We start from the raw sequence: 55686 nt of genomic DNA, 5'->3' as shown, positions 1-55686 counted from the left end.
ACGTGGGCGCGCTCGTACTCCCGGGGGACGGGGACGTCGTCCGGGGTCTCCGAGCGCGGCACGTCGACCAGGGCGCGGCGGATCCGGGCCAGCACCACGTCGCGGTCGCTCATCGCTCGCCTCCCTCTCCCCGGGCCGCTCCCGGGGTCTCTCCCCGCCGCTCTCCCCGTTTCTCCCCCTCGGAGCCCCGGGTGCGCCGCCACCAGTCGCGGAAGGACTCGGCCGGGACGGCGGGCAGGTCGCGGGCGGCCGTCCAGGCGCGGCCCGGCCCCGGCAGCCGCCGCGGGTGCAGCCGGCGGGTGCGGGAGGCCAGCCGCTGCCCGGCCAGCAGCGCCCGCGGATGGTCGAAGGCCCAGCGGGCCGCCCGCATCGCGGCGCGCTCGGCCGCGTGGCCCCGCGCGGGCCTGATCGTCGTGCGCCGCCCGCGCACCGTCGCCTCGCCGCCCTCGGCGACGCGTTCGCGCAGGTGCACCAGGACCTGGGGGATGTCGATGGCGACCGGACAGACCTCGTAGCAGGCGCCGCACAGCGAGGACGCGTACGGCAGCGAGGCGTCCAAGTCGCCGGCGGTGCCCCGCAGTTGGGGAGTGAGGATCGCGCCGATCGGGCCCGGATAGGCCGACCCGTAGGCGTGCCCGCCCGCCCGTTCGTAGACCGGGCAGACGTTCAGACAGGCCGAGCAGCGGATGCAGCGCAGCGCCTGGCGGCCGACGGTGTCGGCGAGGGCGTCGCTGCGGCCGTTGTCCAGCAGCACCAGGTGGAAGACGCGCGGGCCGTCGGCGGTCTCGGAGTCGGTGGTGCCCGTCCACATCGAGGTGTAGGGGTTCATCCGCTCGGCGGTGGAGGAGCGGGGCAGGAGCTGGAGGAAGACCTCCAGGTCCCGCCAGGTGGGCACCACCTTCTCGATGCCGACCACCGAGATCAGGGTCTCGGGCAGGGTCAGGCACATCCTCCCGTTGCCCTCGGACTCGACCACGACCAGGGTGCCGGTCTCGGCGACCATGAAGTTGGCGCCGGAGACGCCCACCTTCGCCCGCAGGAACTTCTCGCGCAGGTGCAGCCGGGCGGCCTCGGCCAGCTCGGCGGGGTTGTCGGTCAGATCGTCCGGCGCCGGGCGCCCCCAACGGCCCATCTCCCGCCGGAAGATGTCGCGGATCTCGCCGCGGTTGCGGTGGATGGCCGGGACCAGGATGTGGGAGGGCAGGTCGTCGCCGAGCTGGACGATCAGCTCGGCCAGGTCGGTCTCGTAGGCGCGGACGCCCGCCCGCTCCAGCGCCGCGTTGAGGCCGATCTCCTGGGTGACCATCGACTTGACCTTGACCACCTCGGTCTCGCCGGTCGCCTTCACCAGATCGGTGACGATCCGATTGGCCTCGGCGGCGTCGGCCGCCCAGTGGACGGTGCCCCCCGCGGCGGTGACGGCCTCCTCCAACCGCTCCAGGTAGTGGTCGAGGTGGCGCAGCGTCCGGTCCTTGATCGCGGCGCCGGCGGCCCGCAGCGCGTCCCAGTCGGACAGCTCGGCGACGGCCTTCGCGCGCTTGGCGCGGATGGTGCCGGTGGCGTGACGCAGATTGCCGCGCAGCCGCGCGTTCCGGGTGGCCGAGGCCGCGGCCTCGGGGAAGGCGGGCATGCCCAGGTACGTACGGCCGCTCATCGTGCGCCCCTCCTCGTGCCGTTCCCCGTGCCGTGTTCCGTCCCGCGCCCCGCGCCGCCCTCGGTGGCGGCCAGGATCTCGGCGAGGTGGACGGGCCGGGCCGTGGAGCCCCGCCGGGACAGGATGCCGCCGATGTGCATCAGACAGGAGTTGTCGACCGCGCACACCGCCTCGGCGCCGGTGCTCTCGACGGCGCGCGCCTTGTCCGCGCCCATCGCCGCCGACACCGCCGCGTTCTTCACCGCGAAGGTCCCGCCGAAACCGCAGCACTGGTCGGCACCCGGCAGCTCGACCAGCTCCAGCCCGCGCACGTTCTCCAGCAGCCGGCGGGGGCGGTCGCCCAGCCCCAGCGTCCGCAGACCGTGGCAGGTCGGGTGGTAGGTGACCGTGTGCGGGTAGTACGCCCCCACGTCCGTCACCCCCAGCACGTCCACCAGGAACTCGCTCAGCTCGTACGTCCTCGGCGCGACCTCGGCCACGGCCCGCTCCAGAGCGGCGTCACCGGAACGGGCGGCGACGCGCGGATGGTTCTCCCGCACCATCGCCGCGCACGAACCGGACGGGGTGACGACGTGGTCGTAGCCGCGGAACGCCTCGGCGTGGCGGCGCACCAGCGGCTCGGCCTCGCGCCGGTAGCCGGTGTTGAACTGCGGCTGCCCGCAGCAGCTCTGCGCCGGGGGGAAGTCCACCTCCACTCCCAGCCGCTCCAACAGGGCGACCGTGGCCCGCCCGGTGCCCGGGTAGAGCGTGTCGGTCACACACGTCACGAACAGTGCTACGCGCATATCGCGGCCTCCGCCCGCCGCCAGGCGTCACGATCACCCATGGGCTCATGGTGCCGCAGCGGCTGTGTGGCCCGCAGCAGCGACCTCAGCCCGGCCAGGTCGCCGTGGACGGCGCCGGCGGCGCGCGCCTGGACCAGGACGTTCCCGAAGGCCGCCGCCTCGGCCGGACCGGCGACCACCGGCAGCCCGCAGGCGTCGGCCGTCAGCTGACACAGCAGCTCGTTGTGCACGCCGCCGCCGACGACGTGCACCACCTCCACCTCCCGTCCCGACAGCCGCTGGGCGTCGGCGACGGCCCTGCGGTGGGCCAAGGCCAGGGAGTCCAGCACGCAGCGGACCGTCTCGGCCGGGTCGCGCGGGACGGGTTGACCGGTGCGGCGGCAGGCGTCCGCCACGCGCTCGGGCATCCGGCCCGGCGCCAGGAAGCCCGGATCGCCCGCGTCCACCACCGAGCGCAGCGCGGGCGCCTTCGCCGCCTCGCGCAGCAGCGTCCCCAGCTCCGGCCGCAGCCCGTCGGCCTCCCAGGCGCGCAGGCACTCCTGGAGGAGCCACAGGCCCATGATGTTGCGCAGGTAGCGGACCGTGCCGTCCACCCCCAGCTCGTTGGTGAAGTTGGCGCGGCGGGACTCCTCGGTGAGCACGGGAGCGTCCAGCTCCACCCCGGCCAGCGACCAGGTGCCGGTGGCGATGTACGCGAACGCCCCGTCGCCCCCGCCGCCGTCCGCCGGGACCCCCGCCACGGCGGAGGCGGTGTCGTGCGAGCCGACGGCCGTGACCGGCACCGGACCGGCCAGCCCGGTCTCCTCCAGGACCTCCCCGAGCAGCTCGCCGGCCCGGTCCCCCGGCCGGCGCAGCGGCGGGAACAGCGACAGGTCGACGCCGAACGCGTCGGCCACGCCACGCGCCCAGTCGCCGGTGCGCGGGTCGACCAGCTGGGTGGTGGAGGCGTTGGTCAGCTCGGTGCCCATCTCGCCCGTCAGCCAGTACGCCATCAGGTCGGGGATCAGCAGCAGGTGCCGGGCGGCGGCCAGCGCGGACGTCCCCCGCGCCGCCGTGAGCTGGTGGAGGGTGTTGAACGGCTGGTGTTGCAGGCCCGTGGCCGCGTACAGCTCCTCCGGCGGCATCACGGCCGCGGCCCGCTCGGCGGCCCCTTCGGTGCGGCCGTCGCGGTAGTGCACCGGATTGCCCAGCAGCGCGCCCGAGGCGTCCAGCAGCCCGTGGTCCACCGCCCAGGAGTCGACGCCGACGGAGGTCAGACGCCCCTCCGGCACCGTCCTCCCCGCCGCCCGCAGCCCGTCCAGCACGCCCCGGTACAGGCCGAGGACGTCCCAGTACAGGGTGCCCGCGGCACGGACCGGGCGGTTGGGGAAGCGGTGCGCCTCGCGCAGCTCCAGGGTGCCGGGCCCGACCGTGCCCACCATGACGCGCCCGCTGGAGGCGCCCAGGTCGACGGCGGCGAAGGAGAGGGGACCGGGTGGGGATGGGGACACGGGGACCTCGCGGATGAAGGGGGTGGAACCTGCCCGGCGACCGCGGCGGCACGACAGGGTCACGCGGTGGCCGGGCAGGGGTCACGGGGGACGGGCGTCAGCGCAGGAAGGCCGCGGCGACGCCCGCGTCCACCGGGACGTGCAGCCCGGTGGTGTGGCCGAGGTCGCCGCCCGTCAGGGCGAAGACCGCGTTGGCGACGTGCTCGGGCAGCACCTCGCGCTTGAGCAGGGTGCGCTGGGCGTAGAACTCGCCGAGCTTCTCCTCCGGCACGCCGTAGACGGCCGCGCGCTGCGCGCCCCAGCCGCTCGCGAAGATCCCGGAGCCGCGCACCACCCCGTCGGGGTTGACGCCGTTGACGCGGATGCCGTGCTCGCCCAGCTCGGCCGCCAACAGCCGCACCTGGTGGGCCTGGTCGGCCTTGGTGGCGCCGTAGGCGATGTTGTTGGGACCGGCGAACACCGCGTTCTTGGAGGCGATGTAGACGATGTCGCCGCCCATGCCCTGGGCGATCATCACCCGGGCGGCCTCGCGGGAGACCAGGAAGGAGCCGCGGGCCATGATGGCGTGCTGGAGGTCCCAGTCCCGGGCGGTGGTCTCCAGCAGCGGCTTGGAGATGGAGATGCCCGCGTTGTTGACCACCAGGTCCACGCCGCCGAAGGCGAGCACGGCCGTCTTGAACGCCTCGACGATCCCCTCCTCGTCGGTGACGTCCACCGTCACGGCCACGGCCCGGTCGGGCCCGCCGATCTCCTCGGCGACCTGCTCGGCCCTCTCGCCGTCGAGGTCCGCGACCACCACGCACGCGCCCTCGGCGGCCAGCCGGTGCGCGATGGCCTTCCCGATGCCGGAGCCCGCGCCGGTGACCAGCGCGATCCGGGTGGCCAGCGGCTTGGGCGCCGGCATCCGGCGCAGCTTGGCCTCCTCCAGCTCCCAGTACTCGATGCGGAACTTCTCCGACTCCTCGATCGGCGCGTAGGTGGAGACCGCCTCCGCGCCGCGCATCACGTTGATCGCGTTGACGTAGAACTCGCCCGCCACGCGCGCGGTCTGCTTGTCCTTGCCGAAGGAGAACATCCCCACGCCGGGGACGAGGACGATCGCCGGGTCCGCGCCGCGCATCGCCGGGGAGTCCGCGGTGGCGTGCCGCTCGTAGTAGGCCCGGTACTCCGCGCGGTACTCCTCGTGGAGCTCCTTCAGCCGCGCGACGGCGTCCTCGACCGGCGCGGTCGGCGGCAGGTCCAGCACCAGGGGGCGGACCTTGGTGCGCAGGAAGTGGTCCGGGCAGGAGGTGCCCAGGGCCGCCAGGCGCGGGTGCTCGGCGCGGGAGAGGAAGTCCAGCACCACCTCGGAGTCGGTGAAGTGGCCCACCTGCGGCCGGTCCCGGGAGGCGATCGCCCGGATGTGCGGCGCCAGCGCGGCGGCGCGCTCCCGGCGCTCGGCGTCCGGCAGCGGACCGTGGCCGTCGAGCACCGGCCCGAACGGCTCGGCCCTGCCGCGCTCGGCGAGGAACGCCTCGGCGGTGCGGATGATCTCCAGCGAGTTGCGCTCGCACTCCTCGGAGGTGGCGCCCCAGGCGGTGATGCCGTGTCCGCCCAGGATGCAGCCGATCGCCTGCGGGTTGGCCTCCTTGATCGCGGCGATGTCCAGTCCGAGCTGGAAGCCGGGCCGGCGCCAGGGCACCCACACCACGCGGTCGCCGAAGCACTCGGCGGTCAGCTTCTCGCCGTCGGCCGCGCAGGCCAGCGCGATGCCGGAGTCGGGGTGGAGGTGGTCCACGTGGGCGGCGTCCACCAGGCCGTGCATGGCGGTGTCGATGGACGGGGCCGCGCCGCCCCTGCCGTGCAGGCAGTAGTCGAAGGCGGCGACCATCTCGTCCTCGCGCTCCACCCCCGGGTACACGTCCGTCAGGGCGCGCAGCCGGTCCAGCCGGAGCACCGCCAGCCCCTGCTCGGTGAGCGTGCCCAGGTCGCCGCCGGAGCCCTTGACCCACAGCAGCTCCACCTCCCCGCCGGTGACGGGGTCGGTGGCGGTGCCCTTGGCGGAGGTGTTGCCGCCCGCGTAGTTGGTGTTCCGCGGGTCCGCGCCGAGCCGGTGGGAGCGCGCCAGGAGCGCCTGGACCGTCTCGTTCCGCCGGGCGGTCCGCTTGTTCACGGCCTGCTCGTTCACGGCCTGCTCGTTCGTGGTCTGCTCCGCCATCGTCACGCCCCCCAGCCGGCCTGCCGGCCGTCCTTGCGGTCCTCGGTGATCCGCTCGGCCCATCCCGAGCGGTGGTAGGCCGCGACCGGGTCCGGGTCCAGCCCCATCTCCTCGCGGACCTCGGCCAGCAGCGGCCGTACGTCGGTGTCGTAGGCGTCCATCAGCACGGCGTTGGCGGCCAGCACGTCGCCCTCGGCCTGGGCCGCCGCCAGCGCCTCGCGGTCGACCAGCAGCGCCTTGGCGGTGGCCTCCTGGACGTTCATCACCGAGCGGATGATCGCCGGGATCTTGGGCTCGATGTTGTGGCACTGGTCGAGCATGAAGGCGGTCCGCGGCCCGTACCCGCCGCCGCGCACCACCTCGTACATGATCCGGAAGAGCTGGAAGGGGTCGGCGGCGCCGACCATCAGGTCGTCGTCGGCGTAGAAGCGGGAGTTGAAGTCGAAGCCGCCCAGCTTCCCCTCGCGCAGCAGCACCGCCACGATGAACTCGATGTTGGTGCCCGGCGCGTGGTGGCCGGTGTCCACCACGACCTGCGCCTTCTCGCCCAGCTTGACGCAGTGGGCGTAGGCGGTGCCCCAGTCGGGGACGTCGGTGGTGTAGAAGGCGGGCTCGAAGAGCTTGTACTCCAGCAGCATCCGCTGCTCCTCGCCCAGCCGCTCGTAGACCGCCGCCAGCGCCTCGGCCAACCGGTCCTGACGGGAGCGGACGTCGTCCTGGCCGGGGTAGTTGGTGCCGTCGGCGAACCACAGCTTCAGGTCGCGGGAGCCGGTGGCGTCCATGATGTCGACGCACTCCAGCAGGTGGTCCAGCGCCTTGCGCCGCACGGTCGCGTCGGGGTGGCAGACGCTGCCGAGCCGGTAGTCGTCGTCCTGGAAGACGTTGGCGTTGATCGCCCCGATGCGCACCCCGCGCTCCTCGGCGTGCTTCGCCAGCGCGGCGTAGTCGTCGACGCGGTCCCAGGGGATGTGGAGGGCGACGGCCGGCGCGACACCGGTGAGCTCGTGCACCTTCGCCGCGTCGTCGATCTTCTCCTGCGGAGTGCGCGGCACACCGGGTTGCGCGAAGACCTTGAAGCGCGTCCCGGAGTTGCCGTAGGCCCACGACGGTGTCTCGATGGCCTGGTTCTTGAGGGCCGCCTTCACGGCGGACACGGCGGTCATGCGTCAGCGCTCCCGGATGCCAGGCATGGTCATGAATCGTTTCATCGCGGGAAAGCTAGGTGCCCCCGACAGGAGTGTCAAGGGGGCCGACAGGACGGACCACCCGCGCGACCCGCTTCGGAAGAAGAGATTCCGTGATCGCTTCCGGGTGCGGCCGTTGACGTGCGGCGGGGACGCCTCTACGGTGCCTGCGATCGGAGTGAAACCTTTCACCCGCATCGGTGACATCGAGGAACGAGGAGCCACGTGCAGCGCGTCTGTTTCCTGCTGAAGGTCCGGCCCGACCGCACGGCGGAGTACCGCGAGCGCCATGCCGCCGTCTGGCCGGAGATGCTCGACGCCCTCGGGCAGGCGGGCTGGCACAACTACTCGCTCTTCCTGCGCGAGGACGGCCTGCTCGTCGGCTACCTGGAGACCGAGGACTTCGAGGCGGCCCGGGCCGCCATGGAGGCCACCGAGGTCAACGCCCGCTGGCAGGCCGAGATGGCGGAGTTCTTCGAGTCCCCGGACGGCGAACTCCCGGACCGCGCCATGCGGCCGCTCACCGAGGTCTTCCACCTCGACTGAACCGGCCGGCCGGAGGCGGAGGAGAACGGGCGGCGGCCCGGGGTGGGCACGCCGACCGGGCACGGTGCGTAGCATGGGCGAGCGGCCCGTGGCAGGTGCCGCGGACAACACACAGGTCAGGGGACGGTCGGACTCGTGGCGCGCATGGTGGGCATCAAGGACGTGGCACGTCAGGCGGGGGTGTCCGTCGGCACCGTCTCCAACGTCATCAACCGCCCGGAGATGGTCGCGGAGGAGACCCGGGCCCGGGTGCAGGCCGTGATCGCCCAACTGGGATACGTGCGCAGCGAGTCGGCACGGCACCTGCGGGCGGGCCGGAGCCGGATCATCGCGCTGCTGGTGCTCGACATGACCAACCCCTTCTTCGCCGACGTCGCCACCGGCGCCGAACGCGCCGCCCGCGAACAGGGGCTCGGGGTGATGCTCTGCAACAGCGCCCAGAGCCCGGCGGAGGAGGCCGACTACCTCTCCCTCTTCGCCGAGCAGCGGGTGCGCGGCGTCCTGATCATCCCGGCCGACACCAGCGGCCGCAATCTGGCGGACTTCCGGCGGCACGGCATTCCCTACGTCGTGGTGGACCGGGTGGTGCCCAGCGCCGAGGGGTGCTCGGTGTCGGTCGACGACATCACGGGCGGGGCGCTGGCCGCCCGGCACCTGCTCGCGCAGGGCCACCGCGAACTGGTCTACGTGAGCGGGCCGATGCACCTGTCGCAGTGCCGCGACCGGCACACCGGCGCTCTGGAGGCCCTGCGCGAGGCCGGGCTGCCGGAGGGATCGCTGCGCCGGATCGAGGGCGAGCGGCTGGACGTGGCGGCCGGCCGCGACGCCGGCGCGCGGCTGCTGGGCATGACACCGCGTCCGACGGCGGTGTTCTGCGCGAACGACCTGCTGGCCCTGGGGGTGCTCCAGGCGCTGTTCTCGGCCGGCGTCTCGGTGCCGGGCGACATCGCGCTGGTCGGCTACGACGACATCGAGTTCGCCGCCGCGGCGGCCGTGCCCCTGACCTCGGTGCGGCAGCCGGCCGTCCGGATGGGCCAGACGGCCGCCGACCTCCTCATCGAGGAGACCGGAGAGGACGCCGAGCGCCACCGGCACCAGCGGATCGTGCTCCGCCCGGAGCTCGTCGTCCGCGACTCCAGCATCTCCTCCCCCCAGCACTGATTCCCCGGCACCGATTCCCCGGCACTGATTCCCCGGCACTGCCCCCGGCACCGACCCGGGCGGCGGCGACGGCCCGCGGCACGTCGCTCGGACGCCGTGGGAACCGCGCGCTTCGCCGCTATCGCGCGACCGGTCGCGGACCGGCCGCGCTTCCGCGCGCGGGACCGGCGCCCCGTCCGTCCCGCCCGCCCTCCCGGGCGCGGGAGAGAAGGGCGCGGACGTCCCGCACCGCGGCCCGCCCCGCGCGGTTGGCGCCGATGGTGCTGGCCGAGGGGCCGTAGCCGACCAGATGGATCCGCGGATCGCGGGCCGTGCGGGTCCCCTCCATCCGGATGCCGCCGCCGGGCTCGCGCAGCCGCAGCGGCGCCAGATGGCCGATCGCGGCGCGGAAGCCCGTCGCCCACACGATGGCGTCGGCCGCCACCGAGCGTCCGTCGTCCCACGCCACCCCCTCGGGAGTGATCCGGTCGAACATCGGCAGCCGGCGCAGCACCCCGCTCTCCCGGGCGCGGCGCATCTCCTCCGTCATCGGCAGCCCCGTCACCGACACCACGCTCCGCGGCGGCAGACCGTCCCGCACCCGCTCCTCCACCAGGGCGACCGCGGCCCGCCCGCGCTCCTCGTCGAAGGGGCCCTCGACGAAGGCCGGCTCGCGGCGGGTGACCCAGGTCGTGGCGGACGCGACCCGGGAGATCTCCAGCAGGTGCTGGACGGCGGAGGTGCCGCCGCCCACGACGACCACCCGCTCGCCCGCGAAGGCGTCCGGGCCCGGATACCGGGAGGTGTGCACCTGGCGTCCGGCGAAGGTCTCCTGTCCCTTCACCCGGGGCACGAACGGCCGGTCCCAGGTGCCGGTCGCGTTGATCAGCGCCCGGGCGATCCAGACACCGGCGTCGGTCTCCACCCGCAGCCGTCCGTCCCCCGCCTCGCGCACCGCCCGCACGTGGACCGGGCGCCGCACCCGCAGGTCGAAGGCGCGCTCGTAGGCCGTGAAGTACTCGCCGATCACCTCGGAGGAGGGACGGTCGGGGTCGGCGCCGGTCAACTCCATGCCCGGCAGGGCGTTCATGGCGTGCACCCGGCCGTAGGTGAGGGTGGGCCAGCGGAACTGCCAGGCCCCGCCGGGGCGCGGGGAGTGGTCCAGGACGACGAAGTCCCGGCCGGGCACGTACCCGGCGCGCCGCAGGTGGTACGCGCTCGACAGGCCCGCCTGCCCGGCACCGACGACCACGGCCTCGACCTCGCGGGTCCCGGTGCCTCCTCCGACCGCCACGTGGTTCATATCTCAAGCAACCGTGGACGGAGATCGAAACTTCCCGGCCCACGGCCGTGCGGACGCGGGCGGAAGCCGTTCGCGAGACGCCAGGATGGAACCATGAGCGATCGCTTCACGACCCGCATCCTGCACGTCACCACCGGCTCGGGCGAGACCGTCGCCGACCTCACCCGCGACTGCGAGCGCTTCCTCGCCGAGGTGGCCGCCGGCCGCGACGGGCTGCTGAACGTCTTCGTCCCGCACGCGACCGCCGGCGTCGCGATCATCGAGACCGGCGCCGGGAGCGACGACGACCTGCTCGCCGCGCTGCGCGACCTGCTGCCCGCCGACGACCGCTGGCGCCACCGCCACGGCAGCCCCGGCCACGGTCGCGACCACGTCCTGCCGGCCATCGTCCCGCCGCACGCCACGCTGCCGGTGGTGGCGGGCCGGCTGGAACTGGGCACCTGGCAGTCGGTCTGCCTGGTGGACACCAACCGGGACAACCCGGACCGCAGGGTCCGGTTGAGCTTCCTCGGCTGATCCGTACCGCGCCGGACGTCCCGCCCCGTCCACCGTGGGGCGGGACGTCCGGCGCCACCCGGAGGACCACGCGCGCGGCCGGCGCCCCCCGGGGGACGGGCCGTGCTACCACGGGGTGATGAACGAAGGCCCGCGACGCACGGCCGGCCCGCCCCGGCACCACTTCGTGCCGGCCCAGCGGATGTTCGCCCTCACCGACGGCGTGATGTCCATCGCCCTGACGCTGCTCGTCCTGGACATCGACCTCCCCGACGGCCTCCGGGGGGCCGAGCTGCGCGAGGCGCTGGACGAGGCCCTGTCCCAGGTGGCCACCTTCCTGCTGAGCGTGGTGGTGATCGCGCTGTTCTGGCGGGCCCACCAGGCGGTGCTGCGGGAGGTGGAGCGGATCGGCACCCGGCTGTTCTGGCTCAACGTCGCCTTCCTCGCGCTGGTGTCCCTGATCCCGTTCCCCACCTCCGTCCTCCAGGACTACGGCGACGAGTTCGTCGGCCCCGGCCTGTACGGAGCGGTCATCGGCACCGCCGCGACGGTGCTCTACGCGATGGAACTGGAACTCGGCCGCCGCCCGACGGGCGCCCGGCGGCGCACGGTCCCGCCGCCCCCGGCCCAGGCCCTGGTGTTCCTGCTCTCCGTGGGCATCGCGGCGGTCTCGCCGACCGCCGCGATCTACAGTTGGGCCGCCGCGATCCCCCTCTCGGTGCTGGAGAAACGGATCGCGGCGCGCGTGCGGCGGGCCTGAGCCGGCCCCGGTGCGCCCGGGCCGGTCGGGACGGCAGCCCGGTCAGGACAGCAGCAGCGGCATGTCCCAGCCGGACGGCGCGCCGCCCGCCGCGTACGCGTCCAGCGCGAGCGCCAGCCCGGCGGCGCCGTCCAGGTAGCCCGACATGTCGGTCCCGAACGGGACCCGGGTCATGGTGAAGCGGTAGCCGAACGGCAGGTCCGGGTCGAACGCGTCCACCAGCCGCGCCGCCACCCGGTCGCGCAGCGCCTCCACCCGCTCGTCGCCGAGGTCCTCGTTCACCCGCCCGAGCAGGTGCAGGACCCCGGCCCAGCCGTGGCACAGGGCGTGGTCGTTGACGCCCCACCGCTCCATGGGCAGCGCCAGCAACCGCTCCACCGACGCCTCGGCCAGCGCCGTCCACTCCTCGCGGCCCAGTGCGAGGCCCGCCAGTTGCAGCGCGCGCGAGACCCCCGGCGCGCCGTAGCACCACGAGGGCCAGCCGGCCGTGGCCCGGTGCCCCTCGGGTCCGGCCAGCCACTCGGCGAGGCCCAGGTAGCCGGGCCAGAACACCCCGTGCTCGTCGCGCAGCGCCCACCGGGCCAGCAGCGAGGCGGCGGACTCGATCGCCTCGCGCTGGCCCGGCACCCGGACCCCCTCCCGCCAGGCGAGCGACAGCAGGGCCAGGGGACCCGCGACGCCGTGCGACAGGCCGAGGTTGAGGTGTCCGTCGGGCAGTTCGGCCTCCTGTCCCACCCGCGGCGCGTCCAGGCTCCACCAGCGCGGCACCCGCCGGCCCCGGTGCTCGACGTCGCCCCGGGCCAGCTCCGTCAGGTACGCCAGGACGGCCTCCAGTTCGGCGGCGCAGTCCTCGGCGCGGGCGAGCAGGTACCGGCCGACGCCGGTCATGCCGCGCACCACCTCGTAGTGGCCGATGGTCGGCAGCGGACCGTCGGGGACCTCGGGCAGTGCGGTGCGCACCACCTGGCGCTGGTGCTCGTCCAGCCGCTTCAGGGCCGAGACGTAGCCGCCGGTGGCCCGGTGCGCGAACAGCACCGCGAAGGCCAGGGCGCCCGGCCCCTTGAAGATCCCGCACGGCGGGTTGTCGCCGTCGGCCGCGGCCCGCGTCGCCGCGGCCAGGTAGCGGTGCGCGCGTCCGGCGCGGTCGGTGCCGGGCCGGGCCTGGCCGCTGAAGCCGATGGCCACGCCGGGGCTGCCGCTGCCGAGCGTAAGCTCCGCCCACATCGGCTCGTCCCGGCCGTCGTCGGACGCCTCGGCCGGGATGCGGGTCGCGGCGGCGGTGGCGGCGGGGTCGGCGAGCCTGTCGAGCACCTCGTCGGCGACGGCTCCGGCGCGCTCGCGCAGGGCGGCGCGGCCGGCCGGGTCCGCCCCGCCGAACGGGGACGACGGTTCCGTGACGCTCATCGGGCGCTCCCCTCGGCCGGATCGGTCTCCGCCGTCGCGCCGGAACGGCCGGCGCCGGCACCGTGCGCCCGTCGGCCGAGGTGGGTGCGGACGGCGCCGCGGAGCACCGCGTACCCGCGGGCCTCCGCCGTCGGGTCGATGCCGAACAGCCGGTTGTGCCGCATGTGCAGCAGCGACAGCAGCGCCTCGTCACGGTCCGCCGCCGGGGCGTTCAGCACCAGGTCGCCGTAGGCGCGCGGCTCCGGGGACTCGGTCCACAGCCGCTCCAGCGCGGGGACGCCGAGCGCCCGTGCCGCGCCGTGGGCCGCCCGGCCGGGGCGGACCAGCTCGTCGGCGAGCGCCCGGTGCCGCTGGTACGCCTCGTGCTCCGGCCCCTTGGTGAACATGCGGTCCACCCAGCCGCACCAGTCCCAGTCGCCCAGCGACTCCAGCAGGACCGCGTGGCCGGCGGCGGCGAGCACCTCGTCGGGGACGGCCGCCGCCCCGCTCCGGCGCGCCCTCAGCTGTAGCAGCGCCGAGCGGCTGTCGACCAGGAACAGCCGTTCGGCGGCGGGCTGCGCCTCCGGCCCGCCGTACCGGTCGGTCTCGGGCCGGTAGACGTCCAGCTCCATCGTGCGGACGGCCCCGGCGTCGATCATGGCGCGGACGTGGCGGGAGAGGGCGGGCAGCACCCGCTCGCGCAGCGCGTCGGGAGCACCGTGGAAACGCAGCCGCAGGTGCGGTTCGGGGTCCCGGTAGCGGATGAAGAACCAGCGGTCCGTGTCCGCCTCGACCTCGGCCAGCAGCGCCGGGAGACGGTCGGCCAGGAGGGCGTCGTGCGCGGCCGGTTCGGCGTAGAGCTTGGCGAACAGCCAGTCCTCGCCCGGCAGGTGGACGCGGGTGGGGGCGGGGCGGATCGGAGGAGCGGGGACGTGCGGGAGCCGGTCCTCCGGCGCGTGCCGCGCCGTCGTGCGGGCCGCGCGGACCAGGGGGACGACGATCTCGGTGCTGTGGCCGGAGACCCAGCCGAGGCCGGCGCCGTCGGCCGTGGCGTCCTCGAAGAGCACGAACCTGGCGTCCGGACGGGCCAGTTCGGCGCGCAGCAGCGACCGGTCCCAGGGCTCGCGCAGGTCCACGGGGAACATCTGGTCGTGACGGGCGATCTGGAGGCGGTCGGGCACCCTGTTGCGGCGGCGCCAGTCGCGCAGCCCCTCCTCCCAGACGGAGGCGTCGGCCGAGCGGGCGGCGTCCTTGAGCCGTCGGCCGGCGAGCCACCGGCGGGGGGAGGTGAGGACCCGTCCGTAGCGGACCCGGGGCAGGTACGGCAGCACCTCCAGGCCCGCCCAGTCCCAGCCCGACCACACACGGGGGCGGGCGAGGGCCAGGTCCGACAGGAAACGGGCCACGGCGGGCGCCTCCCGGTCGAGCGCGAGCATGTGCGGCACCACGGGCACCACCTGGCGACCGGTCGGCCCGTGGAGCAGTCGCAGCCCGTCCGCGCCGGCCGCCACCAGGAGCGTCCGCCAGTCGAGGCAGCGCGGGTCGCCGCGGTCGTCGGGCACGCCCACGGGAATCCGGTACGGCAGCAGCGGGGGGACCTGCACGATGTTCAGGGAGCGCGGGTCGCGCGGCCGGACGTCGACCTGGGCGAGCAGGACGCCGTCCTCGGCCGGTTCCGCGACCAGCCGGGACAGCTCGTCGGTCAGGCCGGTCGCGGCGGCGAACCGGCCCGCGGTCGCGCCGGCCGTCCACGAGCCGATGTGCGGGCTGCCCAGGAGCAGGAAGTCCCCGCGGTCGAGAGCGGCCGTGCTCTCCGCGAGGAGCTGGAAGCACAACTCGAGGGAGCGCGGCGGCCGTGCGCCGGGGTCGTGCCCGGCGGCTTCGGCCAGGCGCTCCACGTCGGCGTCCGTCAGTTCGACGTCGCCGCCGTCGCGGATCGCCTGCTGGACGAGTTCGGCGATCAGGGCGCGGCGGGGGCGGTCGGCCTCGTCCCCCGGACCGATCCGCGCGTGCGCCGCCGGGTCGCCGGCGCTGTGGTACTCGGGGGGCAGGCCCAGGCCGCGGTGCGGGTCGACGAGATCGGCGAGCGGGACGGCCGACGCGGTCCCGTACCGTTCGATGAACCGGTCGCGGTAGTCCCGCATGTGCTCCAGCGTCGCCCACTCCGGGGTGATCGCCCAGATCACGGCGGCGTAGCGGCGCACCTCGTCGCCGACCGCGTGCGGCAGCACGATCTCCGCCTGCGCCCGCAGGTCGACCTGGACGGGCGGACGCTCCCGGCCGTCGCCGGAGCCGCCGTCCCCGTCCCGGCCGGGATCGATCCGCCGGACGGCGTCGAGCAGGGCGCGCCAGGAGTCGCGGCCCTGCCCGGGCCGGTCCCGCTCGTGGGCGGCGGCCGCGGCGCGGACCGCGCGCAGCCCGTCGGCGGCACCCGGCACGGCACCGTCGACGGCGGCCTCGACGCGGTCGAGCAGGGCGTCGTCGATCCGGTACGGGGTGACGGAGGTCAGCAGGAAGCCGTGCCGGACGAGTCCGGCGAGCAGGGAGTCGATGCGGTCGGGAGCGACCGAGGGCAGCCGCTCGGTCAGGTCCGCCAGCAGAGCGGTGTAGGCCACCGGGCGGGCCGCCGCCTCGCGGACCCGGGCGACCAGCGCGTTGTCGCGGACGGAGGTCTCGCGCCCGCCCGTGTCCAGCGTCAGCCGCCCGTCCCGCAGGACGCACAGGTCGTTGAGGACGACCTCCACGCGGCGGCGGACCTCGGGGACGGCGAGCCACTCCAGGACACGGCGGTGCAGCCAGGCGCCGTCCAGGCGGACCGTGACCGAACCGGGGCCGGAGAGCGCGGACTTGGCGGCCGGACCGAAGCCGGCCCGCGTGACGCCGGCGAACAGGCCGAACGGGGTGGGACGGCCGGAGGCCCGGCGGGCGTAGCGGGTGAGGGACTGGGCGGCGCGGACGACGCGCCTGTGGGCGGGAGCCGAGGCGCCGTCCGCCGACTCGATGCGGCGCAGGACGGTGGCGAGGCTGTCGCCGGCGGTCTCGACGGCCTGCCGCAGCAGGGGGTCGGCCGCCAGCCGCCGGAGCCCGGGCACCGGGTCGGCGGCGTCGATCCGGATGCCGGCGCCGGTGCGCGGTGTGCTCGCCATCCGCACGAGCACCGGTTCCCGCACCTCGAACAGGTCCATGTCTGGTCGCACGTCGTCCGCCCTCGGGTCGCAGGGGTGCACGGAGACGCGGGGCGGGCAGGGCCCGCCCCGCGCACGGTCGTCCGTCCGGCGTCAGCAGCAGACGGGGCAGCGGGTGCCGATGGCGAAGCTGCTCGGCGAGGTGTAGGTGCCCCGGCCGAACTCCTGGCGGTCCTGCTCCGAGACGTCGGAGATGCGGAGGTCGAGGTCGAGGTCGGCGGTGTCCTGGGTCTCCTGCAGGAGGATCTCGGTACGCAAGGGCTACTCCCAAGGGTCGTTGGTTGCCACACGGTGCCCGAAAGCAACGAAGCCCTCATGAGGCTCCGCGGCACCACTGTCTGTGTAGGGAGCACCGACCAGGGAGTCGAAAACCGGACAACCGCCTCCGGTGAAATGTCCTGTGACACCCGCTCTGCCAGGGAGTTTCGGACGGACGACGCCGCACGTGTCCCGATCCGCGCACCGGCGGGATCAGTGCCCCGGACCCACCAGCCAGTCGTACGCCACCCGCGCGTCGAACTCGCTCTGGCCCCCGGGGAAGCACAGCCCCGCCGTCGCGAAGGCCGGATCGCCGGCCGTCTCCGGCAGGTAGGGGACGGCGACGCACCGCATCCCGGCGCGGTGGGCCGCCTCCGCCCCGGGCGGCGCGTCCTCCACCACCGCGCACCGTCCGGGCTCGACGCCGAGCCGCCGGGCCGCCTCCAGGAAGACGTCCGGCTCGGGTTTGCCCCGGCCGACCTCCTCGGCCGAGACGCGCACGGGCAGCAGGGCGTCCAGACCGGCGCCGGCCAGCACCGCGTCGATGGCGGCCCGCGACGAGCCGGAGGCGACGGCCAGCGGGAACCCGGCCGCGTGGAGCCGCTCCACCAGCGCCCGCATCCCGGGGAACACGGTCGCCGAGGTGCGCGCCAGCTCCAGGTAGATGCGGTTCTTGCCGGCCAGCAACTCCTCCACCGGGGCGTCGATCCCGTGTTCCTCGCGCAGCGCCGTCAGGGTCTCCCGGGTGCCGATCCCGATGAACCGCGTGTGGTCCTCCCAGGTGAAGTCCGCGACGCCGTACCGGGCCAGCAGCCGCCGGCCCGCCTCGTGGTAGGCGGGCTCGCTGTCCACGAGCGTGCCGTCGAGATCGAAGATCACCGCGAGGGAGGGGGAGGCAGTCATGGGGCCAGCATGCCAAGGGGGCCGGAGGGCGCGGACGCGGGGTGCCGCTGCCCCCAACTGGTCCAGTCCAACTGCTACGGTCGCCTGAGACCTGGATCACCATGGACGGGAAGGGCGGCGCAGTGGACGGTACGGGCGGCGGACGGCGGGCGTACATCGGGTCCTACACCTCGGCGGGCGGGCGCGGCATCACCACGGCCGCCGTCGACCCGGACACCGGCGCGCTGACCGTGCTGGACCACACGGACGCGGTGCCCGACCCCTCCTACCTCGTCCTGGGCCCCGGCGGGGACATGCTCTACGCGGTCAGCGAGACCGAGGACGGCAAGGCCGCCGCGCTCTCCCTGGCCGACCCCGACCGGCCCCGGCCCGCGGGCGGGGCGGTGCCCGTCGACGGCGCCGGTCCCACCCACCTGACCTGCGCGGCCGGCCGGCTGATCACCGCCAACTACACCTCCGGCAGCATCAGTTCCCTGCCCCTGCGCCCCGACGGCACCCTCGGCACACCGCCCACCGTCCTGCGGCACCACGGCTCCGGACCGGTGCGCTCCCGACAGGAGGGGCCGCACGCCCACGCGGTGGTGCCCGACCCCTCGGGACGCTGGCTGCTCTCGGTGGACCTCGGCACCGACTCGGTGTGGGTCCACCGGCTCGACGGGGACGCGCTCCGCCCGCACGGGCGGACGCCGATGCGGCCCGGCAGCGGACCGCGCCACCTGGCCTTCCACCCGAACGGGAAGCGGGCGTACGTGGTCAACGAGCTGGAGTCCACCGTGACCGGCTGCCGCTGGGACGGGGAGACCGGCAGCCTGGAGCCGACCGGAGAGGCCCGCACGCTGCCGAAGGACGCCGAAGAGGGGGAGAACCACCCGTCCGAGCTGGCGGTCTCCGCCGACGGCCGCCGCGTCTGGGTCGCCAACCGGGGGCACGACAGCATCGCCGTCCTGGCCCTCGACCGGGAGGGCGAGGAGATGGAGCCGGTCACCACCGTCCCCTGCGGCGGGCACTGGCCGCGCGATCTGGTCCTCGACCCGGCCGGGCGCAGGCTCTACGCCGCCAACGAACGCTCGGGCGACGTGACCTGGTTCGATCTGGACCCGGACGGGGTGCCGCACCGGGCGGGCTCGATCGGGGCACCGGCCGCCACCCGCGTCCTCTTCGCCTGATCGGCCGACGGACCGCGTCGACCGGGGCGACCGCGCCGACCGGGCCGGGGGCCGGTCCGGGTCAGCGGACCGGCGCCCCCTGCGGCGAGCGCTGGGCGATGCCGAGCTTCACGGCGTAGGCGGAGGCGACCAGCTTGCCCACCGCGGTGTAGGAGCCCAGCGGCTCCGCCGTCGGGCAGTCCGCCTCCTTCGCCGCGGAGTCCAGCAGGCCGTCGGGGATCTCGGGACCGATCAGGCAGGGCGCCAGCGCCAGCTGCTGAGAGCCGGACTCGCGGAGCTGCTCGGCCACGCGGGAGACGGAACCGTCCTCGTCCAGGCCGGCGGCCAGCACCGGCACCGCGAGGCGGGCGGCCAGCAGCATGCCGGTGATCCCGGCCGCCTGCACGGCCTCCTCGCCGCCCATGGCGGCCAGGATGATGCCGTCCGCGGCGGTCGCCACCGTGAACAGCCGGGCGCGGTCGGCGCGCGCCAGACCCGCCTCCGAGAGCCTCACGTGGACGCCCTCGGCCAGCAGCGGGTGCGGACCGAGCACATCGGTCAGTTCGGCGCCGGAGCCGCTGGCGAGCACCGCCTGGCGTATCCGGCGCATCTGCGCGCTGTCCGGGCCGGCCAGCAGCGGGACCACCACGGCGGCCGGGGCGTCCTGGAGCCGGGGCCGGGCGGACTCGGCGTCGCCCTCGCCCTCGGACTCCGCCGCCGCGGCCTGTGCCTCCAACGCGGCGGCACGGGCGGTGTGCTCGGTCGCGGCCTGGGCCAGCACGCTCTGCAGCGCGGGGAACTCCTCGTCGTCGCCGTCCACGAAACCGACCCGGGCGTCGAGGCCGGGCAGTTCGGAGCGGGCGATGCTCAGGACCTCCTCGGCGAGGCTCCTGGAGGTGCCGGAGGGCACCCCGGGGACGGCCAGCACCAGCGCGGGCGCACCCTCGGGCGCGACGACGGGCTCCGGCCGGCGGTGCCGTCCGGGCTGGCGGGGACGCGGCATTCGTACGGGCAGGCCATTTGCGGGCCCAGTGGGGGTGCTCATGGCGCCGCATGCTAATGCCTTGAGGGGCTTGGCTGTTCGGGCGGGGCCGAGCAGTACCGGTCTGTCCCCTTTCCTCCCGCGCGTCGCGGTGACGCATCCGGTTGCTCTCGTCACCCGGGATGTTTGCGATCCGATACGGAATCGTCATCCGGGGGCATCCGAGGTCATCCGAGGTGGAGCAGCGCCGGATCGGCGGGCAGGCGCAGCGTGCCCCGGGCCAGCCGGTCGGCGACGAGCAGCGCCCCGGCCAGGGGATCGCCGGCCGCCGGTACCGGCCGGGTGTGCGGCAGCCGGGAGGCCAGCTCCCGGTGGAGCGGGACGAGCAGCGGCTCGCCGAGCCCGAGCAGTCCGCCGGTCGGGGCGACCAGACTGCCCTCGGTCTCGGGACAGGCCGCCGCGGCGGTCGTGGCGATCTGGACGGCCGCCTCGTCCACGATCCGCGCGGCGACCGGATCGCCCTCCCGGGCGCACCGGGCCACCTCCGGGGCGAACGACGCCAGCACCGCCGGGCGATCGGGGCGCGGATACAGCGTCCCCGGCAGGGAGGCCGGCGGGCCGAAGACGGCCGCGACGCGGGCGAGCAGCGCCCGCGAACCGCCCTCCCGGCCGTCGTGGGCGCGCAGCGCGGCCTCCAGACCGGCGCGGCCGATCCAGGCGCCGCCGCCGCAGTCGCCCAGCAGGTGGCCCCAGCCGTCGGCCCGCCGCCAGGCGCGCAGGTCCGTGCCCGTGGCGATCATCCCGGTGCCCGCGGCGACCACCACGCCGGGCCGCTCGCCCAGCGCGCCGGCGTACGCGGTCACGGCGTCGGCGGCCAGCGCCACGCGCTCTGCCCCCACCTCGCGGGCGAACGCGCCGGGCAGGACGGCCCGCAGCTCGTCGCCGAGCGTCGCCATGCCCGCCGCGCCCACGCACACGGCGTCGATCCGGGGGAGGTCCCCGCCGGCGCGCGCCGCGTCCGACAGCTCCGACAGCAGGGCCGTGGTCCGGGGCAGCACCAGGCCCAGCAGGTGGTCCGCGTCGATGCCCGAGGGGCCGGTGCGCACCGGCTCGTCCACGGCGGCGGTGGCCGACGGGACCGGCGTCCCGCGGTCGTCGCCGGTCCGCGCCAGGGCCAGGCGCAGTCCGGAGCCGCCCGAGTCGACGCCCAGCACCCAGCCGGTCACGGAAGCCGCCAGTCGACCGGCTCCGCGCCCTGCCGCACCAGCAGCTCGTTGGCGCGGCTGAACGGACGCGAGCCGAAGAACCCGCGGTCGGCCGACATGGGGGAGGGGTGCGCGGACTCCACGGCCGGGTACGGCCCCAGCAGCGGGCGCAGGTTCCGCGCGTCACGCCCCCACAGGATGGCCACCAACGGCTTGCCGCGCTCCACCAGGGCGCGGATCGCCTGCTCGGTGACCTCCTCCCACCCCTTGCCGCGGTGCGCGGCGGGCCTGCGCGGCGCGGTGGTCAGCGCCCTGTTGAGCAGCAGCACGCCCTGCTCCGTCCACGGGGTGAGGTCGCCGTTGGACGGCCGGGGCAGCCCGAGGTCGCTCTGCAGCTCGCGGAAGATGTTCTCCAGACTGCCGGGCAGCGGGCGCACGTCGGGGGCGACCGAGAAGCTCAGCCCCACGGCGTGGCCCGGGGTGGGGTACGGGTCCTGACCCACGATCAGCACCCGTACGCCGTCGAAGGGCTGCTGGAAGGCGCGCAGCACGTTCGGTCCCGCCGGGAGGTAGGTGCGCCCCGCGGCGATCTCCGCCCGCAGGAAGTCGCCCATCGCGGCGATGCGTCCGGCCACGGGCTCCAGTGCCTTGGCCCAGCCCGGTTCAACGATCTCGTTCAAGGGTCGTGCTGCCACGGGCGGTCACTCTACTGGTCGGCCCCGGTGCTTTTCAGCCGGTCGCCGATGACCGGCCGCCCGCCGCCGGGTCAGACGGCCCACCGGTACTGGTCGGGCACGCGCGCGGGCTCCTCGCCCAGCTCGCGCGCGGCACGGTGCGCCCAGTGCGGGTCGCGCAGCAGCTCCCGGCCCAGCAGCACCGCGTCCGCCTCGCCGTTGGCGACGATCTTCTCGGCGTGCTCCGGCTCGGTGATCAGACCGACCGCCGCCACCGGCAGGCCGGCCTCCGCCTTGACGCGGGCGGCGAAGGGGACCTGGTAGCCGGGGCCCACCGGGATGCGCACCCGGGGCGCGTTGCCGCCGCTGGAGACGTCCAGCAGGTCCACGCCGTGCTCCCGCAGCGTCCCGGCGAACCGCACGGTGTCGTCGGCGGTCCAGCCGTTCTCCTCCAGCCAGTCGGTGGCCGAGATCCGGAAGAACAGCGGCAGTTCGTCCGGCCACACCTCCCGCACCGCGTCCACGACCCGCAGGGCGAAGCGCGTGCGGTTCTCGAAGCTCCCGCCGTACGCGTCCGTGCGCCGGTTGCTGTGCGGGGAGAGGAACTCGCCGATGAGGTAGCCGTGCGCGCCGTGGATCTCGGCGACCTCGAACCCGGCCGCCAGCGCCCGGCGCGCGCCGTCCGCGAACTGCCGGACCACGTCCTCGATCAGGTTCTCCGTCAGCTCGTGCGGCACCGGGTGCCCGTCGTCGAAGGGGACCGCGCTGGGCGCGAGGGGGAGCCAGCCGCCGTGTTCGGCGTCCAGCGGCGCTCCACCCCGCCAGGGGGCGTCGGTCGACGCCTTGCGCCCGGCGTGGGCGAGCTGGATGCCCGGGACGGTGCCCCGCTCCTTGAGGAAGCCGGTGATCCGCCGCAGCGCCTCCGCCTGCCGGTCGTTCCAGATGCCCAGGTCTCCGGGGCTGATCCGGCCCTCGGGCGAGACGGCCGTGGCCTCCACCAGGATCAGTCCGGTGCCGCCGATCGCCCGCGCCCCGTAGTGGGCCAGGTGCCAGTCGTGGGCGACGCCCGCCTCCGGCCCGGTGGGCTCGGCGGAGTACTGGCACATGGGGGACATCCAGACGCGGTTGGGGACGGTCAGCGACCGCAGGGTGTACGGCTCGAACAGTGCGCTCACGGCGGTTTCCTCCCGAAGCTCGGGGCCGGACGGTCACGGCCCTCACCGTTAATACGATAGGAGCCGTACTACGGTGGATGTCAAACTACGATGCTTCTCGTACGATGGAGGTGTGACGCCCCGACCCCAGAGCCCGCCCGCCGGCCGAGAACTGGACCACCCGGCTCTCGACGAGATCCGGCTGGAGGGGGTGCTGCACGCGCTCTCCGACCCCGTACGCCTGCGGATCGTCCGCTCCCTGGCGGCCGCCGGGGAGGACCTGGCCTGCTCGGGCTTCGACCTGCCGGTCAGCAAGTCCACGACCACCCACCACTTCCGGGTGCTGCGCGAGAGCGGCGTGATCCGCCAGTGCTACCGGGGCACGGCGAAGATGAGCACGCTCCGCCACGACGACCTGGAGCGGCTCTTCCCCGGCCTGCTGGACAGCGTGCTCACCGCTGCCGCCCGGCAGGCGGCCCGGCTCGGCGACTGACCGGCCGATCGGCGCGGGGGCCGCGGACAGGACCGCGCACGGGGGCCGGGACGGCGGGTGCGGAAGGTCAGCCGGCGCGGCGCGCCGCCGCGAGCAGCCCCTCCCAGTCGGGGATCTTCACCCGCTCGCGGCGCAGGCTCCGTCCCAGCTCCGCCTCCGCCCGCTCGATGTCGAGCCAGCCGCGCCACCCGACCGGCTCACGGCCCGACGCCCGCAGCGCCGTCGGCGGATCGGCGTCGGAGATCCGGCGGCCGAGCAGGACGTCGGCGTCCTCCAGCAGCGAGCGGACCGTCTCCTTCGCACACGACCGGTTGGTGCCGATCACCCCGGTCGGGCCGCGCTTGATCCACCCGGCGACGTACTCGCCCGGCGAGGGCGCCCCGTCGCGCAGCACCCGTCCCGCCTCGTGGGGCACCGTCCCCGTCGTCCGGTCGAAGGGCAGCCCCGGCAGCGGAACGCCGCGGTAGCCCACCGACCGCAGCACCAGCTCCGCCGGGATCTCCTCGTACCGTCCCGTGCCCGTCACGCCGCCGCGTCCGTCCGGCGCCGTCCGCTCGAAGCGCACCGCGCGCACGGCGCCCTCCGGACCGGCGAGCACCTCCACGGGCCGCAGGAAGAAGCGCAGCCGCACGCGGCGCGCCCGCCCCGGCGGCTCCCGGCGCGCCCAGCCGTCCAGCACGCCGAGGTTCCGGCGGGCGACGGCGGGCAGGGAGTCGGGCGCCCCGTACGCCGGGTCGAGCTCCAGCTCCTCGCGGCGCACCACGGCCTCGGCGTCGGGCAGGGCGTCCAGCTCGCGCAGCTCCTTGGTGGTGAACTTCGCCTGGGACGGGCCGCGCCGCCCCACCACGTGGACGTCGGCCGGGGCCCCCGCGGCCAGCGCGTCCAGCGCGGCCTGCGGCACGTCGGTGCCGCGCAGCTCGTCCGCGTCGTGCGCCAGGAAGCGCGCCACGTCGACGGCGACGTTGCCGACCCCGATCACCACGGCCGACCGCACCCCCAGGGCGAAGCGGTACGCGGCCGCGTCCGGGTGGGCGCTGTACCAGGAGACGAAGTCGGTCGCGGAGAAACTGCCCGGAAGGTCCTCGCCCGGGATGCCGAGCCGCCGGTCGGCCGCCGCGCCGACGCAGTACACCACCGCGTGGTAGAGGGAGAGCAGCTCCTCGGTGCCCACGCCGTTCGGGGCGTTCCGCCCGACGGGGACGTTGCCCAGGAAGCGCACCCGCGGATGCTCCAGCACCCGGCGCAGGGTGTCCTGCAACGACTTGATCTTCTCGTGGTCCGGGGCGACGCCGTAGCGCACCAGACCGTACGGACACGGCAGGCGGTCCAGCACGTCGACCGCCACGTCCGGCGGGCCCTGCCGTTCCACCAGGGCCTGCGCCGTGTAGACCCCACTGGGCCCCGACCCGACCACCGCGACACGAAGCGGACCGCCCACGACACGGCTCCTTCCGTCCGGGATGCGCCCGGACTCCGCCCGGAGACCTCCAGCATCCCACCGCGGGGCGGCGGACGGGAACGGGGACGCGCGACCCGCCGCCCGTTCCCGTCCGTCGGAGGGCGGCCCTAGCGCATCGCGCGCATCCGGCCGATCTCGGCGGTCTGCTGGACGGCCACGTCGCCGGCCATCTCCTGGACCTGGGTGTCCCGCCCCTCCCGCACCGCGTCCTCGGCCATCGTCACGGCCCCCTCGTGGTGGGCGATCATCAGCTTCAGGAACAGCGCGTCGAAGTCCTCGCCGCGGGCCGCCCGCAGCTCGTCGAGCTGTTCCTCGGTCGCCATGCCCGGCATCGACGCACCGCCGTGGCCGCCATGCCCGCCGTGCCCACCGTGATCGCCGTGGTCGCCGTGGCCGCCGCCCTCCTCCCCGCCGTTGCGCTCCAGCCAGCTGCGCATCGCCCGGATCTCCGGACGCTGGGCCGCGGAGATCCGGTCCGCGAGGCGACGGACCTTCTCCGACTTCGCGTGCTTCTCGGCCAGGTCGGTCATCACCAGGGCCTGCCCGTGGTGCTCGATCATCTTCGAGACGTACGCGAAGTCCGCCTCGTTGGGCTCGGGGTTGCTCTTCTCGCCCGCCTTCGCGGCCTCCTCGGCGGAGAGCGTCTCGGCGGCCTCACCCGGTTCGCCGGGGGCGATCACGGAGGGGCCGCCCTTGGCGGGGGCCGCCTTCTCGGAGCCGTCGTCGCAGCCGGTCGTTCCCGCCAGCACGGCCAGCGCGGTCAGTGCGGCGAGCGCGGACGGGAGCGCGGGAAAGGGAAGCCGGGATCTGTGACGGTCCGTCACTCTTCCTCCTGGGGCACGGGTACGCCGGTTCTCCCGATCCTGGCACGGACGGGGCGGGATCGGGCACCGCTGTCGACACCGTGTTCGTTTTCCACTGTCGGGAGCGGTGCGCGAGGGGCCATACTGCCGAAGTCCGTCGTCCGTTCAACTCGGAGCGGAGGAATGCGGATTGACAGGGAGGAAGCAGTGACGTCGTTGCCCAGACCCCGCGCACGGCGCAGACGCCTCGGCGCGGCAGCGGCCGTTTTCGGCCTGCTGGCCACGCTCTTCGCCGCCGGACCGGCGGCGGCCGTCCCCGACCCGGGCGACCCCTCGGCGACCTCGGGCAAGGCGTCGAAGCAGGACCGCAAGGAAGCCCGGGCCGCCATCGAGAGCGGCGAGGTGCCCGGCGTGGACGAGGTCGTCCACAGCAGGAACGTCTCCCACCTGACCAACCTGCCCAAGGGGGCGTTGAAGAACCTCAACACGGACCTGGCCTTCCAGGGCCGCTACGCCTTCGCCGGCAACTACGACGGCTTCACCGTCTACGACATCAGCAGGCCGAAGTCCCCGAAGATCGTGAGTCAGGTGCTCTGCCCGGGCGGACAGAACGACATCTCCGTCTCCGGGGACCTGCTCTTCCTGTCCACCGACTCCTCCCGCAGCGACGACTCCTGCAACAGCACCGCGATGTCGCCGACGGAGAAGAGCGCCTGGGAGGGCATCAAGGTCTTCGACATCAGCGACAAGCGCAACCCGGAGTACGTCGCCTCCGTCGAGACCGCCTGCGGCTCGCACACCCACACGCTGGTGCCCGACCGCAAGGACGTCTACGTCTACGTCTCGTCCTACTTCCCGGACGAGACCTTCCCCGACTGCCGGCCGCCGCACGACGGCATCTCGATCGTCAAGGTGCCCCGGAAGGCGCCCGAGAACGCGTCGGTCGTCGACTTCCCCGTCCTCTTCCCGGACGGCGGCAACCCCGGCGAGCCGGAGAACCCGGGCGTCACGCCGACCACCGGCTGCCACGACATCACCACCTTCCCCGAGCTGGAGATCGCCGCGGGCGCGTGCATGGGCGACGGCATCCTGATGGACATCTCCGACCCCGCCGAGCCCCGTGTCGTCGACCGGGTCCAGGACAACGAGAACTTCGCGTTCTGGCACTCGGCGACCTTCAGCGAGAACGGCCGCAAGGTCGTCTTCACCGACGAGCTGGGCGGCGGCGTCGGCGCCACCTGCAACGCCGAGGTCGGCGACAAGCGCGGCGCCAACGGCATCTACCACATCACCGGCAAGGGCGACGACCGCAAGCTGGTGTTCAAGAGCTACTTCAAGATCCCCCGGCACCAGGCCGACACCGAGAACTGCGTCGCCCACAACGGCTCGCTGATCCCGGTCAAGGGCCGCGACATCATGGTCCAGGCGTGGTACCAGGGCGGCGTCTCCGTCTGGGAGTTCACCGACTCCACCAAGCCCAGGGAGATCGGGTACTTCGAGCGCGGCCCGTACTCCGACCCCGACTCCATCGGCGGTTCGTGGTCGGCGTACTACTACAACGGCCACGTCTACTCGAACGACATCCAGATGGGCTTCGACGTCCTGAAGATCCGGGACCCGCGCACCGCCGGCGCCGAGCGCGTCAGGCTCTGGGAGTTCAACGCCCAGACGCAGCCCGACTACCGCTGACCGGTCAGCGGCAACAGCGAGCCCCCGCCGGACGCCTCCGACTCCGGGGCGTCCGGCGGGAACCCCAGCTCCCAGTCCAGCCCGTACCGCCCGAACAGCTCGGCGCGCAGCCGCGCCGCCGGCATGGGCGCCCCGGGCAGCAGGACGGCGAAGACGGCCCCCATCAGCAGCGCGCGCAGCATCGGGTAGTCGGCGTCGGGGTCGCGCGACCCGTAACGGACGATGGTGTCGCGCAGCAGCGCGGCCAGGCGCCGCTGCTCGTCGCACTGGACGAAGCCCTCCTGCTGGAGGATCCCGGCCATGTGCGTGCGCATGAGCTTCGGCCGGTCGCGGGCGAGCCCGAGGATGGCGTCGATCGCACGGGCCAGCGACTCCCGTCCGGCGTCCGGCCCCGTCGGCCGCGGCTCGCGCTCCAGGGCCTCGGCCAGGGTGAGGTGCATCAGCCGGTGGACGGCGGACTGCAGCAACTGCCGTTTGCCCGGGAAGTAGTACGACACCAGCCCCCGCGCCGAACCCGCCCGGTCCGCGATGTCCCCCAGCGTGGTGGCCTCGTAGCCGCGCTCGTCGACCAGCTCCACCGTCGCCCGCAGCAGCCGTTCACGGGATCGTCGGCGCAATTCCTCATTGACCGATGCGCTGCGAGGGGACATCCTGTAACTCCTGCGTTGACTGGCTGCGGGCCAATATACTCATGGGTCTTCGGGCCCGGACGGCGAACGTCCGTGGCCCGAACTGCGCCGATCTCGGGCGACGCGGGGGATCGCCCGAGATCGGCCCTTCTCTCCCGCCGGTCACGGCGCCCTCCGCCCGCCGTGCGCCCGGGAGCGGTCCACCAGCGCCGGCACCGGCCGCAGCCCGTCGGGCCGCCGGTCGCAGGGCAGGTGGTCGACCAGGTGGACCGAGCACCCCAGCGCGGCGGCTCCCGCGTCCGCGTGCCGGTCGTCGCCGACCATCAGGGCCTCCTCGGGGCTCACCCCCAGGGCGGCGCAGGCCAGCCGGAAGATCTCCGGCTCCGGCTTCTGGACGCCGTGCTCGTAGGAGAGCACGTAGGCGTCCACGTGACGGTCCAGACCGTGAGCGCGGAACACCGGGCGCAGGTCCCAGCCGATGTTGCTCACCACCGCCACCGGTACCCCGCGTTCCCGCAGCGCGCCCAGCACCTCGGCGGTGTCGGGATAGGGCCGCCAGGCCTCCGGCCGCATGTGCCGGTCGTACAGCGCGTCGTACAGCTCCGGGCGCGGCAGCGGCACCCGACGGGCCAGCGCGGTGTAGACGGCGCGGTGGTGCGCGGCGCTGCGGTCGCGCTCCCGCCACGGTTCCCGCAGATCGGCGGGGAGGGCGCGGGGGGAGGACCCGCCCGGCAGCGCGCCGGCCTCCTCCAGCGCCGCCGCGAGGCGGGCCGTCTCGCCGTCGGGCAGGACGACGCCCGCCTCGTCCAGGACGGCGCGCAGCCAGACCTCGGTCGGCTCGACGCGCAGCAGTGTTCCGGAGAAGTCGAAGAGCACGCCCCTGATCGTCATGGGGCCGATCCTTCCGGCCCGCGCCCCTCCGGCAAAGGGGGCCTCGCGCCGCTCCGGTGCCACAGCGCCGCCGCGGTCGCGGCCACGGCGGCGCCCAGCAGCCAGCCGGTGACCACGTCGGTGAGCCAGTGCACGCCCAGGTAGAGCCGGGTGAAGCCCACCCCGACCACGGTGATCGCGCCGGCCCACAGCACGGCCAGGCGCACGGCCCGACGGACCGCGTACAGGTGCGCCAGCCACAGCAGCAGACCGCAGGTGAGCGCCGCCGTCATGGCGTGGCCGGAGGGCAGCGCCGCGAACTCCGCGGAGTCGACGGGGCGCGTCCAGCGGGGCCGGTCGCGGTCGAAGAGGGCCTTGAGGCCCTGTTGGAGGAGGGTGCCGACGAGGGCGGTGGCCGCGACCCAGAGCGCCGGGCGCGGTTGGCCGCGCAGCAGGAGCCACAGGAACACCGCGGTCAGCAGGGCCCGCATGGTCCAGGGGTCCCACACCCAGTCGGTCAGCACCCGGTTGAGCCGGGTCCAGCCGGGTTCGGCGAGCGCCGAGCGGTGCAGCTCGGCGGCGACGTGGGCGTCGAACGCCAACAGCGGGTCCCAGCCCGCCACGACGAGCGTCGAGAGCACGGCCGCCGCGGCCGTGCACCCCACCGCGGTGAGACGAAGGAAAGGGGAGGGCATGGTTCCGATCGTCGCCCGTGGACGGGCGGCCAAACCATCGGACGGGCCGCGTGTCGTCCGGTGCCGTCCGTGTGGCCCGAGGCTCAGCCCAGCGCCCTGAGTCCGGGGACGAAGGCCACCGCCAACGGGATCAGCGGCACCATGGACGCCAGCGCGGTCAACCGCAGCCGCCGGACGACCGACAGCCGGGGCGGGGCCGCCAACAGCCGGTCGACCCGCTGCGGCACCTGCGCGTGGTGCGGCGGGTACGGGGTGAAGACCCCGCGCTCCTCGTTCAACTCGACCAGCGCCAGGGCCACCGCCAGGCGCCCGCAGCGCCGCGAGGCCGCGTCGTCGGCCGCCAGTTCCACCAGCCGGTGCACCTGGTCCCGGAACGCGCGGAAGACCGGCACCTGCGGGAAGCCCGTCGCGAGCGCGGAGGAGCAGTGCAGCAGCCAGTCGTGGCGGGCGCGCAGATGCCCCTGCTCGTGGGCGAGGATCGCGTCGAGCTCCCGCCCTCCGAGCCGCCGCAGCGTCGCGGTGGTGACCACCAGCCGGGGCGTGTCCCCCGGCAGCCACCAGGCGTCCGGACGCTCGCCCTCCAGCACCACCAGCCGCTCTTCGGAACCGGCCTCCTCACCGGGCAGCAGCGGGGCGCGGTCGAGGAGTTCGGCACGCCGCCTGCGGCGCCGGGCCCGCGCGCCGCGGATCTCCCGGGTGAGCATCGCGGCCGTCCAGACACCGCCGCAGGCGAGCACCACCGCCACCACCGCGGGCCAGGACTCGCCGAACGCGCTCAGCCCGTACGCCTCGACGACCCGGCTGGGGGCGGGGGCGAAGACGTGTCCGCGCACGGCCTGCCAGGCCGCCGCTCCGGAGAGGGCCATGGCCAGCACGCAGCACAGCAGCACGGCGACCACCACGCACTGCCACACCCACAACGCCAACACGGGCTCACGGTCCGGCCAGGAGCCACGGGCCAGCACACGCGGCGCCGTCGCCGCGACCAGTGCGCCCAGGAGGAGCAGTGCGAGCGCGACCATCATGGCAACAGCCTATGAGTCCACGGCCACCCTGCTTCCGGGGGAGGCGAGGAAGTGACGCACGCCTCACGGGGATCGGTGGACGGGACCGGTGGACGGGGCCGGCGGCGGTCGACGGGGCGCCGGGATCACACGGCCAGAAGCATCGCGAACATCCCCAGCCCCATCGACAGGCGGCAGGCCACCGCCACCTCCGGCAGCCGCAGCAGACCGGTCACGGTGTCCCCGGCCCCCCGGCCGCCGTCACCGCCACCGCCGTCACGGGGGCCGGGGCCGGTGGCGCCCACGGGAACCAGCCGGACGCCCGCGCGCAGCACGTACCCGGCGAAGTAGACCAGCAGCACCCCCGTCAGCACCGGTGTCCAGGCCGGGGCCGCGTGGTGCCCGCCCGGATGGCCGCCGACCGTCATGGCGAGCGCCATGTGGACCATGGCCAGGGCGCCGACGGCGTGGTGGAGGTGGTGCGCCGGGGCGTGCCGCACCAGCGCCAGCTCGCGCACCGCCGCGGCACCGAAGACCACGGCGAAGACCTGCGGCGGCAGGGGGTCCACCGCCGACGCGGGCAGTGCCATCACCGCCATTCCGAACCCCATGAACGCCTCGCCCGCGGCCGTCCGCCGCTGCCGGGGCGTCCCGTCGCGCATCCGCAGCAGGCAGTACGCGCCCACGCCGCCGCACAGGGCCACCAGCAGCCAGCCGACCGGCTCCGGTCCGTGCACCGCGCACCTCCCCGACCGGCCCCCCGACCGGTTTCCGCGGGAAGGATGCCCACCGCCGCGCCCGTCCACGGGAGCGCGCGGAGGCACCCGGGGAGCGCGACCGGGGCGCAGGGGGCGGGATGCGCCCTAGATGCCGGGGCGGTGGCGCAGGGGGTGGTCCTCGGGGACCTCGACGAGGACGATCCGCACCCCGTCCGGGTCGCGGATCCACATCTCCACCAGCCCCCACGGCTCCCGCCTGGGCTCCCGCAGCACCTCCACGCCGCGGTCGGCCAGCTCCCGGTGGGCCGCGGCGACGTCGGCGACCTGCAACCACAGTTGCAGTCCCGGGGCGGGAGGCTCCGCGGAGCGGCCGGAGACCTCCAGGAACCCGCCGCCGAGGAAGTAGACGGTCCCGCGCTCCGGCCCGGTGCCGAACTCCCGGTAGACGGCCAGGCCCAGCGTGTCGCCGTAGAAGGTCCGCGAGCGCTCCGGGTCGGTGGGGCGCAGCAGCACCCGGCTGCTCAGTACGTGCACCATGGTCGGAGCCTAGCGCCGGCGGCCCGCCGGACCGGGACGCGCACGGGCCGATTAGGCTCGGCGCCATGAACGTCCCGAACACCGTGAACGCCCCGGACGCCGCGGGCGTCCCCGCCGCCGACCTCCGCTTCCGGACCGCCTCCGAGGACGACGTCCCCGCGCTGGTCGCCCTGGTGGAGACGGCCTACCGCGGGGAGGCCAGCCGGGCGGGCTGGACCACCGAGGCGGACCTGCTGGACGGACAGCGCACGGACCCCGAGGGCGTCGCCGAGATCATCAGGACCCCCGACAGCATGGTGCTGGTGGCCGAGCGGGACGGGCGGCCGGTCGCCTGCTGCCAACTGGAGCGCAGGACGGACGAGGAGGGGGAGCCCGTCGCGTACTTCGGGATGTTCGCCGTCCGGCCGACCCTCCAGGGCGGGGGACTGGGCCGGGCCGTCCTGGCGGAGGCCGAGCGGCTGGTGCGCACCGAGTGGGGGGTCCGGGAGATGCACATGACCGTGATCACCGCCCGGGAGGAGCTGATCGCCTGGTACGAGCGGCGCGGCTACGTCCGCACCGGGAGGAGGAGCCCCTTCCCGTACGGCGACGAGCGCTTCGGCATCCCGCGCCGCCCCGACCTGGAGTTCGAGCTGCTGGTCAAGCCGCTTCGCTGACGGCCCGCCGGACGGCGGGCAGGTCGGTGACCACCCCGTCCAGCCCCAGTTCGCGGACGCGGGCCACGTCCTGCTCGGTGTTGACCGTCCAGGAGATCACCTTGACGCCCGCCTCGTGACAGCGCCGGACGACGTCCTCGTCCAGCCACTTCAGCTCGCAGGAGACCATCCCCGCGCCCAGTTCCACGGCGCGCTCGGGCGCGGTGGGGGTGGACCTGCCCGTGACCAGCGCGATGGGGATGTCGGGCAGCAGCTTGCGGGTCTCGCGCAGGGCGTCGTCGTGGAACGAGATCACGGTGACGCGGTCGTGCAGGCCGCGCCGCTCGATGGTCTCGGCGAGCACCCGGGCCGCGGCGCGGTCCTTGATCTCCGCCTGGAGCGGGGCGGAGACCGCGTCCACGACCTCCTCGAAGACCGGGACCCTCTCGCCCCGACCCGCGTCCAGCGCGCGCAGCTCGGCGAGGGTCATCCCGGCCACCGGACCGGAACCGTCGGTGGTGCGGTCCACCTCCGCGTCGTGCATCACCACCAGCGCGCCGTCCCGGCTCAGGTGGAGGTCCAGTTCGATGACGTCGAAGCCCTCGCGGTCGGCCCGGACGAAGGAGCGCAGGGTGTTCTCCGGTTCGACACCCATCACTCCGCGGTGCCCGACGGTGAGCAGTGGCACGGTGTGTTCTCGCTTTCCTGCGGCGCCGACGGCGGGACGGACGGTGTGTACGGGCGGCCAGGGTAGCCGTGCGTGAACGCCGTCCGCGGACCGGGGTCGACCGGTGCGCGCGGGGCCCGGCACGGCGGGTCCGGGCGGCGTGGAAGACGGATCCGGCGCTCGGTGAGGCGCCGACGGCCCCGGTGGTCCCCGCCGGTTCCATGGGATGACCGATGCGCGCTTTGCCCTACTTTTACAGGCATGTCTTCTGTTTCAGGTGCCGAAAGCAGGAAAAACATCGGTGGTGTGAGACGTGCGCCGAAGGATTTCCTTGGTCTCGGGTTGATCGGGGAAGTCTCCGCAGATACGGTGCTGTGGCAAGAGTTTCTCCTGTGAAGGGGTAGTGATGACGGAAATCCTTTCGCCCGTAGGCGCAACGGGTGGTGCTCTGTCCACCGGTGGCCCGTCCACGGACCGCGTCGTGGACCACCCCGCCTGGGCGGTGCTCAAGGAGGCCGTCGAGGCCATCCGTCCGGCCCAGTCCAAGGACGGCTCCATCGACTTCGACGCCGAGGGCGCCCCCTCCCGGGCCGAGGTCGAGCGGCACCTCGACCGCGTCGTGGCCGCCGTCGAGGAACTCGCCCCGCTGCTGCCGCACAACGAGGAGTACCACCGCGCGCTGGTGGCCGACCTGCGCCGCTGGGCCGAGAGCGGATTCGCGGTCCCCGACTTCCTGGACTCCCTGCTGGCCTTCCAGCCCGCCCGGCAGCGCGTCGACGGCCTCCAGCACCTGGTCGTCTTCCCCATGTACACGCAGAACGGCAACCCGAACCGCAACCTGGAGGCCGTCGTCCTGCGCGTGGTCTGGCCGGACTGGCTGGCCGACCTGGAGCGCACCCGCTACGACAACCCGCTCTTCCTCGGCATCACCTTCGAGGACTTCACCGGCGGCTACGACACCCACTCCGCCGTCCTCTTCCCCGAGACCGTCGCCGTGCGCGAGGTGCCCGAGCGGTTCACCTGGGGCGGCATCTTCTGCGACCGCGAGGCGGCCCGCTTCCGCCGCGTCATCGACGCCGCCTGCGAGGTCACCAAGCTGGAACTGCCCGAGGACGCCCGCGGCCTGCTCACCGACCAGCACCGCGCCCAGCAGACCTTCGTGCTGTGGGACATGATCCACGACCGCACCCACAGCCACGGCGACCTGCCCTTCGACCCGTTCATGATCAAGCAGCGCCAGCCGTTCTGGATGTACGGCATCGAGGAGCTGCGCTGCGACCTGACCGCCTTCCACGAGGCCGTGAAGCTGGAGGCGGACGGCTATGCGCAGGGGCGCGACGTGCAGTACGCCGTGCTCCTGGAGCGCCTGTTCCGCTTCCCCGTCACCGGCGAGCGCAACCGCAACTACGACGGGCTGGGCGGCCAGTTGCTGTTCGCCTACCTCCACAAGCACGACGCCCTGCGCTGGACGGACAACAAGCTCTCCATCGACTGGCAGCGGGCCCGCGAGGTCACCGCGCGTCTGCGCGAGGAGATCGAGACCCTCTACCGGGAGGGCATCGACCGTCCGAAGCTGGTCCACTGGTTCAAGGCGTACGAACTGGTGTCGACCTACCTCGCCCCGCACCCCGGCTCCACCTGGGCCAAGGGCCCCGACGCGCTCGACCTCGGCCTGCCGCCGCGCAAGCTGGTGGACGAGGTGCTCCCGGACGAGTTCCCGCTGAGCATGTTCTACGAGGCGCTCGCCAAGAAGCTGCGGAACGTGATCGCCTCGACCAAGGGCATCACCGCCGACTCCGCCACCCCGGTCGCGGCGTGAACGCCGGGACCACGGGGAACACCGGAACCGCCGGGACCGTCGACAGCAGAGGGGCGACCACCATGACCAGCAGTTTCAGCAACGGCAACGGCAACGGAGGCCCCCTGGAGGGAGCCGTCGTCGCCGTGGCCGGCGCGGCGGGACCGGCCGGACAGGCCGCGCTGCTGCGCCTGGCCGAGCGGGGAGCCACGGTCGTGGCCGCCGACTACGACGCCGAGCGGCTGGCCGCCGCCGTGGACCGGGCCCGCTTCGCCCACGGCGGCGCCACCGTCACCGGCGACATCATCGACCTGCTGGACCCGGACGCCACCCGCGAGTGGGCCACCCGCACCGAGAAGGAGTACGGGCGGGTCGACGGGCTGGTGCACCTGGTGGGCGGCTGGCGCGGCTCGGCGGCCTTCGCCGAGACCGACCTGTCCCACTGGGACCTGCTGGAGAAGCTGCTGGTCCGCACCGTCCAGCACACCTCCCTGGCCTTCGAGGGCGCGCTGCGCCGCAGCGGCAAGGGACGCTACGTGCTGGTCAGCGCCGCCGGCGCCACCAAGCCCACGGCCGGCAACGCCGCCTACGCCGCGGCCAAGGCCGCCGCCGAGGCGTGGACCCTGGCGCTGGCCGACTCCTTCCGCAAGACGGGCAAGGGGGCGGACGCCGGCCCACCGGCCGCGGCTGTCATCCTGGTGGTCAAGGCGCTGGTCAACGACGCGATGCGTGCCGAGCGCCCGAATGCCAGGTTCGCGGGCTTCACCGACGTCAAGGATCTCGCCGAGGCCATCACCGACGTCTGGGACAGGCCCGCCGAGGAAGTGAACGGACACCGCCTGTGGCTGACCCCGCAACCGTAGAGGACCACCCGACCGAGGCACCGGCAGCATCCCCGACGACGGACGCCCGGCGCCGCCACGATCCCGGAGCGCGCGGCTTCGCCAGCGACAACTACGCGGGCGCGCACCCGGAGATCCTGGCGGCGCTCGCCCTCGCCAACGGCGGCCACCAGACCGCCTACGGCGACGACGAGTACACCGCCCACCTCCAGGACGTCTTCCGCGCCCACCTCGGCCCCGAGGCGGAGGCCTTCCCGGTCTTCAACGGCACCGGCGCCAACGTCGTCGCCCTCCAGGCGCTCACCGACCGCTGGGGGGCGGTGATCGCCGCGGAGAGCGCCCACATCAACGTGGACGAGTGCGGCGCGCCCGAGCGCGTCGGCGGACTGAAGCTGCTCACCGTGCCCACCGAGCACGGCAAGCTCACCCCCGAGCTGATCGACCGTGAGGCGTACGGCTGGGACGACGAGCACCGGGCGATGCCGCAGGTGGTCTCCATCACCCAGAACACCGAACTGGGCACCGTCTACACCCCCGAGGAGATCCGGGCGATCTGCGAGCACGCCCACGAGCGGGGCATGAGGGTCCACCTCGACGGCGCCCGCATCGCCAACGCCGCCGCCTCGCTGGGGGTGCCCCTGCGGGAGTTCACCACGGACGCCGGCGTGGACGTGCTGTCCTTCGGCGGCACCAAGAACGGCATGCTCTTCGGCGAGGCCGTCGTCGTGCTGAACCCCGGCGCGGTGCGGGCCATGAAGCACCTGCGCAAGCTGTCGATGCAGCTCGCGTCCAAGATGCGGTTCGTCTCGGTGCAGTTCGAGGCGCTGCTCGCCGGCGACCTGTGGCTGCGCAGCGCCTCCCACGCCAACGCCATGGCGCGTCGGCTGGCCGAGGGGGTGCGCACCGTCGACGGCGTGGAGATCCTCCACCCCGTCCAGGCCAACGCCGTCTTCGCCCGGCTCCCGCACGACGTCGCCGAGCGGCTGCGCAAGCGCCACCGCTTCTACTTCTGGGACGAGGCGGCCGGAGTCGTGCGCTGGATGTGCTCCTTCGACACCACCGAGGAGGACGTGGACGGCTTCGTCGCCGCCCTCCGGGAGGAGATGGCGCGGTAGGCGCCGACCCCGTCGTCCGTCGGGGCGGGGAGCCGGCCCACCGGACCGACCCCCCGCCCCGACGCCTCGGTCAGTGGACCCCGACCTCGGCCGGGGCCGGGGCGGTGCCGCCCAGGTGGGCGGGCATCCACCAGGTGTCGTCCGGCCCCTTGGGCCGCACCGGGTACGCCCGCTGCGCCGCCTCCAGCAGTTCCTGGACGCGCTCGCGCAGCCGCTCGGTCAGGTGCGCCACCGACTCGCCCGCGACGGCCCGGATCGGCTCGCCGACCCGGATGGTGATCGGGAAGTGGTTGCGGCCGAAGTCCCGCTTGTGACCCTTGGTCCACAGCCGCTGCGTGCCCCACAGTGCGACGGGCAGCAGCGGAACCCCCGCTTCCTGCGCCATCCGCGCCGCACCCGTCTTGAACTTCTTCAAGGTGAACGACGGGGAGATCGTCGCCTCGGGGAAGATTCCCACGATCTCGCCCGAGCGCAGCGACTTCAGCGCGTGGCGGTAGGCGTGCTCGCCCTGCGAACGGTCCACCGGGATGTGCTTCATGGCGCGCATCAGCGGCCCGGACACCTTGTGCCGGAAGACCGACTCCTTCGCCATGAAGCGCACCAGCCGCTTGGCCGGCCGGGCGGCCAGACCGGCGAAGACGAAGTCGAGGTAGCCGATGTGGTTGCTGGCCAACACCGCGCCGCCGCGCCGCGGTACGTGCTCGGTGCCCTCGATGTCGAAGCGCAGGTCGAGCGCCTTGAACAGGGTGCGGGCGGCGCCAATGACAGGTGGGTACACGAGTTCTGCCATACGGGAGGACCCTTCTGGAAGTACTGCCCGGGGAGGGTTCTCCCGGTCGTTCTACCCGAACCTACGCTGGCGTAACTTCCCTGACCAGTACCGGTGGTGAGAGATCCTCGTCACGTCGCCGTCCGGCCGGTCCGGCCCGCCGCCTCACCCCGTGGCCCGGCGCAGCACCAGGTACACCTCGCAGCCCAGGCAGTACCCGAAGACGGCGTTGAGGAAGGCCGCCGCGAGCGCGCAGGCGGTCGCCGCCATCCCCAGCCACAACGGCCCCACGCCGTACCCCACCAGGCCCACGAGCGCGAAGAGCAGCCCGACGCCCTGGGCGAACCGGGGCGGCGCCTCGTCCTCGAACCGTGTCGGGGGGCCGAGCCGCGGCCGGACCAGGAGGCGGAACAGCAGTCCGTACGGCGAGCGCCGCACCCCGAGGGCCGCTCCGGCGGCGAACACCAGCGCCTGCGCGGCCAGCAGCCAGAAGCTCCCGGTGATCAGCACGGCGGCCAGGACCGCGGTGGTCACGGCCGCCCCGAACCTCGGTCCTCGTATGTCGATGTCCATGCCGACAGCATTCCCCACCGCGCGGTGGGGAGCGGGCCGGACGCGGGAATCCGCGGGACGGTCGCGGACGCTGTGGGAGACGCTGTGAGAGAGGCTGTGGGAGACGGTGCCGGGCACCGCCCGCGCCCCGCGGGCGGGCGGCGGATCGGACGGCTCGAACGGACGGGTGGGATGACGGGACTGGTCGTGTGTCTGGCGATGCTGGCGCTGGCCGGCGCGTTCGGAGTGCTGAAGGGACGGCGGGACGGAAGGATGACGGTGCGCGGACGGGACGAGGACAGGCGGTTGACCGCCGAGGCGATCGGCGCCGAGAGGCTGGGCGAGCGCGCCACGCTGGTGCAGTTCTCCAGCGCCTTCTGCCGGCCCTGCCAGGCCACCCGGCGGATCCTCGCGGAGGTCTCCGGCATGGTGGAGGGCGTCGCCCACGTGGAGATCGACGCCGAGTCCCGACTGGACCTGGTACGGGAGTTGGGCATCCTGCGCACGCCCACGGTCCTGGTGCTGGACGCGCGGGGGCGGATCGTCCGGCGGGCCGCCGGCCTGCCGCGCAAGGCCGACGTCATCGCCGCGCTCGGCGAGGCCGTGTGAGCCGAGGGGGCGCGAGCGGCGTCCACGCCGCGTGACGCACGACACGGGTGACCCTGGTCCCATTCGTCGAGGCCGCGCTTGACGGAGATCGCCGGCGGTCGCCAGGGTGACACGATGTGGCCAGGGGATCTCGAATGAGCGCGAAGGACGCGCGGCCGGCACCGGACGTCACGGACGCCGGCCCCGCGCTGCTGCGCGCCGTCTTCCGGCGGCACGCCGCCGGGGTCGCCGTGGTCACCGCCCACGGCCGGGGTCGTCCCGTGGGCTTCACCGCGACCTCCCTCGCCTCGGTCGCCGCCGAGCCGCCGCTGCTGTCCTTCAACATCGCCACCGCCTCCTCCAGTTGGCCGGTGATCGCCGAGGCGGAGCACGTGGGGGTGCACGTCCTGGGCGGACACCAGCGGGAACTGGCCGCCGTCTTCGCCCGCCCGGGCGCCGACCGTTTCGCCCCGCCCACTCGCTGGCACCGCGGTCCGCACGGCGTACCGGTGCTGGAGGGCGTCCTGGCCTGGCTGGTCTGCGACGTCGTGGCGCGCGTGCCGGCCGGCGACCACCGTCTGGTCCTCGCCGAGGCGGTGACGGGGGACGCCTCGGGCGCCGGACTCCCGCTGCTGTACCACGGCGGACGCTTCAACGTTCCGCGCGAGGGCGCCGTGCCCCCGTGAGCCGTTGGCAACGTCACAGTTCACCGCCCTTGAAGACCGGGAACGGGGTGGTTGTACTGACGAGTAATATCCTGGATGGAGAGCCGGCCCCACCGGACCGGAATCCGCCCGATCAGGCGCCTATGCTGCCTGTGAGACAAGGCAGCCAGTAATGACGACGCAAGTAGGAGAGCCGGCGTGAGCTTGAGGATCGTTGTCTGTGTGAAGTACGTGCCCGACGCCACCGGCGACCGGCACTTCGCCGACGACCTGACCGTCGACCGCGACGACGTGGACGGTCTGCTGTCGGAGCTGGACGAGTACGCCGTCGAGCAGGCGCTCCAGATCGCCGAGAACGCCGACGACGCGGAGGTCACCGTCCTGACGGTCGGCCCGGAGGACGCCCGCGACGCGCTGCGCAAGGCGCTGTCGATGGGCGCCGACAAGGCGATCCACGTCGAGGACGACGACCTGCACGGCACCGACGTCATCGGCACCTCGCTGGTGCTGGCCAAGGCGATCGAGAAGGCCGGCTACGACCTGGTGGTCTGCGGCATGGCCTCCACCGACGGCACCATGGGCGTGCTGCCCGCCCTGCTGTCCGAGCGGCTGGGCGTGCCGCAGGTGACGCTGCTGTCCGAGGTTGCCGTGGAAGGCGGCACGGTCACCGGCCGCCGCGACGGCGACGCCGCGACCGAGCAGCTCCAGGCCGCGCTGCCGGCGGTGGTCTCGGTGACCGACCAGTCCGGCGAGGCGCGCTACCCGTCCTTCAAGGGCATCATGGCCGCCAAGAAGAAGCCGGTGGAGTCCTGGGACCTGGAGGACCTGGACATCGACGCGGACGAGGTCGGCCTGGAGGGCTCCTGGACCGCGGTGGAGGAGGCCACCGAGCGCCCGGCCCGCACCGCCGGCACGATCGTCAAGGACGAGGGCGAGGGCGCCAAGCAGCTCGCCGAGTTCCTCGCGGGCCAGAAGTTCATCTGACGCCCCCGCGTCCCGCACGCCTCACGACCGCCCTCGCAATCCTCGCAGGAGAACGACTCCCATGGCTGAAGTCCTTGTCTACGTCGACCACACCGGCGGTGCCGTCCGCAAGCCCACCCTGGAGCTGCTGACCCTGGCCCGCCGCCTCGGCGACCCGGTCGCCGTCCACCTGGGCGCCGGCGCCGAGCAGGCCGCCGCCACGCTGGCCGAGTACGGCGCGGTGAAGGTGCTCACCGCCGACGCCCCCGAGTTCGCCGACTACCTCGTCGTACCGAAGGTGGACGCGCTCCAGGCCGCGTACCAGGCCGTCTCCCCGGCCGCCGTGCTGATCCCCTCCTCCGCGGAGGGCAAGGAGATCGCGGCCCGCCTGGCGCTCCGCATCGGCGCGGGTCTCATCACCGACGCCGTCGACCTGGAGGCCGGCGACGAGGGCCCGGTGGCGACCCAGTCGGTCTTCGCCGCCTCCTTCACCACCAAGTCCCGCGTCACCAAGGGCACGCCGGTCATCACCGTCAAGCCCAACTCCGCCGCCCCGGAGGCCGCCCCGGCCGCGGGTGAGGTCGAGCAGCTGTCGGTGACCTTCGGCGAGAAGTCCACCGGCACCAAGGTCGTCTCCCGCACCCCGCGCGAGTCGACCGGCCGCCCGGAGCTGACCGAGGCCGCGATCGTGGTCTCCGGCGGCCGCGGCGTCAACGGCGCCGAGAACTTCGCGCTCATCGAGAACCTGGCCGACGCGCTCGGCGCGGCCGTCGGCGCCTCGCGCGCCGCGGTGGACGCCGGTTGGTACCCGCACACCCACCAGGTCGGCCAGACCGGCAAGACCGTCTCGCCGCAGCTCTACATCGCCGCCGGCATCTCCGGTGCCATCCAGCACCGCGCCGGCATGCAGACCTCGAAGACCATCGTGGCCATCAACAAGGACGAGGAGGCCCCGATCTTCGACCTGGTCGACTACGGCGTCGTCGGCGACCTGTTCCAGGTCGTCCCGCAGCTCACCGAGGAGGTCAAGGCCCGCAAGGGCTGAGCCTCCGAGAGGGCCGAACCCCCGGGAAGAGGCCCGACAACGGCCGGGGCCGCGCGATCGACGGTTCGATCGCGCGGCCCCGGCCGCGTCCGCGGGCGCTCCCGCGCTCAGGCCACCGGGCGGACCCGACCCCCGGTCGCCCGCCGCAGCGCCTCCGCCAACCGGTCCCGGACGGCGGTCTGGGCGGCGATGCGCTCGTCGAGCACGGCGAGCCGCTCCAGCACGACCTCCAGGCCCTTCTCGGAGGGCGGCGCCGCGACCACGTCCCCGTCCAGACAGGGCATGAACACCCGCACGTCGTCCAGGGTGAGCCCGACGTCCAGCAGACGGCGGATGTTCCGCACGCGCACCACCGCCCGCTCGTCGTAGACCCGGTAGCCGTTGGGGGCCCGCTCCGAGGAGAGCAGACCCGCCTGCTCGTAGTGCCGCAGCGCCCGGGGCGTGGCCCCCGTGGCCCGTGCCAACTCGCCGATGCGCATTCCCCTCACCTCCAGGGGCACCACCCTCACGCCACCACCGCCCCACCGTCCACCGGGACCACCGCTCCGGTGACGAAGGACGCCTCCGGGGAGGCGAGCCGGACGATCGCCCAGGCCACCTCCTCCGGCCGTCCGATCCGGCCCAGCGGGGTGTGCGCCGACTGCCACGCGCGGACCTCGGCCATCTGCTCCGGCGTCAGCCCCCGGTGCTCGCCGATCGGGGTGTCGATCGCGCCCGGCGCGACCGCGACGACCCGGATGCCGCGGGGCGCCAGTTCGACGGCCCAGCTGCGGGTCAGCGAGTCCAGCGCCGCCTTGGCCGCCGCGTAGAGGGAGTTGTCCGGCCAGGCCCGCTGACCCACGGACGTGCCGACGTTGACGATCACCCCGCCGCCCGAGGTCTCCAGGGCGGGCAGAGCGGCCCGGGCCAGCAGGACCGGCGCGACCAGATCGGTGGCGAGCAGGGGTTCGATCACCCGCGGCGCGAGGGTGTCGAGGGGACCGCCCAGCACGATGCCGGCGTTGTTGACCAGGACGTCCAGCCGTCCGTGGGAGTCCAGCACCGCGCGGACGATGCGCTCGGGCGCGCCCTCGGCGGTGATGTCGGCGGGCAGCGGGGTGATCCCGGGCCGGCCGTCGGCCGTCTCCTCCAACGGCCCGACGCGCCGTCCCACCGCGACCACGCGCGCGCCCTCGGCCGCGAACGCGCGGGCCGTGGCCCGTCCTATGCCCGTGCCGGCCCCGGTGACGAGGACGGTCCTGCCGCTGTGCCGTGAGGTGTTGTCGGTGTCCATGGCGGTCATCGTCCGACCCTGACGCCCGCGTCAAGGTCAAGCGACCGCGGGAGGCGGCCCGCCGGCACCCTCCCCGCCGTCCTCGGCGCCCCGGAGGGTCTCGCCGGGCCGGTGTACGCGAGGGTGCGCGCCCGGGACGGGGAGCGGATGCCCGGTCCGTCCGTGCGTCAGGAGCGTGGCGGGATCTCCCCCGAGCCGCGGGGGATCAGCCGGGTGGGGAGTTCCACGCGCCGCGGCGCGTCGTCGGCGCCCTCCAGTCGCCGGAAGAGCAGTTCGGCCGCCTTGCGCCCCAGCAGCGCGGGCTCCTGGGCGATGACGGTGACCGGCGGGGTCAGCAGGTCGGCCAGCTCGAAGTCGTCGAACCCCACCAGCGCCACGCGCCGCTCCCGCACGGCCGGCACCCTCACCACGGTGACGGTCACCCGGTTGTTGCCCGTCAACAGCGCGGTGACCGGTGCCGCGGCCGATCCCCGGCCCTCCACCATGCGTTCGGCGTCGGCACGGACGCGCTCGGGGTGGGTCGGACCGAGCGCGACCCAGGACTCGTCCACCGGCAGCCCCGCCTCGGCCATCGCGGCGCGGTAGCCGCGCAGCCGCTCGGCGGCGGTGTGGATGCGCGGCAGGTCGCCGATGAAGCCGATCCGGCGGTGGCCGTGGGCGATGAGGTGGGCGACGCCCTCGCGGGCGCCCTCGAAGCTCCGGGAGAGCACCGCGTCGGCCTCGATGCGCGCGGCCGGACGGTCCACGAAGACGGTCGCGACGCCGGCGGCGATCTCCGGCTCCAGGTAGCGGTGGTCGGCGCCGGCCGGGATGATCACCAGGCCGTCCACGCGCCGGGCGCACAGGGCGAGCACCAACTCCCTCTCGCGCTCCTCGTCCTCGGCGCTGGAGCCGTTGATCAACAGCGCGCCGTGCGCCCGGGCGACCTCTTCGACGGCGCGGCTGAGCGGGGCGTAGAAGGGGTCGGCGAGGTCCTCCAGGACCAGTCCGATGCTGGAGGTGCGGCCCTTGCGCAGGATGCGGGCGCTGTCGTTGCGGCGGAAGCCCAGCGCGGTTATGGCCTCCTGCACGCGGCGCTCGGTGTCGGGCGTGACACCGGGCTCGCCGTTGACGACACGGGAGACGGTCTTGAGGCCGACCCCGGCGCGGGCGGCCACGTCCTTCATGGTGGGGCGCAGCCCGTAGCGGCGCCGGGCGGGTCGGGCGGGTCGGGCGGAGTCGGCCACTGCGGTCCTGTTCTGTCGTCTTCTGCCGTCGACGGTGACGCGTGCGTGCACGGATGACGCAGAAGCATAAAGCGAGGAAACGGGAGCGCAGAGCCCGGCGAAGAGACGGGCGAAGAGAGTGGACAACGTTGTCAGAAATGGGTGAGACTTGCCGCTCATGGACCAGGATCTTCTCGCTGCCCTCGACATCGGCGGCACCAAAATCGCGGGCGCGCTGGTGGACGACGACGGCGGGCTGCTGCTGCGCGTCCAGCGGCCCACCCCCTCGCGGGAGCCGGGCGACGGCGTGATGCGGGCGGTGGCCGAGGTGCTCGACGAACTGCGGGACGCGGACGAGTGGCGGCGCGTGGCGGCCCTGGGCATCGGCAGCGCCGGCCCGGTGGACGGTCGGCGGGGCACGGTGAGCCCGGTGAACATCCCCGGCTGGCGGGACTATCCGCTGGTCGCCCGGGTGCGCGAGAGGATCGGGGAGCTGCCCGTGAACCTGGTCGGCGACGGCGTGGCGATGACCGCCGCCGAGCACTGGCAGGGCGCGGCGCGCGGTCGGGACAACGCCCTGTGCATGGTCGTCTCCACCGGGGTGGGAGGAGGCCTGGTCCTCGGCGGACGGCTGCACCCCGGGCCGACCGGCAACGCCGGTCACATCGGCCACATCAGCGTGGACCTCGACGGCGAGCCCTGCCCGTGCGGGGCGCGCGGCTGCGTGGAGGGCATCGCCAGCGGTCCCAACATCGCCCGTCGGGCGCTGGCGGACGGCTGGCGGCCCGGGCCGGACGGCGACACCAGCGCCGCCGCGGTCGCCGCCGCCGCCCGGGCGGGAGACCCCGTGGCCGCGGCCTCCTTCGAGCGCGCCGCGCGGGCGCTGGCGGCCGGGATCGCCGCGACCGCGACCCTGGTCGAGATCGAGATCGCGGTGGTCGGCGGGGGAGTGGCGCAGGCGGGCGAGGTGCTGTTCGCGCCGCTGCGCCGCATCCTGGGGGAGTACGCCACCCTCTCCTTCGTACGGGAGTTGGAGGTCGTTCCCGCCGGCACGGGGACGGACGCCGGTCTCGTCGGGGCCGCGGCGGCCTGCCGGGAGGCGTTGGGCCGTCCGTGACCGTGAGCGGCGCCGGAGGCGGCGGCGCGTTTCCGGGGCGGGGTGGAGCGGGCAGTGAACCGGGGACGACGGAAGAGGGGGACCCGTGATCGTCTGGCTGAACGGCGCCTTCGGTGCGGGCAAGACCACCGTGGCTCGTGAACTGGTCGAGATGCTTCCCGACAGCGTCCTTTTCGATCCCGAACGGATCGGTGACGAACTGCGGGAGATCCTTCCGCGGAAGCGTCTGGACGAGGTGTCGGACTACCAGGACCTGCCCGCCTGGCGGCGGCTCGTCGTGGAGACGGCCGCCGCCCTCCACCAGGAGGTGGGCGGAACCCTGGTGACCCCGATGACGTTGCTGCGACAGGAGTACCGCGACGAGATCTTCGGCGGGCTGGCGGCCCGCCGCATCTCCGTGCGCCATGTGCTGCTGGAGGTTGACGAAACGATCCTTCGCGAGCGCGTCGCCCGGCGCGAGGAGCGCTCCGCGCACGGCGAGGCCGGCACGGCGGCGCGCGCCCGGTGCCTGGAACGCCTTCCGGCGTACCGGCGGGCGCTGTCCTGGCTGGCGGCCGACGCCCACACCGTCGACACCTCCTCCCTCACCCCCCGGCAGACCGCCGAACGGGTGGCGGAGGCGGTACGGGCCGGAGCCGGCGTCTGTGACATCGTGCAGACCCCCGAACCGACCGCGGAGACCGTGGCGGCCGGGGTCCTGCTGTTCGACGAGGAGGGCCGGGTGCTGCTGGTCGACCCGACCTACAAACCCGGTTGGGAGTTCCCCGGCGGTGTCGTCGAGCCCGGCGAGCCGCCCGCCCGCGCCGGAGTGCGCGAGGTGGCGGAGGAGTTGGGGCTGAGGCTGGACGCCGCGCCGCGGCTGCTCGTCGTCGACTGGGAGGCGCCCAGACCGCCCGGCCACGGCGGCCTGCGGCTCCTCTTCGACGGCGGTCTGCTGACCGCGGCCGCCGCGCACGACATGCTGCTGCCCGGCGCGGAGCTGCGCGGCTGGCGCTTCGTCACCGAGGAGGAGGCCGCCGGGCTGCTCCCCCCGGTGCGGATGGACCGGCTGCGCTGGGCCCTGCGGGCACGCGAGTGGGGCACCACGCTCAACCTGGAGGCGGGCGTACCGGTCGGGACGTGAGACCGCCGCCGGCGTGCCCGCGGCGCGGACACACCGGCGGCACGGGCGTCAGCCGCGCCGGGACTCGGCGTACTTGCGCAGGAACAGCGCCTCGGCGAGCGACAGCCGCCTCAACTCCTCGGGCGAGACGCTCTCGTTGGCGGCGTGGATCTGCGCCTCCGGCTCGCTCAGGCCGATCAGCAGGATCTCCGCCTCGGGGTAGAGCGTGGCCAGGGTGTTGCACAGCGGGATCGAGCCGCCCTCCCCGGCCACCTCCATCTCGGCGCCGTCGTACGCCTCCCGCAGCGCCTCGGCCATCGCGGTGTACGCCGGGCTGGTGGTGTCCGCGCGGAACGGCTGGCCCTGGCCCACCTGTTCCACGCGCACCCGCGCGCCCCAGGGGACGTGGGACTCCAGGTGGGCGGTGAGCAGCTTGCCGGCCTCGACGGCGTCCACCCCCGGCGGAATCCGCAGGCTGACCAGCGCCCGCGCGCTCGCCTGCACCGACGGGGTGGCGCCGACGACCGGAGGGCAGTCGATGCCGAGCACGGTGACGGCCGGGCGGGCCCAGATCCGGTCGGCGACGGTGCCCGAACCGATCAGCTCCACCCCGTCGAGCACCTTGGCGTCCTCGCGGAAGTCCTCCTCGGAGTACTGCAACCCCTCCCAGGAGGAGTCCACCGACAGCCCGTCGACGGTGGTCGAACCGTCCTGGGCGCGCAGCGAGTCCAGGGTGCGGATCAGCGCGGCGAGCGCGTCGGGGGCGGCGCCGCCGAACTGACCGGAGTGGAGGTTGCCCTCCAGGGTGTCCACCTGCACCGTCACCATGGTCATCCCGCGCAGCGTCGCGGTGACGGTCGGGCGCCCGAGGCGGAAGTTGCCGGTGTCCCCGACGACGATCGTGTCGGCGGCCAGCAGCTCCGGGTGCTCCTCCGCGTAGCGCTCCAGACCGCCGGTGCCCATCTCCTCCGAGCCCTCGACGACGACCTTGACGCCGACGGGTATCCCGCCGTTGGCCTTCAGCGCGCGCAGCGCGAGCAGGTGCATGATGAAGCCGCCCTTGCAGTCGGCGGTGCCGCGTCCGTACCACCGCCCGTCGCGCTCGGTCAGCGTGAACGGCGGGGACAGCCAGGCGGCCTCGTCCAGCGGCGGCTGCACGTCGTAGTGGGCGTAGAGCAGCACGGTCGGCGCGCCGGGCGGGCCGGGCAGGAAGCCGTACACCGACTGGGTGCCGTCCGGGGTGTCCAGCAGCGCCACGTCCGTGAAGCCCTCGGCGCGCAGCGCGTCCGCCACCCACCGGGCCGCCGCCGCGCACTCCTCCGGCGGGAACTGCGCGGGATCGGCAACCGACTTGAAGGCCACCAGCTCGGCGAGCTCGGTGCGGGCCTGGGGCATCAGCGAGGCGACGGTGGCTGCCAGTGCTTGCGCCATGGGGGAACGCTCCTTTGTGCTGCTGCGTTGTGTGCCTGGGAGACGGGGTCGCCGAAGGGCAGGCACGTGCATGATGCCGATACTCCCATAGAGGGCTCCGACGGCCGCAGGTCCTAGGATGCGGCGGTAACCGGAAGCGGCAGAGCGGGAGCGGTAACACACGTGAGCAGCGAGAACGCCGAGGGTACGGACCGGCAGAATTCGGTGTGGGACGTCGTCGTGGTGGGGGCGGGGCCGGCCGGGGCCTCGGCGGCGTACGCGGCGGCCGTCACCGGTCGCCGGGTCCTGCTGCTGGAGAAGGCCGAACTACCCCGTTACAAGACCTGCGGCGGCGGCATCATCGGCCCCTCCCGGGACGCTCTGCCGCCCGGTTTCGAACTTCCGCTGCGCGACCGGGTGTACGCCGTGACGTTCTCGCTGAACGGCCGGTTCGCCCGCACCCGCCGCTCCCGGAACATGCTGTTCGGGCTGGTCGACCGGCCCGAGTTCGACCACGCCCTGGTGGAGTCCGCGCAGAAGGCCGGCGCGGAGCTGTGGACGGGCGTCACCGTCACCCGTGTCGAGCAGCACGGCCCGGCCGTCCCCGACCGCCGCACCGTCGCCGTGGTCCTCGCCGACGGCCGGACGGTCCTGGCCCGCGCCGTGGTCGGCGCGGACGGCAGCGCCAGCCGGATAGGAGCCCATGTCGGGGTGAAGGTCGATCAGGTCGACCTGGGACTGGAGGCGGAGATCCCGGTGCCGCCGTCGGTGGCCGAGGACTGGGCGGGGCGCATCCTCATCGACTGGGGCCCGCTGCCCGGCAGTTACGGGTGGGTGTTCCCCAAGGGGGACACGCTCACGGTCGGGGTGATCTCCGCCCGCGGCGAGGGGGCCGCCACCAAGCGCTACCTGGAGGACTTCATCGCCCGTCTCGGACTGGCCGGCTTCGAGCCCGCGATCTCCTCGGGGCATCTCACCCGCTGCCGGTCGGCGGACTCCCCGCTCTCCCGGGGCCGTGTCCTGGTCTGCGGCGACGCCGCCGGACTGCTGGAGCCGTGGACGCGCGAGGGCATCTCCTTCGCCCTGCGCTCCGGACGGCTGGCGGGGGAGTGGGCGGTGCGGATCGCCGACGCGCACGACGCGGTGGACGCCCGTCGCCAGGCCCTCAACTACGCCTTCGCCATCAAGTCCGGGCTGGGGGTGGAGATGGGAGTGGGGAGCCGGATGCACGCCGTCTTCGCCCACAGACCCGGGATGCTGCACGCGGTGCTCACCGGCTTCCGCCCCGCCTGGAACGCCTTCGCGAGGATCACGCGGGGAACGACCACCCTCGGGGAACTCGTCCGCACCCACCCCCTCGCCCGACGGGCCCTGGAGAAGCTGGACCGCTGAGCGAGCCGGCGGACGGACCCGGGCCCCCGGTCCCCGTCTTCCGGATCACCCTTCCGAGGTGATCCGGAAGACGGGGTGCCGGTCGGCTGTGGCCAGCAGCTCCCCGTCGGTGGAGGAGGGGCCGACACCGTCGAAGAAGGCGCCGACCTCCCACCGCCACTTCTTCAGATAGGCCCGCAGCACCGCGGGCTTCTCGGCGTCCGGCAGTTCCACGGCCGTGAACCGGTCCACGCGCCCGCCGATCCGCAGCTCGCCGCCGCCCGCCGCCCGCAGATTGCGCACCCACTGCGTGTGGCCGCGCGGTGCGACGAGGTACCGCTCGCCCCGGAACTCCAACGGATTGACGGGAGTGGTGCGCCACTCGCCGCTCGTGCGCCCCCGCACCGCCAGGGTCCGGGCGCCGGCCGGGCCGATGCCCCACCGGATCAGCCGGCCCACCGCCCTGTTGAGCACGGAGTCGGTGAGCGCGCCGGTCTTCCTGTAGTGCTGCCCGTCGTGCTGTGCGGCCACGTCGGCCTCCTCGGAGAGAGAACCCATCGTCCGAGATCGGCACTCGGAAAAGAGATCACCGCTCTCGCTTGAGATCAGTGTTACACGCCGGCGCGCGGCAGAACAAGAGCAGTGCTCTCGTCTGTGTTCGCCGATCCGGAAATGGCACACTGGTTCCATGAACGCGATCCGAGGAGTCAGGGAACGGGCCCGCGCCGAGATCACCGCGGCCATCAAGGACGAGGCGCGCCGGCAGCTCGCCCGGGAGGGCGCCGCCAGGCTCTCCCTGCGCGCGGTCGCCCGCGAGCTGGGCATGGTCTCCTCGGCGCTCTACCGCTACTTCCCCAACCGCGACGAGCTGCTGACCGCCCTGATCGTCGACGCCTACGACGCCATCGGCGCCACCGCCGAACGAGCCCTGGCCGCGGCGGACCGGGACCGGCCCGTCATCCGCTGGCGCGCGGTCTGCCGGGCCGTACGGCAGTGGGCCCTGGCCCATCCGCACGAGTACGCGCTGATCCACGGCTCGCCCGTCCCCGGCTACTCCGCCCCCCAGGCCACCGTCGCCCCCGCCTCGCGCGTCGGCCTCGCCCTGATCGCCGTCGCCCGCGACGCCCGCGCGGCGGGCCTCCTGCGGGAATCCGCCGCCACGTCCGTCCCGCGGGCCGTCGCCGAGGACGCCGACCGCCTCACGGCCCGGCTCGACGTCGACCTGCCCGCTCCCGTGACGGCGACGCTCGTCGCGGCCTGGGCCGAGCTGTTCGGTCTGGTCGGCTTCGAGGTGTTCGGTCAGTTCAACCGGGTGGTCGAGGCCCGTGAGGAATTCTTCGACCACGCCGTCGCCCGCCTGGCCGAAGCCGTCGGCCTGACGGACGGAGACGTCGGCCTGACGGACGGAGACGGAGAGCGGGAACCGGCGACGCCACCGCCGGGGCCCTGACCTCCCGGGCGCGCGGCCACGGTGCGCCGGGGGCCGGCGAGCGGCGAGCAAGGCGTGGGCGGGCCGGGAACGCCCACGCGGGCGGGCCGTGGCAGGGCGTCCACGGCCGGCGGGGTGTCAGGCCGTCCGTCGCCGCGTACCGGCCTCGCGACCCCGACCCGCGCGCGGCGCCCGGCCCGGCCTCACGACGCCAGCACCGACGTCGGCAGCAGCGAGGGGTCCTGACGGAGGATCCGCGTGTGCAGGTCCCGCAGGGCCGGGCCGGGTTCCGACCCCATCTCCTCCGCGATCCGGCGTCTGGCCTCCTCGTACGCCACCAGCGCGTCCGAAGGCCGGCCGCTGCGGTACAGGGCCAGCATCAACAGCCCCACCAGCCGCTCGCGCAAGGGGTGTTCCGCCACCTGCCGTACCAGTTCGTGGACGCACTCGTGGTACCGGCCCAGCTCCAGGTCGCCCTCCAGCCGCGCCTCCAGCACCATCAGCCGCTTCTCCGCCCACCGGCGGCGCTCACCGGCCAGGTACGGCCCGGTGAGCCCCTCGGCGAACTCGCCGCGCCACAGCTCCTCCGCCTCCCGGGCCAGCGCACCGGCCCGGCGCAGATCGCCCGACTCGCGCGCGGCCAACGCCTCGCGCAGCAGTGTCCGACGCTCCGCCAGATCGTCGATCCGCGCGTTCTCCAGCAGGTAACCGCTGCCGGTCCACACCAGCTTCGGCGCCGAGCATCCGCCGCCCGCCACCGCGAAGGCCCGACGCAGACCGGAGACGTACTTCTGCGCCAGATTCCTCACGTGCGACGGCGGTTCGTCGCCCCAGACCGCGCTCACCAGCGCGTCGTACGACATCGGTCGCCCCTCCTGGAGCAGCAGGACGGCGAGCACCGCCCTCTGCCGGGGCGGCCCCAGCGGCACTTCGGTCCCGTTGTGCAAGGCGCGCAGCGGACCGAGTAGTTCGAATCGCAGACCCTCAGCCATGTGCCCTCCCTCGCTGCCCTATGAGCCTACGTCCTGAACGGCGTTCCAGTGGATCTTCAGTGGATCTTCCAACGGAAGGCGGGCGGCCCGCGCGGGCGTGACCGGAACGAGACGCGCACGGTGAGGACGCGCGCCGACGCCCCGGGGATGCGCGCGGGCGGTCGCCGCGCCGCGCCCCCGGTCGCCGCCGGGGCGCGGTCCTCCTCGGCGCGGTCCTCCCGGCCCTCCCGGCCCTCCCGGCCCTCCCGGCCCTCCCGGTCGGCCCGGAGGAGCCGGGGGAGGGGAGGTACTCCGCCGGGAGTGCGCGCGAGCACCGCGCGAGGCTGACGCCCGTCCCGCCCGCCCGGGACTAGCGTTGTCACCATGAGCGACAGGACCACCACCCGCCACGGCGGCGGCCCGCCGTGGCGGCGCGGGCCGCTCGCCCCGCCCGTTCCGGGGCGGCTGCCCTGGGCCTCCTCGCTCGTACTGGCCGCCGTCCAGCTCGTCGGCACGCACTTCGCCGCCGTCCGGCAGGAGGGGCTGCGGGTCCCGCTGGACCCGTTCGCCCTGCTGCTGCTCGTGGCGGGCCCGGCCCTGCTGGTGTGGCGCCGGCGCAGGCCGGGGCTCGCCGCGTTCGGCACCGCGGCCGTCGCGCTGGTCTACCTGGGGGCCGGTTACCCCTACGGGCCCGTGTTCCTCAGCGTCGTCGTCGGCTGCTTCGCCGCCGTCACCGCCGGACACCGGCACGCGGCGCAGGCCGCGTTGGCGATGTTGTGGACCGGTCACCTCCTGATCGGCCACTGGCTGTACCGATGGCTGCCGCCGACCGGCGACCCGCCGACGGACTGGGGACAGGACCTGTTCATCGCCGCCTGGATGGTGGCCGCGCTCGCCGTCTCCGAGCTCGTCCGGACGCGGCGCGAGCAGTGGGCCCGGGAGGAGGCCGAACGGGAGGCCGCCGAGCGCCGCCGGGCGGGGGAGGAACGGCTGCGGATCGCCCGCGAACTGCACGACGTCCTCGCCCACAGCATCTCGGTGATCAATGTGCAGGCCGGAGTCGGACTGGCCCTGCTCGACTCCGATCCCGAACAGGCCCGCACCGCCCTGACCAGCATCAAGACCACCAGCAAGGAGGCGCTGGGCGAGGTGCGCCAGATGTTGGAGGCCCTCCGCGCCCCGGGCGACGCGCCCCGCGCCCCCGCTCCGGGCCTGGCGAGGCTGCCGGAGCTGGCCGACCAGGCGGGCCGGGCGGGGCTGCGGGTGGAGACCGTGACCGAGGGCGCGCCGGTGCCCCTGCCGCCCGGTGCCGACCTGGCGGCGTTCCGCATCGTCCAGGAGGCGCTGACCAACGTGGTGCGGCACTCCGGCTCCCGGGTGGCGCGGGTGCGGCTGGGCTACGGCGCGCGGGAGGTGGAGATCCGCGTCGACGACGACGGTCCGGCGACCGACACCGGCCCGGCCGGCGGCGGGAACGGCCTGGTCGGTATGCGCGAGCGGGCCGCGGCGCTCGGCGGTACGGTCGAGGCCGGTCCGCGCGGCGACGGCGGCTTCCGTGTCCTGGCCCGCCTGCCGCTGCGTCCCGGGCGGCACGGGACGACCGACGGCGCCGACGGGGGGACGCCGTGATCCGCGTACTGCTCGCCGACGACCAGGCGCTGGTCCGCGCGGGGTTCCGTGCCCTGCTCGACGCGCAGCGGGACATCGAGGTGGTGGGCGAGGCCGCGGACGGGGAGGAGGCGCTGGCCCGGGTGCGCGAGCTCCGCCCGGACCTGGTCCTGATGGACATCCGGATGCCGGTGCTCGACGGCCTCGTCGCCACCCGCCGCATCACCGGGGACCCGGATCTGGAGACGGTGCGGGTGGTCATGCTGACCACCTTCCAGCTGGACGAGTACGTCTTCGAGGCGATCCGCTCCGGCGCCTCCGGCTTCCTGGTCAAGGACACCGAGCCCGAGGAGCTGATCAGGGCGGTGCGGGCCGTCACGGGCGGCGACGCGCTGCTGTCGCCGGGGGTGACGCGGCGACTGATCGAGGAGTTCGCCGCCCGCTCGCGGGAGCCCGGGTCCCCCGCGGAGCTGGACCCGCTGACCGAGCGCGAGCGCGAGGTGATGGCGCTGGTGGGCCTCGGCCTGTCCAACGAGGAGATCGCCCGCCGTCTGGTGGTCTCCCCGCTCACGGTGAAGACGCACGTCAGCCGCACCATGGTGAAGCTGGGCGCTCGCGACCGCGCCCAGTTGGTCGTCATGGCCTACGAGACGGGCCTGGTCCGCCCCGGCTGGCTGGGGTGACGCCGCCGGGAGGCGGCGGCCGGCGGCCCTCGGCGAACCGGTCCGGCAGCCGCTCGTCCGGCACGCCCTCCTTCCGTGCCCGGACGGGGCCGCGGGTCGGCGGCCGAGGCGTTCTCCCGCCCGGTTTCCACGGGCCACCCCGCTTTGTTCGGAAGCGGCACAAAGAGAGAATGGAACGGTGACCCCGACGCGTACGACAAGGCTGGAGAGAGGCCGCGGAGCCCTCGGCCCGGCGCTGGAACTCGTGCACACCGGCCGTGCGCCCACCCGCGCGGTGCTCACGGCGGAACTCGGTGTGACCCGGGCGACCGCCGGAGCCGTGGCCGCGGAACTGGAGGCGCTCGGGCTGATCACCGTCGACTCCCGGCCCACGGCCGCCGCCGGCTCCCAGGGCCGCCCCTCCCACCGGCTGTCGGTGAACCCCGACGGGCCGGTCGTCCTCGCCGCCCAGGTGCACGCCGACGGGTTCCGCGCCGCCCTCGTCGGACTCGGCGGTCGGATCGTCGCCACCGCGCCCGGCAGTCTCACCGTGGAGGCCGACCCCGCGCAGGTGCTCGCCGAGGTCGTCGGCGTCGGGGCCCGCCTGCTGCGCGAGACCGGACGGCGCTGCCTGGGCGCCGGCCTGTCCGTGCCCTCCTCCGTCGCCGAGCCCGAGGGCACGGCCCTCAACCCGCTGCACCTGCCCTGGCCCGCGGGCGTGCCCGTGCGCGAGATCTTCACCCGGTGCCTGGCCGAGGCCCGCATCCCCGGTCCGTCCGGCGACGCCCCCTTGACCGGCCACGCCGCCAACGACATCAACCTCGTGGCCCTGGCCGAGCACCGCCACGGCGCCGGACGCGGCGCCCGCGACCTGCTGTGCGTGGCCACCGGGCACCGCGGCGTCGGCGGCGCGCTGGTCCTCGACGGCCGCCTCCACACCGGCAGTTCGGGCCTGGCCCTGGAGGTCGGTCACCTGACCGTGGACCCGGACGGCCGTCCCTGCCACTGCGGCGGGCGGGGCTGCCTCGACGTCGAGACCGATCCGCTGGCGTTCCTGGACGCGGCCGGCCGCGAACCGGGACCGGAGACCAACATGCTCCGGCGGGCCCTGGAACTGCTCCGCACGGAGTACGCCACCGACCCGGCCGTGCGCGACGCCGCCCACCTGCTCATCGACCGACTCGGCCTCGGCCTGGCCGGACTGGTCAACATCCTCGACCCGGACCGGATCATCCTCGGCGGACTGCACAGCGCCCTGCTGGAGGTCAACGGGGAACGACTGCACGCCGTCATGGCGGAGCGCAGCCTGTGGGGGCGGAGCGGCACCGTGCCGGTGCTGGCCTGCGCGCTGGAGCACAGCAGCCTGGTCGGTGCCGCCGAACTGGCCTGGCAGCCCGTCCTGGACGATCCGATGGCGGTGCTGGGAGGCTGAGCCGGTGGATTCCGTGGAACACCCGCGGCGGCCGCGACACGCGGAGCACACGCGGCCCGAGCGCGCCGAGCGGCCCGAGCGGTCCGTGCGCATCCGCCCGGGCCGCGCCGGTGACCTGCCCGTGCTCCGGGACGTGGAGCGGGCCGCGGGCCTGTGCTTCCGCGATCTGGGCATGGACGCCGTCGCCGACGACGAGCCCCCGTCCCTGGAGACGCTGCGCGCGTACGCAGAGCGGGGAGGGCTGTGGGTCGCGGCCGACGGGGACGACCGCCCCGTGGCCTACCTGATGGCCGAGCCGGTGGACGGCCACATCCACGTGGAGCAGGTGTCCGTGCACCCCGACAGCGCCCGGCGCGGCATCGGCAGGGCGCTGATCGACCACCTCGCGCGGTGGGCGGCGGCGCGCGGGGGACGCGCGCTGACCCTCACCACCTTCGCCGAGGTGCCGTGGAACGCCCCGTACTACGAGCGCTGTGGGTTCCGCCGCCTGGACGACGCCGAACTCACCCCGGGCCTGCGGGAGATCCGCCGCCGGGAGGCCGAGCACGGCCTGGACCGTTGGCCACGGGTGTGCATGCGGCGCGACCTGTGAGCGGCGGCCGGGAGCACGGCGGGACGGCCGCCGTACTCCCGGCGGAGCAGGGACGGAGCCGACGGCCGTACGACGACACCGGGGCCGCCGAGGACGAGGCTCGGAGGTGATGGACCAACCGTTCCGACCGAGGAGCCGAACCACCGTGGACGCCATCGACATCCTGTACCAACCGGCTCACTGGGGCGGCGGGGGACCCGGCCCCTGGATCCTGCTCGTGCCCCTGGTGTGGGCGCTCGTCATCGGCGGCCTGATCCTGCTGGCGGCCCGTGCCGCCCGGTACGGCCGCGGCCCCTGGAAGGCCCGCGCCGCCCACGACGAGCCCTCCGCCGTCACCCTGCTGGAGAGGCGCTTCGCCGCCGGTGAGATAGAGGAGGACGAGTACCGGCGCCGGCTGTCCGTGCTGAACCGGGCACGGGGGGACGCGGCATGACCCGCCGCCTTCGGCGTCGCCGTACGCCGCGCCGAAGGCGGCGGCACCGCGGCCCCCGGGCCACGCGGTCGCCCGCCGGCCCGCCCGACTTTCCGACGGGC

The 55686-nt window shown here is 74.5% G+C and carries 57 protein-coding genes (1 of these 57 running past the window's edge); 24 read left to right on the top strand and 33 right to left on the bottom strand.

Features of this window, described 5'->3' with window-relative positions; all coding sequences use genetic code 11:
- The 6 genes from ABD335_RS00920 to rhaI form a co-directional block, all read right to left on the bottom strand.
- Positions 1–113 carry the 5' portion of a LutC/YkgG family protein gene (locus ABD335_RS00920; RefSeq protein ID WP_344320044.1) on the bottom strand. Its footprint begins 541 nt before the window's first position, so only the first 113 of its 654 coding nucleotides appear in the window; its start codon is at positions 111–113; its stop codon lies off the left edge, out of view.
- Positions 110–1654 (bottom strand): lactate utilization protein B, encoded by a 1545-nt coding sequence (locus ABD335_RS00915; protein WP_344320043.1) that lies wholly within the window; start codon positions 1652–1654, stop codon positions 110–112. Before ABD335_RS00915 ends, ABD335_RS00920 begins: the two co-directional genes overlap by 4 nt.
- Positions 1651–2439 carry a (Fe-S)-binding protein gene (locus ABD335_RS00910; protein ID WP_344320042.1) on the bottom strand — a complete coding sequence of 263 codons (789 nt, stop codon included), beginning with the start codon at positions 2437–2439 and terminating at the stop codon, positions 1651–1653. Before ABD335_RS00910 ends, ABD335_RS00915 begins: the two co-directional genes overlap by 4 nt.
- Positions 2430–3929 carry a rhamnulokinase gene (locus ABD335_RS00905; RefSeq protein WP_344320041.1) on the bottom strand — a complete coding sequence of 500 codons (1500 nt, stop codon included), beginning with the start codon at positions 3927–3929 and terminating at the stop codon, positions 2430–2432. The genes ABD335_RS00910 and ABD335_RS00905 overlap by 10 nt, the downstream gene beginning before the upstream one ends.
- A 97-nt stretch (positions 3930–4026) precedes the next feature.
- Positions 4027–6126, bottom strand: a complete 2100-nt coding sequence (locus tag ABD335_RS00900; RefSeq protein WP_344320040.1) for a bifunctional aldolase/short-chain dehydrogenase — start codon at positions 6124–6126, stop codon at positions 4027–4029.
- A 2-nt stretch (positions 6127–6128) separates the two neighbouring features.
- A complete protein-coding gene (gene rhaI / locus ABD335_RS00895) occupies positions 6129–7289 on the bottom strand; it encodes an L-rhamnose isomerase (RefSeq protein ID WP_344320039.1) in 1161 nt (386 codons plus the stop codon).
- Between the two features lie 246 nt (positions 7290–7535).
- On the opposite strand from rhaI, the gene ABD335_RS00890 reads away from it, so the two are divergent.
- Both ABD335_RS00890 and ABD335_RS00885 read left to right on the top strand, forming a co-directional pair.
- Positions 7536–7856: an L-rhamnose mutarotase gene (locus tag ABD335_RS00890; RefSeq protein WP_344320038.1), complete on the top strand. Its 321-nt coding sequence runs from the start codon at positions 7536–7538 to the stop codon at positions 7854–7856.
- Between the two features lie 144 nt (positions 7857–8000).
- Positions 8001–9017, top strand: coding sequence for a LacI family DNA-binding transcriptional regulator (locus tag ABD335_RS00885; RefSeq protein ID WP_344320279.1), 1017 nt, complete (start codon positions 8001–8003; stop codon positions 9015–9017).
- A gap of 118 nt (positions 9018–9135) precedes the next feature.
- Here ABD335_RS00885 and ABD335_RS00880 read toward each other — a convergent pair whose 3' ends face one another.
- The gene (locus ABD335_RS00880) at positions 9136–10299 is read right to left on the bottom strand and encodes an NAD(P)-binding domain-containing protein (protein WP_344320037.1); all 1164 of its coding nucleotides are present in this window, start codon (positions 10297–10299) and stop codon (positions 9136–9138) included.
- 93 nt (positions 10300–10392) lie between these two features.
- Here ABD335_RS00880 and ABD335_RS00875 point away from each other — a divergent pair, with 93 nt between their 5' ends.
- Together ABD335_RS00875 and ABD335_RS00870 are read left to right on the top strand one after the other, a co-directional pair.
- The gene (locus ABD335_RS00875) at positions 10393–10815 is read left to right on the top strand and encodes a secondary thiamine-phosphate synthase enzyme YjbQ (RefSeq protein WP_344320036.1); all 423 of its coding nucleotides are present in this window, start codon (positions 10393–10395) and stop codon (positions 10813–10815) included.
- A 118-nt stretch (positions 10816–10933) separates the two neighbouring features.
- Positions 10934–11554 carry a TMEM175 family protein gene (locus tag ABD335_RS00870; RefSeq protein WP_344320035.1) on the top strand — a complete coding sequence of 207 codons (621 nt, stop codon included), beginning with the start codon at positions 10934–10936 and terminating at the stop codon, positions 11552–11554.
- 42 nt (positions 11555–11596) lie between these two features.
- Here the strand turns inward: ABD335_RS00870 and ABD335_RS00865 are convergent, their stop codons facing one another.
- The 4 genes from ABD335_RS00865 to ABD335_RS00850 form a co-directional block, all read right to left on the bottom strand.
- Positions 11597–12958: a lanthionine synthetase C family protein gene (locus ABD335_RS00865; protein ID WP_344320034.1), complete on the bottom strand. Its 1362-nt coding sequence runs from the start codon at positions 12956–12958 to the stop codon at positions 11597–11599.
- Complete coding sequence (locus ABD335_RS00860) at positions 12955–16122, bottom strand: lantibiotic dehydratase (RefSeq protein ID WP_344320278.1); 3168 nt, start codon at positions 16120–16122, stop codon at positions 12955–12957. The genes ABD335_RS00865 and ABD335_RS00860 overlap by 4 nt, the downstream gene beginning before the upstream one ends.
- Positions 16123–16215: 93 nt before the next feature.
- Positions 16216–16380, bottom strand: coding sequence for an SCO0268 family class II lanthipeptide (gene lanA, locus ABD335_RS00855; RefSeq protein WP_344320033.1), 165 nt, complete (start codon positions 16378–16380; stop codon positions 16216–16218).
- A 213-nt stretch (positions 16381–16593) separates the two neighbouring features.
- A complete protein-coding gene (locus ABD335_RS00850) occupies positions 16594–17283 on the bottom strand; it encodes an HAD family hydrolase (protein ID WP_344320032.1) in 690 nt (229 codons plus the stop codon).
- A 101-nt stretch (positions 17284–17384) separates the two neighbouring features.
- Between ABD335_RS00850 and ABD335_RS00845 the strand changes: the two genes are divergently transcribed.
- Positions 17385–18449, top strand: coding sequence for a lactonase family protein (locus ABD335_RS00845; protein WP_425583511.1), 1065 nt, complete (start codon positions 17385–17387; stop codon positions 18447–18449).
- Between the two features lie 61 nt (positions 18450–18510).
- Here ABD335_RS00845 and ABD335_RS00840 read toward each other — a convergent pair whose 3' ends face one another.
- The 4 genes from ABD335_RS00840 to ABD335_RS00825 all read right to left on the bottom strand — a co-directional run bounded on the left by ABD335_RS00840 (position 18511) and on the right by ABD335_RS00825 (position 22464).
- A complete protein-coding gene (locus ABD335_RS00840) occupies positions 18511–19473 on the bottom strand; it encodes a sirohydrochlorin chelatase family protein (RefSeq protein WP_344320031.1) in 963 nt (320 codons plus the stop codon).
- 164 nt (positions 19474–19637) lie between these two features.
- Positions 19638–20636, bottom strand: a complete 999-nt coding sequence (locus ABD335_RS00835) for an N-acetylglucosamine kinase (protein ID WP_344320030.1) — start codon at positions 20634–20636, stop codon at positions 19638–19640.
- Positions 20633–21310, bottom strand: coding sequence for a uracil-DNA glycosylase (locus tag ABD335_RS00830; RefSeq protein WP_344320029.1), 678 nt, complete (start codon positions 21308–21310; stop codon positions 20633–20635). Before ABD335_RS00830 ends, ABD335_RS00835 begins: the two co-directional genes overlap by 4 nt.
- Positions 21311–21381: 71 nt before the next feature.
- Positions 21382–22464 (bottom strand): NADH:flavin oxidoreductase/NADH oxidase, encoded by a 1083-nt coding sequence (locus ABD335_RS00825; protein WP_344320028.1) that lies wholly within the window; start codon positions 22462–22464, stop codon positions 21382–21384.
- Between the two features lie 112 nt (positions 22465–22576).
- On the opposite strand from ABD335_RS00825, the gene ABD335_RS00820 reads away from it, so the two are divergent.
- On the top strand, positions 22577–22936 hold the full coding sequence (locus ABD335_RS00820) for an ArsR/SmtB family transcription factor (RefSeq protein ID WP_344320027.1): 360 nt from the start codon (positions 22577–22579) through the stop codon (positions 22934–22936).
- A 67-nt stretch (positions 22937–23003) separates the two neighbouring features.
- On the opposite strand, the gene ABD335_RS00815 is transcribed toward ABD335_RS00820, so the two are convergent.
- Both ABD335_RS00815 and ABD335_RS00810 read right to left on the bottom strand, forming a co-directional pair.
- Positions 23004–24374 carry an FAD-dependent oxidoreductase gene (locus ABD335_RS00815; protein ID WP_344320026.1) on the bottom strand — a complete coding sequence of 457 codons (1371 nt, stop codon included), beginning with the start codon at positions 24372–24374 and terminating at the stop codon, positions 23004–23006.
- A 128-nt stretch (positions 24375–24502) separates the two neighbouring features.
- On the bottom strand, positions 24503–25219 hold the full coding sequence (locus ABD335_RS00810) for a DUF305 domain-containing protein (protein ID WP_344320025.1): 717 nt from the start codon (positions 25217–25219) through the stop codon (positions 24503–24505).
- A gap of 162 nt (positions 25220–25381) precedes the next feature.
- On the opposite strand from ABD335_RS00810, the gene ABD335_RS00805 reads away from it, so the two are divergent.
- Complete coding sequence (locus ABD335_RS00805; RefSeq protein ID WP_344320024.1) at positions 25382–26887, top strand: LVIVD repeat-containing protein; 1506 nt, start codon at positions 25382–25384, stop codon at positions 26885–26887.
- Here the strand turns inward: ABD335_RS00805 and ABD335_RS00800 are convergent.
- From ABD335_RS00800 to ABD335_RS00775, 6 genes are all read right to left on the bottom strand, one after another.
- A complete protein-coding gene (locus tag ABD335_RS00800) occupies positions 26878–27537 on the bottom strand; it encodes a TetR/AcrR family transcriptional regulator (RefSeq protein ID WP_344320023.1) in 660 nt (219 codons plus the stop codon). The two genes, ABD335_RS00805 and ABD335_RS00800, sit on opposite strands and share 10 nt — an antisense overlap.
- 141 nt (positions 27538–27678) lie before the next feature.
- A complete protein-coding gene (locus ABD335_RS00795; protein WP_344320022.1) occupies positions 27679–28407 on the bottom strand; it encodes an HAD family hydrolase in 729 nt (242 codons plus the stop codon).
- Positions 28404–29081: a phosphatase PAP2 family protein gene (locus ABD335_RS00790; RefSeq protein WP_344320021.1), complete on the bottom strand. Its 678-nt coding sequence runs from the start codon at positions 29079–29081 to the stop codon at positions 28404–28406. The genes ABD335_RS00795 and ABD335_RS00790 overlap by 4 nt, the downstream gene beginning before the upstream one ends.
- 83 nt (positions 29082–29164) lie before the next feature.
- The gene (locus ABD335_RS00785) at positions 29165–30106 is read right to left on the bottom strand and encodes a M56 family metallopeptidase (protein WP_344320020.1); all 942 of its coding nucleotides are present in this window, start codon (positions 30104–30106) and stop codon (positions 29165–29167) included.
- 125 nt (positions 30107–30231) lie between these two features.
- Positions 30232–30822: a DUF5134 domain-containing protein gene (locus ABD335_RS00780; RefSeq protein WP_344320019.1), complete on the bottom strand. Its 591-nt coding sequence runs from the start codon at positions 30820–30822 to the stop codon at positions 30232–30234.
- A gap of 126 nt (positions 30823–30948) precedes the next feature.
- A complete protein-coding gene (locus tag ABD335_RS00775) occupies positions 30949–31341 on the bottom strand; it encodes a VOC family protein (RefSeq protein ID WP_344320018.1) in 393 nt (130 codons plus the stop codon).
- Between the two features lie 65 nt (positions 31342–31406).
- Here ABD335_RS00775 and ABD335_RS00770 point away from each other — a divergent pair, with 65 nt between their 5' ends.
- On the top strand, positions 31407–31997 hold the full coding sequence (locus ABD335_RS00770) for a GNAT family N-acetyltransferase (protein ID WP_344320017.1): 591 nt from the start codon (positions 31407–31409) through the stop codon (positions 31995–31997).
- Here ABD335_RS00770 and ABD335_RS00765 read toward each other — a convergent pair.
- Entirely contained in the window at positions 31981–32664 is a 684-nt protein-coding gene (locus ABD335_RS00765; protein WP_344320016.1) for a glycerophosphodiester phosphodiesterase, read from the bottom strand. The two genes, ABD335_RS00770 and ABD335_RS00765, sit on opposite strands and share 17 nt — an antisense overlap.
- Before the next feature lie 385 nt (positions 32665–33049).
- On the opposite strand from ABD335_RS00765, the gene ABD335_RS00760 reads away from it, so the two are divergent.
- The 3 genes from ABD335_RS00760 to ABD335_RS00750 all read left to right on the top strand — a co-directional run bounded on the left by ABD335_RS00760 (position 33050) and on the right by ABD335_RS00750 (position 36398).
- The gene (locus tag ABD335_RS00760) at positions 33050–34462 is read left to right on the top strand and encodes a DUF6421 family protein (protein ID WP_344320015.1); all 1413 of its coding nucleotides are present in this window, start codon (positions 33050–33052) and stop codon (positions 34460–34462) included.
- 62 nt (positions 34463–34524) lie between these two features.
- On the top strand, positions 34525–35304 hold the full coding sequence (locus ABD335_RS00755; protein WP_344320014.1) for an SDR family NAD(P)-dependent oxidoreductase: 780 nt from the start codon (positions 34525–34527) through the stop codon (positions 35302–35304).
- Positions 35283–36398, top strand: coding sequence for a threonine aldolase family protein (locus ABD335_RS00750; RefSeq protein WP_344320013.1), 1116 nt, complete (start codon positions 35283–35285; stop codon positions 36396–36398). Before ABD335_RS00755 ends, ABD335_RS00750 begins: the two co-directional genes overlap by 22 nt.
- Positions 36399–36468: 70 nt before the next feature.
- Here the strand turns inward: ABD335_RS00750 and ABD335_RS00745 are convergent, their stop codons facing one another.
- On the bottom strand, positions 36469–37188 hold the full coding sequence (locus ABD335_RS00745; protein WP_344320012.1) for a lysophospholipid acyltransferase family protein: 720 nt from the start codon (positions 37186–37188) through the stop codon (positions 36469–36471).
- Positions 37189–37332: 144 nt separating this feature from the next.
- Complete coding sequence (locus ABD335_RS00740) at positions 37333–37740, bottom strand: DUF4395 domain-containing protein (protein ID WP_344320011.1); 408 nt, start codon at positions 37738–37740, stop codon at positions 37333–37335.
- Positions 37741–37911: 171 nt separating this feature from the next.
- Here ABD335_RS00740 and ABD335_RS00735 point away from each other — a divergent pair, with 171 nt between their 5' ends.
- The 4 genes from ABD335_RS00735 to ABD335_RS00720 all read left to right on the top strand — a co-directional run bounded on the left by ABD335_RS00735 (position 37912) and on the right by ABD335_RS00720 (position 40980).
- Positions 37912–38328, top strand: coding sequence for a TlpA family protein disulfide reductase (locus tag ABD335_RS00735; protein WP_344320010.1), 417 nt, complete (start codon positions 37912–37914; stop codon positions 38326–38328).
- A gap of 134 nt (positions 38329–38462) precedes the next feature.
- Positions 38463–38993, top strand: a complete 531-nt coding sequence (locus ABD335_RS00730) for a flavin reductase family protein (RefSeq protein ID WP_344320009.1) — start codon at positions 38463–38465, stop codon at positions 38991–38993.
- A 177-nt stretch (positions 38994–39170) separates the two neighbouring features.
- Positions 39171–39956, top strand: coding sequence for an electron transfer flavoprotein subunit beta/FixA family protein (locus tag ABD335_RS00725; protein ID WP_344320008.1), 786 nt, complete (start codon positions 39171–39173; stop codon positions 39954–39956).
- A gap of 61 nt (positions 39957–40017) precedes the next feature.
- Positions 40018–40980, top strand: a complete 963-nt coding sequence (locus tag ABD335_RS00720) for an electron transfer flavoprotein subunit alpha/FixB family protein (protein WP_344320007.1) — start codon at positions 40018–40020, stop codon at positions 40978–40980.
- Positions 40981–41087: 107 nt separating this feature from the next.
- Here the strand turns inward: ABD335_RS00720 and ABD335_RS00715 are convergent, their stop codons facing one another.
- The 3 genes from ABD335_RS00715 to ABD335_RS00705 all read right to left on the bottom strand — a co-directional run bounded on the left by ABD335_RS00715 (position 41088) and on the right by ABD335_RS00705 (position 43419).
- Positions 41088–41459, bottom strand: a complete 372-nt coding sequence (locus ABD335_RS00715) for a MerR family transcriptional regulator (RefSeq protein ID WP_344320276.1) — start codon at positions 41457–41459, stop codon at positions 41088–41090.
- Positions 41460–41485: 26 nt separating this feature from the next.
- Positions 41486–42253: an SDR family NAD(P)-dependent oxidoreductase gene (locus ABD335_RS00710; RefSeq protein WP_425583510.1), complete on the bottom strand. Its 768-nt coding sequence runs from the start codon at positions 42251–42253 to the stop codon at positions 41486–41488.
- A 167-nt stretch (positions 42254–42420) separates the two neighbouring features.
- Positions 42421–43419 carry a LacI family DNA-binding transcriptional regulator gene (locus ABD335_RS00705; RefSeq protein ID WP_344320275.1) on the bottom strand — a complete coding sequence of 333 codons (999 nt, stop codon included), beginning with the start codon at positions 43417–43419 and terminating at the stop codon, positions 42421–42423.
- A 217-nt stretch (positions 43420–43636) separates the two neighbouring features.
- Between ABD335_RS00705 and ABD335_RS00700 the strand changes: the two genes are divergently transcribed.
- Both ABD335_RS00700 and ABD335_RS00695 read left to right on the top strand, forming a co-directional pair.
- The gene (locus ABD335_RS00700; protein WP_344320005.1) at positions 43637–44575 is read left to right on the top strand and encodes an ROK family protein; all 939 of its coding nucleotides are present in this window, start codon (positions 43637–43639) and stop codon (positions 44573–44575) included.
- An 85-nt stretch (positions 44576–44660) separates the two neighbouring features.
- The gene (locus ABD335_RS00695) at positions 44661–45698 is read left to right on the top strand and encodes an NUDIX domain-containing protein (RefSeq protein WP_344320004.1); all 1038 of its coding nucleotides are present in this window, start codon (positions 44661–44663) and stop codon (positions 45696–45698) included.
- 48 nt (positions 45699–45746) lie between these two features.
- On the opposite strand, the gene ABD335_RS00690 is transcribed toward ABD335_RS00695, so the two are convergent.
- Positions 45747–47108 carry a dipeptidase gene (locus ABD335_RS00690; RefSeq protein WP_344320003.1) on the bottom strand — a complete coding sequence of 454 codons (1362 nt, stop codon included), beginning with the start codon at positions 47106–47108 and terminating at the stop codon, positions 45747–45749.
- Positions 47109–47270: 162 nt separating this feature from the next.
- Here ABD335_RS00690 and ABD335_RS00685 point away from each other — a divergent pair, with 162 nt between their 5' ends.
- On the top strand, positions 47271–48479 hold the full coding sequence (locus ABD335_RS00685) for a geranylgeranyl reductase family protein (RefSeq protein ID WP_344320002.1): 1209 nt from the start codon (positions 47271–47273) through the stop codon (positions 48477–48479).
- Positions 48480–48524: 45 nt separating this feature from the next.
- Here the strand turns inward: ABD335_RS00685 and ABD335_RS00680 are convergent, their stop codons facing one another.
- On the bottom strand, positions 48525–48989 hold the full coding sequence (locus ABD335_RS00680) for a nitroreductase family deazaflavin-dependent oxidoreductase (RefSeq protein ID WP_344320001.1): 465 nt from the start codon (positions 48987–48989) through the stop codon (positions 48525–48527).
- Positions 48990–49146: 157 nt separating this feature from the next.
- Here ABD335_RS00680 and ABD335_RS00675 point away from each other — a divergent pair, with 157 nt between their 5' ends.
- A complete protein-coding gene (locus ABD335_RS00675; RefSeq protein WP_344320000.1) occupies positions 49147–49908 on the top strand; it encodes a TetR/AcrR family transcriptional regulator in 762 nt (253 codons plus the stop codon).
- A gap of 182 nt (positions 49909–50090) precedes the next feature.
- On the opposite strand, the gene ABD335_RS00670 is transcribed toward ABD335_RS00675, so the two are convergent.
- Both ABD335_RS00670 and ABD335_RS00665 read right to left on the bottom strand, forming a co-directional pair.
- Entirely contained in the window at positions 50091–50879 is a 789-nt protein-coding gene (locus ABD335_RS00670) for an AfsR/SARP family transcriptional regulator (RefSeq protein ID WP_344319999.1), read from the bottom strand.
- Between the two features lie 56 nt (positions 50880–50935).
- A complete protein-coding gene (locus ABD335_RS00665) occupies positions 50936–51193 on the bottom strand; it encodes a hypothetical protein (RefSeq protein WP_344319998.1) in 258 nt (85 codons plus the stop codon).
- A 49-nt stretch (positions 51194–51242) separates the two neighbouring features.
- On the opposite strand from ABD335_RS00665, the gene ABD335_RS00660 reads away from it, so the two are divergent.
- From ABD335_RS00660 to ABD335_RS00640, 5 genes are all read left to right on the top strand, one after another.
- A complete protein-coding gene (locus tag ABD335_RS00660) occupies positions 51243–52487 on the top strand; it encodes a sensor histidine kinase (protein ID WP_344319997.1) in 1245 nt (414 codons plus the stop codon).
- Positions 52484–53149, top strand: a complete 666-nt coding sequence (locus tag ABD335_RS00655) for a response regulator transcription factor (RefSeq protein WP_344319996.1) — start codon at positions 52484–52486, stop codon at positions 53147–53149. Before ABD335_RS00660 ends, ABD335_RS00655 begins: the two co-directional genes overlap by 4 nt.
- A 178-nt stretch (positions 53150–53327) precedes the next feature.
- Positions 53328–54560, top strand: a complete 1233-nt coding sequence (locus ABD335_RS00650; RefSeq protein WP_344319995.1) for an ROK family protein — start codon at positions 53328–53330, stop codon at positions 54558–54560.
- An 85-nt stretch (positions 54561–54645) separates the two neighbouring features.
- Positions 54646–55152, top strand: a complete 507-nt coding sequence (locus ABD335_RS00645; RefSeq protein ID WP_344320274.1) for a GNAT family N-acetyltransferase — start codon at positions 54646–54648, stop codon at positions 55150–55152.
- A 145-nt stretch (positions 55153–55297) separates the two neighbouring features.
- Positions 55298–55585 (top strand): SHOCT domain-containing protein, encoded by a 288-nt coding sequence (locus ABD335_RS00640; protein WP_425583509.1) that lies wholly within the window; start codon positions 55298–55300, stop codon positions 55583–55585.
- Positions 55586–55686 lie beyond the last annotated feature (101 nt).

The organism is Streptomyces macrosporus, assembly GCF_039533145.1.
Lineage (GTDB): Bacteria > Actinomycetota > Actinomycetes > Streptomycetales > Streptomycetaceae > Streptomyces > Streptomyces macrosporus.
The sequence above is the reverse complement of the archived record's forward strand: the minus strand, read 5'-3'. Positions and strand labels throughout refer to the sequence as shown.

Coding starts and splice junctions, on each gene's coding strand:
- ABD335_RS00915 (WP_344320043.1), bottom strand. CDS start 1,654: ATGAGCGGCCGTACGTACCTGGGCATGCCCGCCTTCCCCGAGGCCGCG.
- ABD335_RS00910 (WP_344320042.1), bottom strand. CDS start 2,439: ATGCGCGTAGCACTGTTCGTGACGTGTGTGACCGACACGCTCTACCCG.
- ABD335_RS00900 (WP_344320040.1), bottom strand. CDS start 6,126: ATGGCGGAGCAGACCACGAACGAGCAGGCCGTGAACGAGCAGGCCGTG.
- rhaI (WP_344320039.1), bottom strand. CDS start 7,289: ATGACCGCCGTGTCCGCCGTGAAGGCGGCCCTCAAGAACCAGGCCATC.
- ABD335_RS00885 (WP_344320279.1), top strand. CDS start 8,001: ATGGTGGGCATCAAGGACGTGGCACGTCAGGCGGGGGTGTCCGTCGGC.
- ABD335_RS00880 (WP_344320037.1), bottom strand. CDS start 10,299: ATGAACCACGTGGCGGTCGGAGGAGGCACCGGGACCCGCGAGGTCGAG.
- ABD335_RS00875 (WP_344320036.1), top strand. CDS start 10,393: ATGAGCGATCGCTTCACGACCCGCATCCTGCACGTCACCACCGGCTCG.
- ABD335_RS00870 (WP_344320035.1), top strand. CDS start 10,934: ATGAACGAAGGCCCGCGACGCACGGCCGGCCCGCCCCGGCACCACTTC.
- ABD335_RS00865 (WP_344320034.1), bottom strand. CDS start 12,958: ATGAGCGTCACGGAACCGTCGTCCCCGTTCGGCGGGGCGGACCCGGCC.
- ABD335_RS00860 (WP_344320278.1), bottom strand. CDS start 16,122: ATGGACCTGTTCGAGGTGCGGGAACCGGTGCTCGTGCGGATGGCGAGC.
- ABD335_RS00850 (WP_344320032.1), bottom strand. CDS start 17,283: ATGACTGCCTCCCCCTCCCTCGCGGTGATCTTCGATCTCGACGGCACG.
- ABD335_RS00845 (WP_425583511.1), top strand. CDS start 17,385: ATGGACGGGAAGGGCGGCGCAGTGGACGGTACGGGCGGCGGACGGCGG.
- ABD335_RS00840 (WP_344320031.1), bottom strand. CDS start 19,473: ATGAGCACCCCCACTGGGCCCGCAAATGGCCTGCCCGTACGAATGCCG.
- ABD335_RS00805 (WP_344320024.1), top strand. CDS start 25,382: ATGCGGATTGACAGGGAGGAAGCAGTGACGTCGTTGCCCAGACCCCGC.
- ABD335_RS00800 (WP_344320023.1), bottom strand. CDS start 27,537: ATGTCCCCTCGCAGCGCATCGGTCAATGAGGAATTGCGCCGACGATCC.
- ABD335_RS00795 (WP_344320022.1), bottom strand. CDS start 28,407: ATGACGATCAGGGGCGTGCTCTTCGACTTCTCCGGAACACTGCTGCGC.
- ABD335_RS00790 (WP_344320021.1), bottom strand. CDS start 29,081: ATGCCCTCCCCTTTCCTTCGTCTCACCGCGGTGGGGTGCACGGCCGCG.
- ABD335_RS00785 (WP_344320020.1), bottom strand. CDS start 30,106: ATGATGGTCGCGCTCGCACTGCTCCTCCTGGGCGCACTGGTCGCGGCG.
- ABD335_RS00775 (WP_344320018.1), bottom strand. CDS start 31,341: ATGGTGCACGTACTGAGCAGCCGGGTGCTGCTGCGCCCCACCGACCCG.
- ABD335_RS00770 (WP_344320017.1), top strand. CDS start 31,407: ATGAACGTCCCGAACACCGTGAACGCCCCGGACGCCGCGGGCGTCCCC.
- ABD335_RS00760 (WP_344320015.1), top strand. CDS start 33,050: ATGACGGAAATCCTTTCGCCCGTAGGCGCAACGGGTGGTGCTCTGTCC.
- ABD335_RS00755 (WP_344320014.1), top strand. CDS start 34,525: ATGACCAGCAGTTTCAGCAACGGCAACGGCAACGGAGGCCCCCTGGAG.
- ABD335_RS00745 (WP_344320012.1), bottom strand. CDS start 37,188: ATGGCAGAACTCGTGTACCCACCTGTCATTGGCGCCGCCCGCACCCTG.
- ABD335_RS00740 (WP_344320011.1), bottom strand. CDS start 37,740: ATGGACATCGACATACGAGGACCGAGGTTCGGGGCGGCCGTGACCACC.
- ABD335_RS00735 (WP_344320010.1), top strand. CDS start 37,912: ATGACGGGACTGGTCGTGTGTCTGGCGATGCTGGCGCTGGCCGGCGCG.
- ABD335_RS00730 (WP_344320009.1), top strand. CDS start 38,463: ATGAGCGCGAAGGACGCGCGGCCGGCACCGGACGTCACGGACGCCGGC.
- ABD335_RS00720 (WP_344320007.1), top strand. CDS start 40,018: ATGGCTGAAGTCCTTGTCTACGTCGACCACACCGGCGGTGCCGTCCGC.
- ABD335_RS00715 (WP_344320276.1), bottom strand. CDS start 41,459: ATGCGCATCGGCGAGTTGGCACGGGCCACGGGGGCCACGCCCCGGGCG.
- ABD335_RS00710 (WP_425583510.1), bottom strand. CDS start 42,253: ATGGACACCGACAACACCTCACGGCACAGCGGCAGGACCGTCCTCGTC.
- ABD335_RS00705 (WP_344320275.1), bottom strand. CDS start 43,419: ATGAAGGACGTGGCCGCCCGCGCCGGGGTCGGCCTCAAGACCGTCTCC.
- ABD335_RS00700 (WP_344320005.1), top strand. CDS start 43,637: ATGGACCAGGATCTTCTCGCTGCCCTCGACATCGGCGGCACCAAAATC.
- ABD335_RS00690 (WP_344320003.1), bottom strand. CDS start 47,108: ATGGCGCAAGCACTGGCAGCCACCGTCGCCTCGCTGATGCCCCAGGCC.
- ABD335_RS00675 (WP_344320000.1), top strand. CDS start 49,147: ATGAACGCGATCCGAGGAGTCAGGGAACGGGCCCGCGCCGAGATCACC.
- ABD335_RS00670 (WP_344319999.1), bottom strand. CDS start 50,879: ATGGCTGAGGGTCTGCGATTCGAACTACTCGGTCCGCTGCGCGCCTTG.
- ABD335_RS00660 (WP_344319997.1), top strand. CDS start 51,243: ATGAGCGACAGGACCACCACCCGCCACGGCGGCGGCCCGCCGTGGCGG.